This is a genomic window from Actinomadura sp. BRA 177 (assembly GCF_013372625.1).
Lineage (GTDB): Bacteria > Actinomycetota > Actinomycetes > Streptosporangiales > Streptosporangiaceae > Spirillospora.
Genome location: NZ_JABXFD010000698.1, coordinates 1 through 43,260 on the forward strand (window position 1 = coordinate 1; position 43,260 = coordinate 43,260).

32 protein-coding genes are annotated in these 43,260 nt (G+C 69.3%); 15 read left to right on the forward strand and 17 right to left on the reverse strand.

Annotated features, from left to right (window positions below):
• Positions 1-169: 169 nt before the first annotated feature.
• From HUX53_RS38250 to eccCb, 5 genes are all read left to right on the forward strand, one after another.
• Positions 170-1,879, forward strand: coding sequence for a hypothetical protein (locus HUX53_RS38250; RefSeq protein ID WP_176408151.1), 1,710 nt, complete (start codon positions 170-172; stop codon positions 1,877-1,879).
• Between the two features lie 286 nt (positions 1,880-2,165).
• The gene (locus tag HUX53_RS38255) at positions 2,166-3,725 is read left to right on the forward strand and encodes an alpha-L-arabinofuranosidase B (protein ID WP_176408152.1); all 1,560 of its coding nucleotides are present in this window, start codon (positions 2,166-2,168) and stop codon (positions 3,723-3,725) included.
• Between the two features lie 129 nt (positions 3,726-3,854).
• Positions 3,855-4,241, forward strand: coding sequence for a hypothetical protein (locus tag HUX53_RS38260; protein WP_176408153.1), 387 nt, complete (start codon positions 3,855-3,857; stop codon positions 4,239-4,241).
• 22 nt (positions 4,242-4,263) lie between these two features.
• A complete protein-coding gene (locus HUX53_RS38265; RefSeq protein ID WP_176408154.1) occupies positions 4,264-6,837 on the forward strand; it encodes an FtsK/SpoIIIE domain-containing protein in 2,574 nt (857 codons plus the stop codon).
• Complete coding sequence (gene eccCb, locus HUX53_RS38270; RefSeq protein ID WP_176408155.1) at positions 6,834-8,624, forward strand: type VII secretion protein EccCb; 1,791 nt, start codon at positions 6,834-6,836, stop codon at positions 8,622-8,624. The genes HUX53_RS38265 and eccCb overlap by 4 nt, the downstream gene beginning before the upstream one ends.
• Positions 8,625-8,671: 47 nt before the next feature.
• Here eccCb and HUX53_RS38275 read toward each other — a convergent pair whose 3' ends face one another.
• From HUX53_RS38275 to HUX53_RS38300, 6 genes are all read right to left on the reverse strand, one after another.
• A complete protein-coding gene (locus tag HUX53_RS38275; RefSeq protein WP_176408156.1) occupies positions 8,672-9,541 on the reverse strand; it encodes a M23 family metallopeptidase in 870 nt (289 codons plus the stop codon).
• Between the two features lie 19 nt (positions 9,542-9,560).
• Positions 9,561-10,061, reverse strand: a complete 501-nt coding sequence (locus HUX53_RS38280) for a helix-turn-helix transcriptional regulator (protein ID WP_176408157.1) — start codon at positions 10,059-10,061, stop codon at positions 9,561-9,563.
• Between the two features lie 36 nt (positions 10,062-10,097).
• A complete protein-coding gene (locus HUX53_RS38285; protein WP_176408158.1) occupies positions 10,098-11,588 on the reverse strand; it encodes a glycosyl hydrolase 53 family protein in 1,491 nt (496 codons plus the stop codon).
• 30 nt (positions 11,589-11,618) lie between these two features.
• A complete protein-coding gene (locus tag HUX53_RS38290; protein WP_176408159.1) occupies positions 11,619-12,599 on the reverse strand; it encodes a patatin-like phospholipase family protein in 981 nt (326 codons plus the stop codon).
• Positions 12,600-12,720: 121 nt separating this feature from the next.
• On the reverse strand, positions 12,721-13,362 hold the full coding sequence (locus HUX53_RS38295; RefSeq protein WP_176408160.1) for a nitroreductase family protein: 642 nt from the start codon (positions 13,360-13,362) through the stop codon (positions 12,721-12,723).
• A 22-nt stretch (positions 13,363-13,384) separates the two neighbouring features.
• Positions 13,385-14,188 (reverse strand): SAM-dependent methyltransferase, encoded by an 804-nt coding sequence (locus HUX53_RS38300; protein WP_309237631.1) that lies wholly within the window; start codon positions 14,186-14,188, stop codon positions 13,385-13,387.
• Between the two features lie 318 nt (positions 14,189-14,506).
• On the opposite strand from HUX53_RS38300, the gene HUX53_RS38305 reads away from it, so the two are divergent.
• Together HUX53_RS38305 and HUX53_RS38310 are read left to right on the forward strand one after the other, a co-directional pair.
• Positions 14,507-17,695: a glycosyl hydrolase 115 family protein gene (locus HUX53_RS38305; RefSeq protein WP_176408162.1), complete on the forward strand. Its 3,189-nt coding sequence runs from the start codon at positions 14,507-14,509 to the stop codon at positions 17,693-17,695.
• On the forward strand, positions 17,692-19,080 hold the full coding sequence (locus HUX53_RS38310; RefSeq protein WP_176408163.1) for an endo-1,4-beta-xylanase: 1,389 nt from the start codon (positions 17,692-17,694) through the stop codon (positions 19,078-19,080). Before HUX53_RS38305 ends, HUX53_RS38310 begins: the two co-directional genes overlap by 4 nt.
• 54 nt (positions 19,081-19,134) lie before the next feature.
• Here the strand turns inward: HUX53_RS38310 and HUX53_RS38315 are convergent, their stop codons facing one another.
• The 4 genes from HUX53_RS38315 to HUX53_RS38330 all read right to left on the reverse strand — a co-directional run bounded on the left by HUX53_RS38315 (position 19,135) and on the right by HUX53_RS38330 (position 24,077).
• Positions 19,135-19,758: a hypothetical protein gene (locus HUX53_RS38315; protein WP_176408164.1), complete on the reverse strand. Its 624-nt coding sequence runs from the start codon at positions 19,756-19,758 to the stop codon at positions 19,135-19,137.
• 95 nt (positions 19,759-19,853) lie between these two features.
• Positions 19,854-20,654 (reverse strand): hypothetical protein, encoded by an 801-nt coding sequence (locus HUX53_RS38320; protein ID WP_176408165.1) that lies wholly within the window; start codon positions 20,652-20,654, stop codon positions 19,854-19,856.
• Positions 20,655-20,658: 4 nt separating this feature from the next.
• Positions 20,659-21,798, reverse strand: coding sequence for a hypothetical protein (locus HUX53_RS38325; RefSeq protein ID WP_176408166.1), 1,140 nt, complete (start codon positions 21,796-21,798; stop codon positions 20,659-20,661).
• The gene (locus HUX53_RS38330; protein ID WP_176408167.1) at positions 21,795-24,077 is read right to left on the reverse strand and encodes a hypothetical protein; all 2,283 of its coding nucleotides are present in this window, start codon (positions 24,075-24,077) and stop codon (positions 21,795-21,797) included. Before HUX53_RS38330 ends, HUX53_RS38325 begins: the two co-directional genes overlap by 4 nt.
• A gap of 231 nt (positions 24,078-24,308) precedes the next feature.
• Between HUX53_RS38330 and HUX53_RS38335 the strand changes: the two genes are divergently transcribed.
• The 3 genes from HUX53_RS38335 to HUX53_RS38345 all read left to right on the forward strand — a co-directional run bounded on the left by HUX53_RS38335 (position 24,309) and on the right by HUX53_RS38345 (position 28,244).
• Positions 24,309-26,096, forward strand: a complete 1,788-nt coding sequence (locus HUX53_RS38335; protein WP_176408182.1) for a glycoside hydrolase family 15 protein — start codon at positions 24,309-24,311, stop codon at positions 26,094-26,096.
• 23 nt (positions 26,097-26,119) lie between these two features.
• Positions 26,120-27,172, forward strand: coding sequence for a glucose 1-dehydrogenase (locus tag HUX53_RS38340; RefSeq protein WP_176408168.1), 1,053 nt, complete (start codon positions 26,120-26,122; stop codon positions 27,170-27,172).
• A gap of 115 nt (positions 27,173-27,287) precedes the next feature.
• Positions 27,288-28,244 (forward strand): DUF5954 family protein, encoded by a 957-nt coding sequence (locus HUX53_RS38345; RefSeq protein WP_176408169.1) that lies wholly within the window; start codon positions 27,288-27,290, stop codon positions 28,242-28,244.
• Here the strand turns inward: HUX53_RS38345 and HUX53_RS38350 are convergent, their stop codons facing one another.
• Positions 28,245-28,622 (reverse strand): hypothetical protein, encoded by a 378-nt coding sequence (locus tag HUX53_RS38350; RefSeq protein ID WP_176408170.1) that lies wholly within the window; start codon positions 28,620-28,622, stop codon positions 28,245-28,247.
• 165 nt (positions 28,623-28,787) lie between these two features.
• On the opposite strand from HUX53_RS38350, the gene HUX53_RS38355 reads away from it, so the two are divergent.
• Entirely contained in the window at positions 28,788-30,884 is a 2,097-nt protein-coding gene (locus HUX53_RS38355; protein WP_176408171.1) for a tetratricopeptide repeat protein, read from the forward strand.
• Between the two features lie 282 nt (positions 30,885-31,166).
• Here the strand turns inward: HUX53_RS38355 and HUX53_RS38360 are convergent, their stop codons facing one another.
• The 3 genes from HUX53_RS38360 to HUX53_RS38370 are packed head-to-tail and all read right to left on the reverse strand — an operon-like array spanning position 31,167 to position 34,011.
• A complete protein-coding gene (locus tag HUX53_RS38360) occupies positions 31,167-31,652 on the reverse strand; it encodes a hypothetical protein (protein WP_176408172.1) in 486 nt (161 codons plus the stop codon).
• Entirely contained in the window at positions 31,652-32,887 is a 1,236-nt protein-coding gene (locus HUX53_RS38365) for a hypothetical protein (protein ID WP_176408173.1), read from the reverse strand. Before HUX53_RS38365 ends, HUX53_RS38360 begins: the two co-directional genes overlap by 1 nt.
• Positions 32,884-34,011 (reverse strand): hypothetical protein, encoded by a 1,128-nt coding sequence (locus tag HUX53_RS38370; protein WP_176408174.1) that lies wholly within the window; start codon positions 34,009-34,011, stop codon positions 32,884-32,886. Before HUX53_RS38370 ends, HUX53_RS38365 begins: the two co-directional genes overlap by 4 nt.
• Positions 34,012-34,242: 231 nt before the next feature.
• Between HUX53_RS38370 and HUX53_RS38375 the strand changes: the two genes are divergently transcribed.
• Positions 34,243-37,380 carry a tetratricopeptide repeat protein gene (locus HUX53_RS38375; protein ID WP_176408175.1) on the forward strand — a complete coding sequence of 1,046 codons (3,138 nt, stop codon included), beginning with the start codon at positions 34,243-34,245 and terminating at the stop codon, positions 37,378-37,380.
• A 23-nt stretch (positions 37,381-37,403) separates the two neighbouring features.
• Here HUX53_RS38375 and HUX53_RS38380 read toward each other — a convergent pair whose 3' ends face one another.
• From HUX53_RS38380 to HUX53_RS38390, 3 genes are all read right to left on the reverse strand, one after another.
• Positions 37,404-38,555 (reverse strand): type II toxin-antitoxin system HipA family toxin, encoded by a 1,152-nt coding sequence (locus HUX53_RS38380; protein ID WP_217920392.1) that lies wholly within the window; start codon positions 38,553-38,555, stop codon positions 37,404-37,406.
• A 37-nt stretch (positions 38,556-38,592) separates the two neighbouring features.
• The gene (locus HUX53_RS38385; protein WP_176408177.1) at positions 38,593-40,203 is read right to left on the reverse strand and encodes a DUF262 domain-containing protein; all 1,611 of its coding nucleotides are present in this window, start codon (positions 40,201-40,203) and stop codon (positions 38,593-38,595) included.
• Between the two features lie 736 nt (positions 40,204-40,939).
• Positions 40,940-41,347 (reverse strand): ATP-binding protein, encoded by a 408-nt coding sequence (locus HUX53_RS38390; RefSeq protein ID WP_176408178.1) that lies wholly within the window; start codon positions 41,345-41,347, stop codon positions 40,940-40,942.
• Between the two features lie 194 nt (positions 41,348-41,541).
• Here HUX53_RS38390 and HUX53_RS38395 point away from each other — a divergent pair, with 194 nt between their 5' ends.
• Genes HUX53_RS38395 through HUX53_RS38405 form a run of 3 tightly spaced genes read left to right on the forward strand, consistent with a single transcriptional unit; the run spans position 41,542 to position 42,748 of the window.
• Positions 41,542-42,354 carry a helix-turn-helix transcriptional regulator gene (locus HUX53_RS38395; RefSeq protein ID WP_176408179.1) on the forward strand — a complete coding sequence of 271 codons (813 nt, stop codon included), beginning with the start codon at positions 41,542-41,544 and terminating at the stop codon, positions 42,352-42,354.
• Complete coding sequence (locus tag HUX53_RS38400) at positions 42,351-42,560, forward strand: DUF397 domain-containing protein (RefSeq protein WP_176408180.1); 210 nt, start codon at positions 42,351-42,353, stop codon at positions 42,558-42,560. Before HUX53_RS38395 ends, HUX53_RS38400 begins: the two co-directional genes overlap by 4 nt.
• Positions 42,557-42,748 carry a DUF397 domain-containing protein gene (locus HUX53_RS38405; protein ID WP_176408181.1) on the forward strand — a complete coding sequence of 64 codons (192 nt, stop codon included), beginning with the start codon at positions 42,557-42,559 and terminating at the stop codon, positions 42,746-42,748. The genes HUX53_RS38400 and HUX53_RS38405 overlap by 4 nt, the downstream gene beginning before the upstream one ends.
• Positions 42,749-43,260 lie beyond the last annotated feature (512 nt).

Here is a 43,260-nt window from a genome sequence, read left to right on the forward strand (position 1 = left end):
TGTGTGTGGTGTTGTTGGTTGTCGGTTGAATTGTTCGTGGTGTTGGATGTGGTTGTGCTTGTAGTTGGTGTTATTTATGGATGAGCGTGCGGTCGCCGGGTTCTGCACTATCCTCTTCGTCGTCAGCGGCAGATGGGTATGAGAGACAGGCCGTCCCCAGAGGTGAACCATGAGTTCCAGACGCCGCACGCTCCTCGCCACCGGACTCGCGCTGAGCGCGATCACGGCCGCCCAGACGGCCGCCGTCGCCCCCGCGCACGCCGACGCGTCCACGCTCGTCGTGAACGTCGCCGCGCCGTTCCGTCCCGTCACTCACGTGGCCGCCGGCGGCCTGTACGGGCTGATCGAGGGCGAACGGCCCGCCAACTCGCTGCTCTACCCGCTGCGCCTGCGCAACGTCACCCAGCCGGCGCCCGGCGTGCGGCAGGAGCCGAACGGCCAGCCCCCGGCCGGCGACGCCCTGCTCGTCGCGCCGCAGGCCGAGAAGGTCGGCGCGGCCGTCAGCATCCGGATGCCCGACATCTACCCCGACTTCCCCTACCGGTGGGTGAGCTGGGACGACTGGCTCGGCAAGGTCGACGCCCAGGTGGACGCGCGGCTCGCCAGGACGTCCGTCAGCAACATCGAGGGCTACGAACTCTGGAACGAGCCGGACTGGACGTGGGACACCGCGGCGGCGGGCGACTTCAACGCCGGCTGGGCCCGCACGTTCCGGCGCGTCCGCGCCAAGGACCCGGTCACGCCGATCATCGGCCCAAGCCTGAGCTGGTACAACGCCGGCTACCTGCGGTCGTTCCTGACCTACGCGCGCGACAACGGCGTGCTGCCCGACATCGTCTGCTGGCACGAGCTGGCCCAGGACCCGTCCGCGATCGCCGGTGACGTCGCCGCCTACCGGGAGCTGGAGCGGTCGCTCGGGATCAGTCCCCGCCGCATCGCCGTGAACGAGTACGCGGGCACCGCCGCCGTGGACCAGCCCGGCACGGCCGCGAGCTTCATCGCCAAGCTCGAGCGCGGCGGCGTCGACTCGGCCGACCGCGCGTTCTGGTACGAGTACGGGACGCTCAACGGGCTCGTCACGAACGGCAGGCCGACCGGCACGTACTGGCTCTACAAGTGGTACGGCGACATGGCGGGCAACATGGTCGCCACGACTCCCGCCGGACAGGCCGGGCTGGACGGCTTCGCGTCCTACGACGGCACCCGCAAGATCGTGAACGTGGTGGTGGGGCATGAGTCGGGGGCGAACACCGTCCGCGTCACCGGGCTGAGCGGGCTCGGCACGTCGGTCCGGGTGCGGCTGGAGTCGACGCCGGCCTCCGGGCGGCACACGGCCGTCGCGGCGCCGACCGCCGTCTGGGACAGGACGTACGCCGTGCGCAACGGCGAGATCTCCGTGCCGGTCACCGGCATGGACGCCAACTCCGCCTACCACCTGGTGATCGAGCCCACCGGCGGCGTGCCCGCCTACCAGCAGCGATACGAGGCCGAGAACGCGTCGGTGTACCGCGCGGAACGGCTCTCCTCGGGCAGCGCGTCGAACGGCGGCTACGTCGGCCGGATCGACAACTCGGGCGACCCGCGCAGCGACAGCTACGTCGACTTCATCGTGGACGTCCCGTCCGCCCGGACGTACACGATGACGATCGGCTACGCCAACGGCACGGGCGCGACGGCCACGCAGGGCATCGCCTACAACGGCGGCGCGTGGTCGACGATCAGCTACCCGCCCACCGACGGCTGGGGCCGGTTCGGGGCGACCGTGTCCACGACGGTGAACCTGCCCGCCGGGTACAGCGTGATCCGGCTGGCCAAGGGATCGCCGTACTTCCCGGGCGGCACCGGCTACGCCGAACTGGACTACATCGAGCTGAACTGACCCCCGCGACCCCATTCGCAGAGTCCGCGAACTGCAAGTTTGCAATTGAGCCTTGACAGGGCTCGCGGCATGGTATGTGCTCACTGCACCGCCCTATACCACGACCCGATCAGGGAGGGCCGCTTCGATAGCAGAATGTTAGCGATAACATAAGCAAAGGCCAGGCGGACTCGCAGGTGGCGAGGCACATGGACACCCTTTGTCACCACCTGTGTGAGCGCTAACTTGCGACTCCGCCTCGTCCCCCGCCCTGATGAGAACCAGGAGTAAGAAAGGTAAGGCTCCCATGGCAATTCGGTTACGGATCGCGCAGTGGAAAAGAACGGCGCTGTTCGCGGCGGTGGTCGCCGCGCTCGGCCTCGTGAACCTGGTCGGGACGCCGGGCGGGGCGCTCGCGGCCGGGACGCTTCCGTGCGACATCTACGGCTCCGCCGGCACGCCCTGCGTCGCGGCGCACAGCACGACCCGGGCGCTGTTCGGCTCGTACGGCGGGCGCCTGTACCAGGTGCGGCGCGCGTCGGACGGCGGGACGCGCGACATCGGCGTGCTCGGGGCCGGCGGGTACGCCGACGCCGGTGCGCAGGACTCGTTCTGCGCGGGCACCACCTGCGTCATCACGGTCATCTACGACCAGACGTCCCGGCACAACGACCTGACCCCGGCACCACCGGGCGGCGTCGGCGGCCAGGACGACCCGGTGCCGGCGGACGCGCTGCCCATCACCGCCGGCGGCCACACCGTCTACGGCGCGTCGTTCTCAGGACGCATGGGATACCGCGACAACTCGACGTCGGGCATCGCGACCGGCAGCCAGCCGGAGGGCATGTACATGATCACCTCCGGGACGCATTTCAACAGCGGCTGCTGCTTCGACTACGGCAACGCCGAGACCAACAATCTGGACAACGGCAACGGCCACATGGACGCCATCTACTTCGGCACCCTGTGCTGGTTCTCGCCGTGCCACGGGTCCGGTCCGTGGGTGATGGCCGATCTGGAGAACGGCCTGTTCCAGTCCGACAGCGGCGGCAGCGAGAACTCCGGCTACACCGGCAACCGGAACCCGTTCGTGACCGCGATGCTCAAGAACAACGGCACGAACTACTTCGCTCTCAAGGATGGCAACGGCCAGTCGGGCGGGTTGTCCACCGTCTACTCGGGGCCGCTGCCAACCTCCCGCTCGGGCTATTCACCGATGCACAAGGAGGGCGCGATCATCCTCGGCATCGGCGGCGACAACAGCAACAGCGCGATCGGCAACTTCTTCGAGGGCGTGATGACCTCGGGAGTGCCCAGCGACGCGGCGGAGAACGCCGTGCAGGCCAACATCGTCTCGGTCGGCTACGGCGCGCCGAGCCCGGTCGGCGCGGGCACGCTCAACCCCGGTTCGACCATCTCGCTGCGCGCGACGACGGCCTGCTGCACCACGCGGTACATCCGCCACCAGAACGACAACGCGGTCACGTCGGAGATCTCGTCGGGCAGTTCGTCGCTGGACAAGAACGACGGAACCTGGATCGTCCGCCGGGGCTTGGCGAACAATTCCTGCGTGTCGTTCGAGTCCCGCAACTACCCCGGTGACTTCCTCCGGCACTCCAACTACCAGCTTTACCGGCAGCCGATGGACGGCAGCGCTCTTTTCCGCGCCGACGCCACGTTCTGCCCACAGGCCGGCAAGAGCGGAAGCGGGACATCCTTCGCCTCCTACAACTTCCCGGACCGCTTCATCCGCCATTACAACAACAACGTCTACATCGCCAGTAACGGCGGCTCCCACGACTTCGACGCGTCCGCGAGCTGGGCGGCCGACGTGACGTGGGCCGTCTCCTCCCCCTGGACGCCCTGACCCCACGAACGACGAGAGCCGCCCCAGGCCCGTGGGCGGCTCTCGTCCCGTCCGGCGGAAATGGTGGCAGGCCCGTCAAGGGGACGGTTAACCTGCCGATGCAGGCGCGGCCGACGGCGAGCGGACGGGGTGAGGATCGTGCGGGCGACGCATATCTCGATGATCATTGAGGGCGAGGATCTCCAGGAACTCGATGAGCTGACCCGCAGCCTGGAGGCGGAGCTCAAACTGCTCGATTCCGTGACGTCGGTCGAGCGTCCCGAGGCCGGGGATTCGCCGGAGGGCGCCAAAAGCGGCACGCTGATGGCGATCGGGACGCTCGTCGTCAGCGGCGTCTTCTCCCGGACGGCATTGCGCGCGCTGGTCGATCTGGTCGCGGAATGGCGCAAACGGACCGAGGCACGGAAGGTGGAACTGGTCGAGGGCGACGATTCCCTGGCCGTGGAGGGCCTTTCGGCCAAGGAGCAGCGCGAGCTGATCGACCAGTGGTTGCGGCGCCGCGAGGGGGACGGTTGAGGACCGGGTCCCGAAGCCCGGCATGAGCAGGATCGCCCTGCTGGTCGCGACGACCGAGTACGTCGACCCGGGCCTGCGGCTGCTGCGCTCGCCCGCCCAGGACGCCCGGCGGCTGGCCGCGCTGCTGGAGGACGACTCGGTCGGCTACTTCGACCAGGTCCTCGTCCTGGCCAACGAGCCGAAGGCCGCGATCGAGGAGCACATCGAGGAACTCTTCGCCCGGCGCGAACCGGCCGACACCGTGATGCTCTACATGTCGTGCCACGGGATCCGCGACAAGCACGGGCGGCTGTTCTTCACCACCGTCCGGACGCGGCGGGACCTCCCGGAGTCGACGTCGGTGTCGGCGCGGTTCGTCGAGGAGCAGATGAGCCGGTGCCGCGCCGCCGGGAAGATCCTGCTGCTCGACTGCTGCTACGGCGGCGCGTTCGTGCAGGGCATGGAGCCGTTCGCGGCGCCGGACGACGGGGAGCTCAGCGCGCAGGCGGCGGGCAAGGGCACGTACGTGATGGCGGCCTCGGACGTCCTGGAGTTCGCCTACGAGGGCGAGACCATGACGAACCGGTCGGGCCCGTTCCGCTCGGTCTTCACCGAGGCGATCATCGACGGGCTCGGCACGGGACGTGCGGACGCCGACAACGACGGCGTCATCACCGCCCATGAGCTGTTCGTCCACATCCAGGACCAGGTGCGGCAGTCGGGCGTCCCGCAGACGCCCACCGAGTTCACCTCCGGCGTGCAGGGCAACATCCCGATCGCCAGGGCGGCGCTCTGGCATCGGACGGCCGACGTGCGGGCCGACCCGTTCGGGGAGGAGAGCCTGCCGCTCGGCGAGCTGCTGCCGGCGCTGGTGCCGACGGACGACCGTGGCCTGTGCGCCCCGGGCTGGCCGCGCAACGGCACCTTCGCCGTCCCGCTCGGCCGCATGTACGACCCCGAGCACGGGCTCCGCGAAACGCTCACGCTCGACCTTTCCGGCGGTGCCGCGCATGTCGGGATCGTCGGCGGAATGTGGAGCGGCAAGACCTCGGTGCTGCGCACGCTCGCGTGCTCGCTGGCGCTCACCCACTCCCCCGTGGAGGCGCAGATCTACGCGCTGCACGGCGAGCCGGACGGGCTGGCGCGGCTGGCCGGGCTGCCGCACGTCGGCAAGGTCGCCGACTACTCGGAGCGGGACGGCGTCCGGGAGATCGTCGAGGGCGCGGCGGCCCTGCTGAGCCGGCGGGAGCAGGTGTGCGGCATGCTGCGCATCCGTTCTCCGCGGCAGTTCCGCGCCAGAAGGCTGCGCGGCGAGATTCCGGGCGACAAGGTCGGGGAGGTCTTCCTCCTCATCGACTCGTGGCCGGACTTCGAGGGGCGCTATCCCGAGTTCGCCCGGCTGTGCCTGCGCATCGCACAACTGGGCGCCTACTACGGGATGCACCTCGCCGTCTCGTCCGACCGCTGGGGCGACATCCCGGAAGAGCTGCTTCCCCATCTGAGCAACTGGGTCGAGCTGGCCCTCGCCGATCCGCAGGAGTCGCGTATCGACGCGCAGTTGGCGGGCGCGCTCCCGCCGAGTGGCCCGGGTTTCGGGCTGTCGCGCGGCGGACGCTACGTGCGCATCGCGGTACCGGCGACGTCCGAAGGGGGCCACGGCACATCCGAGGACGACTCGGCGGCGGTCGACGCGCTGGTCGGCAAGATCGCGGCGGCGTGGCACGGGCCGGAGATCCCCGCGATGGACGACCACGCCGGGCCCACCATGCTCTCCCCGGGGCTGCTCGACCTCATCGGCATTCACGATCCGGCAACGTTCGATGCGCCCAGTACCTGGTCGCAGCGCACGCGCGGCCAACTGCTGCGGACCGCCATCGGCGTGGACCTTCTCGGCAGACCGGTCGAACTGGACCTCAAGGAGACGGCGCAGGGCGGTGTCGGCCCCCACGGGCTGCTCATCGGAGCCACCGGGTCGGGGAAGTCCGAACTGCTGCGCACGCTCGTTCTCGGTCTCGCCGTCACCCATTCGTCGGACGTGCTGAATTTCCTCCTCATCGACGGGAAGGGCGCCAGTACGTTCGGGGGCTTCGAGCGTCTTCCGCATGTGTCGGCGGTCATCACCGGCCTGGTGGAGGAACTTCCGCTCATCGACCGGCTGCGCGATGTGCTGTCAGCCGAACTGTCCCGCCGACGGCAACTGGTGCAGTCCCGTGAGCACGGCACGCAGTGGACCTATGAAGAGGCCCGCGCACAGGGCGCCGAACTCGAACCACTGCCCGCGCTGCTCATCGTGATCGACGAGTTCTCCGAGTTGCTGTCATCCCGGCCGGTGCTCGCGGACAGCTTGGAGGACATCTGTCGCAGGGGCCGGTCACTGGGCGTCCATCTGCTGCTGGCCTCGCAGCGTTTCGACGAAGCGACATCCCGCCGGCTGGGGATCTATTTGACATACCGCATCGTCATGCGGACCTTCTCAGCGGAAGAATCGCGGATGATGCTCGGTGTGCCGGACGCCTACACCCTGCCGAACCAGCCGGGGCGTGGCTATTTGAAGTTCGGTACCGACACGATGGTCGGTTTGCAGGCGGCGCAGGTGTCGGGAGGGCGGCGTCCGTGACAGGTTCGTCCACGTCCGGCAGCGGCGAGTCCCCGCTCGATCTCATCCTGGACCGGCTCCAGGGGCAGGGGACGCCCGCCCGTCGAATCTGGCTTCCGCCGCTGAACGAGCCGTCCACGCTGGGTCAGCTGCTGCCTCCGCTCCAGCGGACGCCCGACCGGGGCCTCAACCTAGCCAAAAGGCACCGGTACGCCGGTCTCCACCCCATCGTCGGGATCATTGACCGGCCCAAATTGCAAGCCTTCGATGCACTGTCGTTCAGCCCGACCACCGGGCACCTGGCCATCGTCGGCGGGCCGCGCTCCGGGAAGTCGACCCTGGCCGCAAGCCTCATCGGATCGATCGCGCTCGCGCATACGCCTGCGGAGACCCAATTCTACTGCCTGGACTTCGGCGGGAGCGCGCTCAGCGCTCTTGCCGAACTGCCCCATGTGGGGTCCGTCGCGTCCCGGCTGCAACCGGAACGAGTGCACCGCACGATCGCCGAACTCGTCGCGCTCATCGAGTCGCGACGCCGCAAATTCGCCGACGAGGGAATCACGACTGCGGCGTCCTGGATGGAGCATGTCAGGACGAATGATCTGGCCGCCGACGCGTACGGCGACGTATTCCTCGTGATCGACCACTGGGGGGCACTCCGGGACGTCGACGAGGGACTGGAGGACATGGTCGTCGATCTCGCAGGCGCCGGATTCATGGCCGACCTTCACCTGGTCGTCACGGCCGGGTCCTGGTCGGAGATCCGGCCCGAGATCAGAGAACTGTTCCAGAACCGCCTCGAACTGCGGCTGCCGGACGCTTCTGAATCCCAGCTCGACCCCAAGGCGGCGGCGCTCGTGCCGGAGGGACGTCCGGGACGAGGAATCACGCCCGACGGATCGCAGTTCCTCTCCGCACTGCCCCGAATCGACGGCACCACCTCTGCGGACGATCTGGCACAGGGCATCCGATCCATGGTCCAAGCAGTGAAGGAGGCGTGGCACGGACCGCCCGCACCGCCGGTTCGGATGCTTCCCGAACTACTCCCGTTCGACACCCTCCCCACCGAGCCGGAACGCGGTATCCCCATCGGTATAGAGGAGGAGGCACTCTCGCCGGTCGTCCTGGACTTCGCCGGAGATCCGCATTTCGTGGTCTTCGGCGACAGCGAATGCGGAAAGTCCAACCTGCTGCAGGTACTGATTCATGGAATCAAGACCCGGCACACGCCGCAGGAAGCCCGCATCATCCTCGTGGACTACCGCCGCTCGCTGCTGGACTCGGCCGATCCCGAGCACATCCTCGGCTATGCGGCCTCCCCGGCGGCGGCGACCGGGCTGATCAAGGACATATACGGGGCGATGGAGAAGCGCCTCCCCTCGTCACCCGAGCTGACTCCGGAGCAGCTCCGCGACCGGTCGTGGTGGTCAGGTCCAGACCTCTATCTCATCGTGGACGATTACGACCTCGTCGCCACACCGTCGGGGAACGCGCTGGCACCTCTCGTCGAACTGCTGCCACAGGCCCGCGACATCGGCTTTCACCTGATCCTGGCCCGCTCGATGGCGGGAGCGGGGCGGGCGATCCTCGATCCCATGATCATGAGGCTCCAGGAGATGGCGTCCCCCGCGCTGGTCATGTCCGGGCCGAAAGAGGAGGGAAGGCTTTTCGGTCTCGAACCGCGGCGGCTCCCACGGGGCCGTGGACAGCTCGTCCATCGGAGCGTGGGACGAAGACTCGTCCAGACGGCGCTGTTCCAGCCACCTCCACGGCCAGGAGATGCCCAGGTCACCTCGTCGCAGGCATGACCGCGGCCGGGTACTCCTCGGCCTGGCCCGGGTACTCTGGCATTTCTTCAGAGTGGCCTCTCCACTCGGGGGTGAGCGGGCGCCGGTGCCTCGGGGCTCGGGCTGGTGAACGGAGTGCGGGCGCCGGGGACGCCGGTCTCGGTGCGGCCGCCGGCCTCGTAGCGGAAGGCGAACGGGATGCCGGCGGCGGCCAGCGGGCGGGGCCGGTCCATGAGGTGGAAGTGCAGGTGCGGCTCGGAGGTGTTGCCGGAGTTGCCGACCTCGCCGAGCACGTCGCCCGCCCGGACGCGGTCGCCCTTCGCCACGCGGACGGAGCCGCGGCGCAGGTGCGCGAAGACCGCGTACACGCCGTCGCCCAGGTCAAGGGTGACGGAGTTGCCGACGACGAACCGTCCACCCGACAGGGTCAGCAGCGAGAGGAACTGCCGGAAGACCATGCCCTCGACCAGCAGGTAGAGGAAGCCCGGCAAGGAGTTGCGGCTCCAGTGGTCGCGCTGCCATCCGCTGGCCTGGACGACGACGCCGTCTGCGGGCGCCAGGACGTCCTGCCCGAAGGCAGGGAACGTCGCGGGACGTGCCGCGAGCGGCCACCGGCGGAGCGGGTTCCACGCCGGCGTCCCATCGGGAACGTGGACGAGGTCGATCGCATACGTCTGCCCCAGCTCGTGCGTCCCGTGGCTGGGGACCTTGTCGGCAGGGCTGTTGACCGGCACCCAGCGTCCCCGGACCGGGCTGCGCACCACGACCGGCCGCCGGTCCGCACCGCCGCTGGACACGAAGAACAGCACGATCCCGCCGACGATCAGTACGACTCCCACCCAGAAGAGCGCGCCGACGCCGTGCAGTTGTTCGGTGAGGCACAGCAGTATCCCGAGCAGGAGGAGCACCGTCCTGAAGCGGGCGATCGTCCTGAGCATGTTCCCTCCGATCGGTGTGTCAGCGGCGGGCCGCCGCGAGCACGGTGAGTACTGGCACCACCCGTTCGCCCGGGACGCTGTACTGCCCGCGCGCGGTGGTGCGCAACCAGCCGGCCGCGACCAGCTGGCGCAGGTGGTGGTAGAGCTGGCCGGTCGTGCCGAGGCGCTCGTGTGCGGCCAGCTCGGCGGTGGTGCGGGCGCCCTGGAGGATCTCGCGGAGCAGCAGCAGCCGGACGGGATGCGCGAGCGCGCTCAGCGTCTCGGCGGCCTGCGACCAGTCGTCCGCCAGCAGGTCGTCCACCAGATGGCCCTGCTGCCACTCGTAGTGCTCGCCGGCCGGCAGCGTCACCGAGCCGGTGAACAGCACCGCGCCGGGGTCGGCGGCGCGGTCCTTCAGGCCGTGCAGGGCCCAGAAGGTGTCGTCCGCGTCCGGCTCGGCGACCACGGGTCGCGGCCCTTCGAGCCGGTCCAGCCGCTCCTCCAGGCGCGCGACGCGATCCGCCAGGTTCTCCTCAGCCACGACTCCAATACTACGTAATTACGTAAATCCTTCAAGTCAGCTGGTGGGAGCGGTGAAGTTCTGGGACGGCAGGGCCCGCCCCGCGAAGTCGAAGAGCGTGAGGTTGTCGTTGGGCGTGCCCTCGCCAGGCGCCCACCCGACCCCGGGAATCCACTCGGGCTGCCAGTAGAAGACGCCCGCACCGCGCCCGTCCGGGACGGCGGCGACGATGGACAGCAGGTCGGAGAGGAAGGCGCGCTGCCCGTCCGGATCGGCGGGGTAACCGGGGACGAGCTGCGACTCCTGCCACAGGAAGTTGCCGAGATCGTCGCCGTTGTCGAGCGTCCAGCCGTACTGGGTCTCGACGACCGCGACGTCCCGCCGGTAGCGGGCCGCGAGGTCGTTCATGTTGGCGCGCAGGTCGGACAGGGTGCCGTGCCAGAACGGGTAGTAGGAGAGCCCGATGACGTCGAACGGGACGCGCTGGGCGACGATGTGGTCGTAGAACGTCCGGCTCCAGGCGTTGTCGCCGCCCTGGTCGAAGTGGACGACGAGCCGCGGGGTCGGGCCTGCGGCGTCGCGCGCTCCGGCGGCGGCCGCGCGCAACAGGGTGCCGAGGGCGTCCCAGCCGGTGCCCGCTGACCAGTCGATCTGCCCGGTCGGCCAGAGCATTCCGTTGCGGATCTCGTTGCCGAGTTGGAGCATGTCCGCTGGCGTCCCCTGGGCGCGCAGCCGGTTCAGGACGTCGCGGGTGTAGGTGCGGACGGTGTTGGCGAGGGTCGGAAGGTCCTGGTCGGCCCACGCTTCGGGGACGGGCTGCTTCTGCGGGTCCGCCCAGAAGTCGCTGTAGTGCGGGTCGAGGAGCAGTTTCATCCCGGCCGCCTTGGCGCGGCGCGCCATGGTGAGGACGGATTCCAGGTCGCTGTACCCGGCGGGCGGGTTCACCCAGAGCCGGAGGCGCACGTAGTTCGCGCCGTGGGCCGCGAGGATCCGCTCCGGCGGCGCCGCCCGGCCGTGGTCGGTGTAACGGGCACCGGCCGTCTTCTCCTGGACGGCGAACGACAGGTCATGGCCGATGATCATGCGCGGGCCATGTCCCATGGTGCGCAATTCGCCGACGCAGGGCGTGCCGCCGTCCTCGCCGGTCACCGAGAGCCGCACCCATCGGGCATGGGTGCGCGCGGGCAGCCAGGACGTCGCTCCCGCCCCGACCTCCGCCCGCCGCACGACCCGGAAACGGCCGGGAGCGGTCGCCGTGGCGATCACGACCTTCGCCGAGACGGCGCCGAGCAGGGTGACGCCGAAGCCGGTCAGCCGGCGGGGACGTGTGAGGTCGACGGTGAGCGTCCCCGACGGAGTCGCCGGGCACCAGGTCGTGGAGGCGTTCCCGTCGACGGCGGCCGGGGCAGTTTGCCCGTCGGCGGTGGCCGTTCCGGAAAGGGCAAGGTTCACTTCGGGCACGCGCGGCGCATCGGCATGGCCGGCCGTCGCCAGGACGGCGATGCCGAAGGCCGCGAGCACCGCGCCGGTCATTGCGCGACGTATCACGCCCTCACAATGAACGCTTGATCAAATCTGTCAATGGGCTGCCGGGACGTGGCGGTATTTCGCCAGGTAGTCGCCGTAGTCCCAGTGGTCGAGGAAGCGGGCGGCGGCCTCTCGTCCGGCGGTGTAGAGGCGATCGCGGGTCTGCGCGTCCAGGTCGAAGTCGGTCGCGAGGACGCCGCCGGCGCGGGCGAACATCGTGCGGGCCACGATGGACGGCTCGTCCATCTGCACCCGGTCGTGCGCCTCCGCCATCGTGGAGACGAGCGCCCGCCCGTAGTCGATGGGGCCGCGGACGCCGCGCCATTGGCGGAAAAGGCCGGGCTGGGGACGCGCGGACAGTTTCACGCCGAACGTCGGCCAGCGGGGCTCGCGGTCTTCGCGGTCGAAGATGGTGATCGGGTAGTTGGACAGCATTCCGCCGTCCACCTGCACGCATTTGCGGCCGTCGTCGCGGCAGATGCGGCACGGGCGGAAGAACACGGGAATGGACGCGGAGGCGCGCACGGCGTCCGCGACCGACTGCTCGTCGGCGTCGAGGCCGTAGCGCTCGTACTCCCACGGCAGGCACACCATGCGCCCGCTGCTGACGTCCGAGACGACGACCACGAGTTTGTAGGCGTGCTCGGGCGGCAGCGCGGAGCCGGGGTCGTGCAGCTTGAGCTGGCCGAACGTCTCGACGCCGCAGTCCTTGAGCCGCGCGGCGATCCAGCGGTGCAGCGTGTCGCCCTTGTGCATGCCGAGGGTGGCGAGGAGGGAGATGCCGCGGACGACGGCGAACCGGGACCCGTCCTGGAACGAGCGGTAATCGACTTCGCGCATGACGCGGACCATGTCCGGGACGGGCATTCCGGCGGCCAGCATCGATCCGACGATCGCGCCGGCGGACGTTCCCGCGATGCGCGCGGGAGCGCCGAATCGGTATCCGCGCTCCTCCATTTCGGCGATCGCGCCGACAAGCGCGATGCCCTTTACTCCGCCGCCTTCCAGGACGAGGTCCGCGCAGGCGTTCATGGTCTTATCCTTCCGCCGCCGAAGGCGCGGTGCTATTCGGCAGAGGAACGAGAAGACCCCCGGATAGATGTTCCGCTTGCCTACTCGGTAGATGCCCACCCGGGCATTCTTTTATTGCGGATCAGCCGCCGGAAAAAGGATTTCCGTACGTCTCGGCGAAGACGATCTCATCGATCGGGCGGCGGTTCAGCCGGGCGGGGAAGCCGCGGGCGGGGTAGCCGACCGCGATGTGGGCGGCGGTGATGACGCCGTCCGGGATGCCGAGCAGCTCCTTGACCTGCGGTTCGGCGTGGACGAGCAGGGTGGTCAGCGCGGTTGCGACCCCCTGGTCGCGCAGCGCGAGGCAGAAGTTCTGCGCGGTCGGGTAGATGGAGCCGCCGCCGACGACGCTGAAGCGGCCGAGGTCCAGGTCGGTGGGGTGCAGGCCGTCCAGCTCGGCGCACAGGACGGCGATGGCCGGCACCTCGTGCAGGTGCTCGGCGAAATGGTCGGCGTCGGTGACGGCCTTCGGTAGCGCACCGACGCCGATCTCGCCGGCCCCGATGCCGGCCAGGTACGCCTTCCACGGCCCGAGGTACCACTCGGCGAGCCGCCGCTTGCGGTCGCCGTCGCGGACGACGACCCAGCGGACGGGCTGCCGGTTGCCGCCCTGCGGGGCGAACCGGGCGGCCTCGAACGCCCGGGTGAGCACCTCGTCCGGCACCGGGTCGTCGCGGAAGTAGCGGCACGTACCCGTTGTCCTCATGGCCGCAATGACGTCCATATGACCCTCCAAGGGTGGATGGTCATAGTTTGCGGCCGACTGCGCCGTACATCCAGATCAGTGGGAGGTCGGGGGTGACCGGGCCGTCCGGGCGCCACAGCGGGGTCTGCACGATGCCGGGCTCCAGCAGCTCGAAGCCGGCGAAGGCGCGCTCGATCTCGGCCTTGCGGCGCGCCACCGCGGGGGCCTTGGCGCGGTGGTAGGTGCTGGCGACCTGGCCGACCTGCCCGGCGCGGAAGTCCTGCGTCGGATGGGAGACGACCAGGTGCCCGCCGCGCGGCATGGCGTCCCGCAGCGGGGCGACGACGTCCTGCGGCTCCCGGTCGGGGACGAACTGGAGCACCGACACCAGCAGCACCGCGAGCGGCCGCGCGAAGTCGATCAGCGACCGGACCTGGTCGTCGGCGAGGAGGCGCTCGGGGTCGCGGACGTCGGCCTGCACCACCGCCATCCGGCCGAGCGGGTGGGTGCTGAGCAGGGCCCGCGCGTGCACCAGGACGGTCGGGTCGTTGTCCACATAGACGACGCGGCATTCGGGCGCGATCTCCTGCGCGACCTGGTGGACGTTCTCCCGGGTGGGCAGCCCGGCGCCGATGTCGATGAACTGCCGGACGCCGGAGTCCGCCAGGTGGCGGACGGCGCGGCGCAGGAACGCGCGGTTCTCCCGGGCGATGGCCCGCAGTTCGGGCGCCGCACCGAGCGCCGCCTCGGCGGCGACCCGGTCGGCCTGGTAATTGTCCCTGCCGCCCAGGTAGTAGTCGTACATCCGGGCCGGGTGCGCGGCGTCCGCCCGCGGGCCGTCGGTCGCCTTTTCGTCGCCCGTCACCAGTTCGGCCTCTCTTCCGCGCGCGCACCGACCCCCACCGCGAAGAATTCGCGGCCGATCGAATGATCGTAATTCCGCGTCCCGGGGCGCGCAGCGCAAATGGCCCACAGCGGCCGGGGGGACGGCCAGCCGTGCCGGCGCGGCGGCTCGAAAGGTTTCGAAGGAACGATCACGGTGGTGGATCGTGCCACGACGGGCTGACCACTGAAAGTCCATGCAAGTAGTTGACGGTAGGGGCGCTTGGGGTTATTTTCCTGTCTACTCTCGAAAAGCTATCGAAAAGTTTCGAGGCCGCTCCCCCCACTGAGGAGACCGTCGATGGGCAGATCCCCGCGGACGTGGAAAGTCCTCCTGACCCTGGTCCCTACCGTTGTCGCCTTCACCGCCGTGCCCGCCGCCGCGCTGGCGGCGGCCGGGCCGGCGGGCCATGGAAAGCCCCGCCACGCCGATCCGGCGTCCTACATCTCGCTCCGCGACGGGCACGGGCACTTCCCGCTCGTCGAGCACGGCAAGGCCGCGCCGCTGGTGGTCAGCGGCGCCGACTTCCCCGGCGTCGTGCGCGCCGTCGGCGACCTGCAGTCCGACGTCGAGCGCGTGACCGGAGTGAAGCCGCAGGTCACGCAGGACGAGACGCCGTCCGGGCGGGACGTCGTCATCGTCGGCACGATCGGCAAGAGCCCGCTCATCAACCGTCTCGTCTCGTCCGGGAAGCTCGATGTCGAGGGCATCGCGGGCAAGTGGGAGACGACGCTCGAACAGGTGGTGGAGCACCCGATGCCGGGCGTCCGCCGCGCTTTCGTGATCGCCGGCAGCGACCAGCGCGGGACGATCTACGGCGCGTACGACGTCTCGAAGAACATCGGCGTCTCGCCCTGGTACTTCTGGGACGACGTCCCGTCCAAGCACCGGCGCGCGCTCTACGTGAAGCCGGGCCGGCACCCCCAGGGCACGCCCGCGGTGAAATACCGCGGCTTCTTCATCAACGACGAGAATCCGGCGCTGAACCGGTGGGCGCCGAAGTTCTTCGGGAACGGGAAGGCACCCGGTTACCCGAACGGCTTCAACCACGAGTTCTACGCCAAAATCTTCGAGACGATGCTCCGGCTGAAGGCCAACTACCTGTGGCCGGCGGTGTGGGGACGCGCGTTCGCCGAGGACGACCCGCTCAACCATGCAACCGCGAAGAAGTACGGCGTGGTCATGGGGACGTCCCATGAGGCGCCGATGATGCGCGGCATCGAGGAATGGAACCGGCACGCCGTCCCGGCGCAGCGGGACGCGGACGGCAACATCGTCAAGCCCGGCCACGACCCGTACGGCGGAACGGGCGAATGGAGTTACCGCCGGAACGGCGACGCCATCGAGAAGTACTGGAAAGACGGCGTCCAGCGCATGGTCGACGAAGACTTCGAAGGCGTCGTGACCATCGGAATGCGCGGGAACGGCGACGTCAGCCTGCCCGACGGCGACGGCATCGAACTGATGCAGAACATCATCGCCAAGGAGCGCGAGATCCTCGGCGACGTCACCGGCAAGGACCCGTCCGCCACCCCGCAGGTCTGGACGCTCTACAAGGAGGTCCAGCGGTACTGGGACCGCGGGCTGCGCGTGCCCGACGACGTCACGGTCGTCTTCACCGACGACAACTGGGGCAACATGCGCAAGATGCCCGACCGGAGCCTGCCGGAGCGGGCCGGCGGGTACGGGCTCTACTACCACTTCGACTACGTGGGCGGCGGCCGCAACTACAAGTGGGTCGACACCGCGCAGCTCGGCAACACGTGGGAGCAGCTGCACCAGTCGTACCAGTACGGCATCCGCAACCTGTGGGTCGCGAACGTCGGCGACATGAAGAGCAACGAGCTGCCGCTCCAGTTCTTCCTCGACTACGCGTGGAACCCCGACAAGTGGCCGCTGCAGAACCTGAAGGAATGGGAGCGGCAGTACGCCACGCAGAACTTCGGCCCCGAGCACGCGGACGAGATCGCCGACGTCCTCGACGAGTACGGGAACCTGCAGGCGCTGCGCAAGCCGGAACTACTCAACCGCCGCATCACCGTCGACCCGGACAAGGACCTGTCCACCGACTCCAGCGCGGTCGTCTACGACGACAAGCAGACGCCGTTCTACCTGAACCAGTACGGAGAAATGGCGAACGCAACGGCCCGCTGGAAGCGGCTGGCGGCGCAGGCCGAACGGATACGCAAACGGCTACCGAAGGCGTACCAAGACGCCTACTACCAACTCGTCTACTACCAGGTGAACGCGACCGCGAACCTGTACGAACTGCGGGACGCCGAATTCACCAACATCCTGTACGCGAAGCAGGGGCGGGCGGCCACCAACGACTACGCCGACCTCGCCGAAGCCCGTTTCGACGACGACCAGGCGATGTCGAACTACTACAACACCGGCCTCGCCGGCGGGAAATGGGACGGCTTCCAGAGCCAGCCGCACATCGGCTACGGCGACGTCGAACGGTACGGCCCGAACGCGCCCTGGCAGCAGCCCGAACGCGACAACGTCGCCCTGCCGGACGAGATCTTCCCGAAGCTCCAGCGGATCGACGTCCCCGACGGCGCCGACATGGGCGTGGCGATCGACGGCTCCGAGGAGTGGTGGCCGAACGCGAAGTCCGAGGCCGTCCTGCCGGAGTTCAGCCCCTACCAGAGCGGTCCCGCGCAGTACATCGAGGTGTTCAACCGCGGGTCCGACCCGTTCCAGTACAAGATCTCGCCCGCCGAGCCCTGGGTGCGCGTCACCCATGACCGAGGACAGGTCGACAAGCAGATCCGCGCCGCGGTGTGGATCGACTGGTCGCGCGCACCCAAGGGAACCAGCCGCGTGCCCATCGACATCTCCGGACCGGACGGACGCACCGTGACCGTCCAGGCCGTCGTCAAGAAGCCGGCGTCGTACAAGACGCACGGTTTCGTCGAGGCGGGCGGCTACGTATCCATGAACGCCGACCATTACAGCCGCGCGACCGACACGGGAGCGGCGCAATGGCAGCGCGTCCCCGGAATCGGCCGCACCGACGCCGGAATGGAGCCGTTCCCCGTCACCGCGTCCAGCCAGGAACCCGGCAAGGGACCGCGCCTCGAATACGACATGACGCTGACCACCACGGGACCGGTGAAGGTCTGGGCCTACCTGTCGCCGCGGAACAGCGTCCTTTCTACCGAGGGGCTGAAATACGCAGTCTCGATCGATGACGAACAGCCGCAGGTCGTGAACATCACGACGCAGACCGGCGCCAATGACACCACCATGAACAGGCAGTGGGAGCGAAACACGTCCGACAACGTGAACCGCACCGTCACAACCCACACCATCACCGAATCGGGGACGCACACCCTGAAGTTCTGGATGGTCGACCCCACGGTCGTCTTGCAGAAGATCGTGATCGACACCGGAGGACTCAGGACCTCTTATCTCGGGCCCCCGGAATCCCGGCGGGCCGGGTTTCGCTCAACCCCCACTCTCCTAGGAGGAACGAAACCATGAGAAGAGCACTCACCGCAGTGCTGGGAGCAGTGTCGCTGCTCCTCGCGATGCTAGTGGCCGTCGCGCTCCCCGCGTCGGCGGCCCCCAGCACGCTCGGCGAGGCGGCGGCCGCCAAGGGCCGCGTCTTCGGTACCGCCGCCGCCCAGGGCCACATGGGCGAGTCGGCGTACGCGACCACGCTCGACCGCGAGTTCAACCAGCTCACGCCCGAGAACGAGATGAAGTGGGACACTACCGAGCCGTCCCGCGACTCGTTCAACTTCAGCGCGGCCGACCAGCTCGTCAGCCACGCACAGGCGCAGGGCATGGCGATCCGCGGGCACACGCTGGTGTGGCACAGCCAGCTGCCGGGCTGGGTCAGCAACATCTCCTCGCGGGACGACCTGCTCAGCGTCATGCGGAACCACATCGCGAAGGAAGCCGGCCACTTCGCCGGCAAGGTCGACTACTGGGACGTCGTGAACGAGGCGTACCAGGATGGCTCCGGCGCCCGCCGCGACTCCGTCTTCCAGCGGGTCATCGGCGACAGCTACATCGAGGAGGCGTTCCGGGCGGCCCGCCAGGCCGACCCCAACGCCAAGCTCTGCTACAACGACTACAACATCGACGGCCAGAACGCGAAGAGCAATGCCGTCTACAACATGGTGCAGGACTTCAAGGCGCGCGGCGTCCCGATCGACTGCGTCGGGCTCCAGGCGCACCTGACCCTGGGCAACGTCCCGTCCGACATGCAGGCCAACATGCAGCGGTTCGCGGCCCTGGGCGTGGACGTCCACATCACCGAGCTCGACATCCGCATGAACACCCCGGCGGACAGCTCCAAGCTCGCCACCCAGGCGAACGACTACAAGAAGGTCGTCTCCGCCTGCCTCGCCGTGTCGCGCTGCAACGTCATCACCGTGTGGGGCATCACCGACAAGTACTCGTGGGTCCCCGACACGTTCCCCGGTGAGGGCGCCGCGCTCCTCTTCGACGACAACTACAACAAGAAGCCCGCGTACGACGCGGTCCTCACGGCCCTCGGCGGCAGCTCCGACGACGGCGGCGGCGATGACGGAGGCGGCGACAACGGCGGCGGCGACGGCACCGTCACCTGCGCCTACACCCGCACCGCCCAGTGGAACAACGGCTTCAACGGCCAGGTCACCATCACCGCCGGCAGCGCCTCCGTCAGCTCCTGGACGGTCGTCATGACGATGAACTCCGGCCAGTCGATCGCCGCCCTCTGGAACGGCACCCCGAGCACCAGCGGCAACGTCGTCACCGTCAAGCCGGTCGGCTGGAACTCCACGCTGGCAGCCGGGAAGTCCGCCTCCTTCGGCTTCACCGCCAGCGCCCCGAGCGGCAACGTCTCCAACCCGTCCATCACCTGCAGCGCACCCTGACAATCACACCCTGCAAGGACCGGCACGGCGACAGCTCCCAGGTCGCCGTGCCGATCACTGTGCGGGGTCGCCCAGCACCTCCCGGATGCGAGCCGCCCGGCCGTGCTGCCCGATATCATCCAGCCTGCGGATCAGGTCGTCGCCCAGCTCCCGCATTTCCAGATCTCGGACCGGCGCACCGGCCAGGGCGGCTTTCAGATCATCGAGCCCTTCGTCTATTTTTTCCTGGCCTGGTCGCCGTTTGCCGATACCGAGGTGCAGCCGCGCGATCCGCCAGTTGCACGAAGCCGCCTCGAAACTGCCGCGCCAGTAGCCGTGCGCGTAAAGCCGATCGAGTTCCCGCATCACCGCCAGGGCCAGCCCGCCGAGCCCGTCCAGCAGTTCCGGACACTTGAGCACGGCGTGCGAGGAGCCCGAGCTCCTCGTCTTGCCCTGCTCGAGTCTGCCGTCCTTGAACTCGCCCTCCACGGTCATCTCACCGAATTCGAGGACGAGCACTCCTCTCCCCGCGATGGGGTCGGCCAAATCGATCACTTCCCGGCCCATGGCTCGCAGCCCGAAAATGGGGGGAGCCTTCTCTGCGAACTTGCGCGCCAGCGCCACATCGCGTCCGGTGTTCCGCTTTATCCAGAAGCGCCCCTGGACGGACGTCTCTTCAGCACTGCCGGACTCGGTCATTTTCCCTTCGAGGAGGCAATCCCGTACCCGCAGCGACCCGCGCCACCGGCGGTCGTCGCTCCGGACTTCCAGGGGGAACTCCTCGTCCGGGTCGATCAGAGCAAGAGGATCGTCAGCACGATCACCGCGATCAGCACCACCGCGGACAGTCCGGTCGTCAGCGGGACCGGCCTCATGCGGGCGCCGGGACGGGTCGGAGCCGCCGGGGCGGCCCTGCCTTTTCCCAGCATCACCATCCCGCGCACGTTCCCGTCCGCGACCAGAATCGCGCAATCACCCGGCAGGCCCGCCGCGGCCCGCTCGACGCCGGCGGCGCTCGTCAGCGAGTGTGTGACGAAGGCGTCCCCGTTCCGGCCGCCCGCCAGCGCGGCGATCCGGGCGAGAAAGGCCGCCTGGCCGTCCCGGTCGCCAAGCGGCGCGGCCCACGATCCCTTGAGGTCGGCGGCCCCGCCGGCCGGTTCCGTCGCCCAGTCCCGGGACGCGAGCAGCCCGTCCAGCGACTCGCCGACTCCGGCACCGTCCTCGGCTCCGGACAGGACGGCGTCGACCATGTCGCCGGGGAACAGCTTGTCGAGTTCCTTCCCGAGCCGGTGGCGGCCGTCCGGGTCGAGTCCGGTGGCGGCCAGCCGACCGGCCAGTTCGGTCCCCAACCCGTCCACCACGAGGGTGTGCCGGATCGGGGTGTCCACCACATCGCGCCGGGCCGAGGGCAGTCCGCTGAGCAGCATGCTCAGCGAGCCGTCCGCACCCCGCGCCAGCACGATCGGCTCCTCCACATCGACCAGCCGACGGTCCACGAAGGGCCGCCACCAGCGGTCGGGCGGCGATTCACCGAGGAAGTTGTAGTCGTAGACGGCCTGGCGGGGGAAGCCGCGCGTCATCAGGTAGGCCCGCATCGGCTCACCACACCTCCACGCGGTCGTCGGAAGGCGCCGCGACCAGTTTCTTGATGGCCTCGTGGAGCTGCTCCCGCTGCCGCTGCCGCCGTGCGATCTCCTCCTGGCCGTACCGGCGCTCGGTCTGGTTGTCCCACGCCTCGCCGCCGAGGTAGTAGCCGAGCGCGCCCCAGAACCCCTTCTTCTCGGCCTTGCGCTCCAGCAGCCTGGTGTAGGTGCTCAGCTCGTGGTCGATCCTCTTAGTGGTCCGGTCGATCTCGCCGTCGAGAATGCCCCGGCACAGCTCCTGCATGATCGTCCCGGCGGCCTTGACCCTGAACTTCGGCGGACGTCCCCGGAACCGGTAGTGCCCGCGGAAGTTCAGCTCGCCCGGGACGGGCTCCAGCCACTCGGCCTCCATCAGTTCCACGCAGCCATAGGTGTCGATGGGGGCATACACGACGCGTACGTGCCGATCCGGGCATTCCTTGCGGACGTGTTCCAGGACCTCCTCGTACCTTTCGCGGACCTTCTGGCGCAGCAGGCCCGCCTCGTACCCGGCGCCGCCGTTGTCCGCGAAGTACTTCTCGCACTTGAGCGGCGCCAGCAGAAGCACCGCCGGCTCGTCGGGCCGCTGGTTGCGGGCCTTGGCCCAGACTCTGCCGGCGACCGCGTCGACGTCTCCGATGCCGAGCAGGTTCGGGACGGCGCCGCGCTGCGCCGGGGTGGACGCCTCCATCAGCACCGCCGCGTCGATCGGCACCAGCAGCATGGTGCTGTCCTTGATGTGCGCTCTGCAGCGCGGCCACTGCTCCTGCGCCAGGGCGTGATTCTTGCGCGCGTCGGGGTTCAGCCACCCTCCGGGGTAGTCGAGAATGTGGAACGGGATCTCCAGGCCGACGTCACCGTCGGTCTGCAGCTTGATCTGGTACTCGGCCATCTCCCGGTTGCCGTGCAACGCGGAGGTGTTGAACTCACCGGCCTCGATAGCGCTGCGCAGCTGGTTCTTCTGCCGGCGGACCCGGCTCTCCGTCTCCTCGTCGGGCGCGACGCTGACCGGTGTGCCCGCCAGCAGGTCGGCCGTGTCCGACAGGATCGCGGTCAGCAACGTCGTCTTGCCGACGCGCGCCGGGCCGACGACCCCGACCTTGAACGGTTCGCTCATTCCCCCGTACCCCCGTGCGTGTTCGGCGCCGCGTCGCGCAGCGTCTCCCTGAGCCGCGTCAGTGCGCTCCGCAGGCGCTGGACGCGGGCGGTGGCGGCCCCGGACGGGTGCTCGCCCCAGAGCTGGTCGCGGAACGCCTCGGCGAGCCGGCGGAACTCGGCCTCGGAGGTGGCGGAGCGGATGATGGTGTCCTCGACCTGCTCGCCGTAGGCGTGCAGGACGGCCGCGCTGACGTTCGGCTCACCCGCGAGGACCTTGCCGGCGTCATGGGCGGCCTGCCGGGCGAGCTGGGAGATCGCGACGAACAGCTCCTCCGCGCCGGCGGCCGTCTGCGGCACCGTCAGCATCGCGGCCAGTTCCGTTTCGTCCCCGCGGGACTGCGGCAGCAGCACCTCCAGCGCGCGGCGCACCTTGGGCAGGACGCGCGTGCGGTAGTCGAGCCGGACGTCCAGGACCAGGTCGAGTGCCTCCGCCAGGACGGGGCATGGCTCGGGGGCCTCCCAGAGCCGGGCGGCCAGCGCGCGCAGCGCCCGCTGCGGATCGTCGCCCTCGTCCGCGACCAGCCGGCCGAGCCGCGGCCCCAACGCCTCGATCAGCTCTTCCCAGAACCGCTCGCGGCGCCGCGTCAGCAGGTCGTCGATCGCGCTGAACCGGCGGGAAATGTCCACCCGGACGCCGTTCAGCGCGCTCTCGGCGAAGGCCGCGGTCCCCTTGTTGAGGCTCATCTGGCCGAGCGCCCGCCGCGTCCACGCGTCCTTCCCCTCGCCGAACCCGTCGAGGATCCAGGCTCGGACGTCGTCGGCGACCTCCGTGACCCTGGCGTGGAACTCCGGATCGTCGTAGCCGTCGTCGGCCCGCTCGCGGAGCTTGCCCACCCATGCCTGCAGCGACTCCGCGACCTCCAGCCGCAGCGCCTCGGCACGGGCGATCAGCTCCTCGGTGGCGGTGGGCGTCATGATCGAGCGCAGCCCCGCGAGCGCGCCGTCCACGGCGGCGAGGACATCCAGCCGCGCCGCCGCGCTGGCCTCCAGGGCCTGGCCGATGGCGGCGGCGTCCATCCGGGGCAGCGCCGTCGCCAGATGGTCGAGCACCGCGTCCAGCACCCGGTCGCGGACCTGCGTGCGGTCCGCGGCGTCCACGTTGACCACCTGGTGGAACCGGCCCGGTACGCCCTCGTTCAGCCGCTTGTCGATGTCGGCGTTGAGCGCGTCGATGTTGACCGGCGCGCAGTCGCCGGTGTTGACGACGATCGTCATGAAGTCGCGGACGACGACGGCTCCGGCGGCGCGCCTGACCAGCTCCTGCGCCTGGGCGTCCTCGGGCTTCCACATGGCCTCGGTGTCGGTCGGCCGCTTGACCATGAGGACGAAGTCGACCTCGTTCTCCAGGCCCGCCAGGTGGTGCTCCTCGGCGTGCGGGACGAGCTCCCCGAGCCCGGGCAGGTCGACCAGGCCGAGCGCGACCACGTCCTCGATCGGGAAGGCGCAGTGGATCAGGACGTCCCGGACGGCGAGGTAGCGGCGGTCCGGCACGCCGCCGGACGCGCTCCCGGGCGGCGGGTAGGAGACCCAGCTCCGCAGCTCGCCGAGTTCGGCCGCGCGCACCCCGCCGGTGAGGTACGGGCGGAAGGTGTCCAGCGACTCCTGCATTTCGCGGAGCCGGGCGAGCATCGGGCCGAACTGCGGATGGCCGCGCAGTTCCGCACCCCGTGTTTCCCCGGATTCGACGTCGCCGGACGGATAGCGCTGGGCGGCGAATTCGGCCAGCGTGCGCGGCGTTCCGGGCAGGCCCAGCACAGCGTGGTAAGGGGCCAGTACCTCGTCGCAGAACGACTGCTCGGAATGCATGGTCAATTGGGCGTCCGCGCGGGAAACCGAATGGTGGATACGGCTGCGTACGGCGGTCACCGGCTGGCCGCGGCCGGTGGGGATCTGCTCGTCCGACAGACCCGACAGCGCCTGGAGCAGCGTGCTCTTGCCGTTTCGGGCCCGGCCGCTGACCCCGATGTTCACGGTGCGGCGGCCGACCCGCGCGCGCACCGCCGCGAGGCCGCCGAGCGCGCCGGCCGCCCTGGCGCTCAGCGCCGTGACGTCGAGTCCGGCGACTGCGGCGAGCGCGTCCCGGCCCTCCTCGGCCGAGTCGAGTTCCCGGATCGTGGTGCCGAGATCGTCCAGCAGGCGCAGGGCCCGTTCCCATCTGGAAATCTCCCGCTCGACGACGGGTATCTGCGTACGCCTTGCCTGTAGTACCGCGGCAATGCGGTCTCCGACACCTTTCAAAGGCGCCTTCCCCTCCCCCAGGCCGGCTCATCGGCCGGTCCCCATCCCGTGTCCCGGCAAGCATAAGGACGAAATAGGGGAGCCGGGGGCAGAACATTTGGCGACCCTTCCGGATGTCACCATCCGGCCATGATCCCAAGCGAGTTCGGCAGAACACTGGGCGCGCGAGGCATACATCCACTATCACGGGTAGGTCGGTGTACGGCGGAGATCGAGGGTGGGGTGCGCGTTTTGGCGTTGCGGATCGAGGACTACGGGTTGCTGGGGGACACGCAGACGGCGGCGCTGGTCGGCCGGGACGGGTCGGTCGACTGGCTGTGCCTGCCGCGGTTCGACTCCCCCGCCTGCTTCGCCGCGCTGCTCGGCGACGAGCGGGCCGGGTTCTGGCGGGTCGCGCCGGCGTCCGGCGGGCTGTGCACGCGGCGCCGCTACCGGGGCGACACGCTGATCCTGGAGAGCGAGTGGGAGACCCCGGACGGCACCGTCCGGCTGATCGACTTCATGCCGCCGCGCGGTGAGGCCGCCGACATCGTCCGGGTCGTGGAGGGCGTGAGCGGGCGCGTCCCGATGCGCATGGCGCTGCGGCTGCGGTTCGACTACGGGCGGATCGTGCCGTGGGTGCGGCACCGCGAGGGCGAGTTCAACGCGATCGCCGGGCCGGACGCGGCGTGGCTGAAGACGCCCGTCGAGCTGGAGGGGCACGACCTGACGACGTTCGGGGACTTCACGGTGTCGGCGGGCGAGCGGGTGCCGTTCGTGCTGACCTACAAGCCGTCCCACGAGCCGCGGCCGAAGGCGGTCGAGGCCGAGCAGGCGCTCCGCGACACCGAGTGGTTCTGGTCGGACTGGATGCGCGACTACGACTACGAGGGCCGCTGGGACGAGGCCGTCCGCCGGTCGTTGATCACGCTGAAGGCGCTCACCTACGCGCCGACCGGCGGGATCGTCGCCGCCGCGACCACGTCCCTGCCGGAGCAGCTCGGCGGCCCGCGCAACTGGGACTACCGGTTCTGCTGGCTGCGGGACGCGACGTTCACGCTGCAGGCGCTGCTCGGCACCGGGTTCGACGCGGAGGCGAAGGCGTGGCGGGAGTGGCTGCTGCGCGCGGTCGCCGGCGACCCCGCCGACCTGCAGATCATGTACGGCATCGACGGCACCCGGCGGCTCACCGAGTTCACCCTGGACTGGCTCTCGGGGTACGAGGGGTCGACGCCCGTCCGGGTCGGGAACGCGGCGTCCGACCAGTTCCAGCTGGACACGTGGGGTGAGGTACTGGACGGCCTGCACCTGGCGCGGACCGCCGACATCGACGCGGACGAGAACGCCTGGGACATGCAGCTCGCGCTGATGGACTTCCTCGAAGGGCACTGGAGCGACCCCGACAACAGCCTGTGGGAGGTGCGCGGCGACCGGCGGCACTTCGTCCACTCCAAGGTGCTCGCCTGGGCGGGCGTCGACCGCATGGTGCAGGGCGTCGAGCGCCACGGCCTGGACGGGCCGGTCGACAAGTGGAAGGCGCTGCGGGAGCAGATCCACGGCGATGTGTGCGCGAACGGCTTCGACGCGGAGCGCGGGACGTTCACCCAGTTCTACGGGTCGCGGGGGCTGGACGCGGCGCTGCTGCTCATCCCGCAGGTCGGGTTCCTGCCGTGGAACGACCCGCGGGTGGTCGGCACCGTCGACGAGGTGCAGCGCGAGCTGTACCGGGACGGGTTCATGCTCCGCTACGACACGGGCGCCGACGGCGGCGTGGACGGCCTGCCGGGCGACGAGGGCTCGTTCCTGGCCTGCACGTTCTGGCTCGCGGACGCGCTGCACGGCATCGGCCGCACCAAGCAGGCGACCGAGCTGTTCGAGCGGCTGCTCGGCCTGCGCAACGACCTGGGGCTGCTCAGCGAGGAGTACGACACGACTACCGGGCGGCAGATCGGGAACACCCCGCAGGCGTACTCGCACGTCGGGCTCGTCAACACCGCGCGGCACCTGAGCGGCACCCGTCCCGCCGTCCGCCGGTCCTGAGCACTGAGAGAGGGAGAGACCATATGCGCGCCCTGACCGTCCTGCCGGAGAAGGGCGGCTCGCTGGCCGTCACCGACGTCCCCGAACCGGAGCCCGGGGAGAACGACCTGCTGGTCGACGGGCTCGCCGTCGGCGTGTGCGGCACCGACAAGGAGATCGCCGCCGGTGACTACGGGTGGGCGCCGCCCGGCCATGAGCGGCTGGTCATCGGGCACGAGTCGCTCGGCCGGGTGCGGGAGGCGCCGTCCGGGAGCGGCTTCTCCGCCGGGGACCTGGTCGTCGGCGTCGTCCGGCGTCCGGACCCGGAGCCGTGCGGGGCCTGCGCGCACGGCGAGTTCGACATGGGCCGCAACGGCAGGTACACCGAGCGCGGCATCAAGGAGATCGACGGGTACGCGAGCCAGGCGTGGCGGGTCGAGGCCGACTACGCGGTGAAGCTGGACCCGCGGCTGGCCGAGGTGGGCGTGCTCATGGAGCCGACCACCGTCGTCGCCAAGGCGTGGGACCAGATCGAGAAGGTCGGCGGGCGGGCCTGGTTCGAGCCGCGCCGGGTGCTGGTGACGGGCGCGGGGCCGATCGGGCTGCTCGCCGCGATGCTGGGCGCGCAGCGCGGCCTGGACGTGCACGTCCTCGACCGGGTGCCGGACGGGCCGAAGCCGCGGCTGGTCGCCGACCTCGGCGCGACCTACCACCACGAGGGCCTGGAGAAGGCGGTCGAGGGCTGCGAGCCGGACGTGGTGATCGAGGCGACGGGCGTCGCCCAGCTGGTGTTCGGCGCGATCGCGAACAACGCCGCGTACGGGGTGGTGTGCCTGACCGGGGTGTCGCCGACCGGGCGTCCGCTGAAGATCGACGCGGGCGCGCTCAACCGCGACATCGTGCTGGAGAACGACGCGATCGTCGGGTCGGTCAACGCGAACCTCGGCCACTACGCCGAGGCCGCGCGGGCCCTCGCGAAGGCCGACCTGGACTGGCTGGGCCGGCTCATCTCCCGCCGCGTCCCGCTGGAGCGCTACCAGGAGGCGTTCACCCCGCATCCGGACGACGTGAAGGTCGTCATCGGGCTGGACGAGTGACCGTCCGAAATTCCACCTGAATATTGCCCGTAATTGCGGACAAGTCGGACGATTCCGGCGCGGCAATTGACGCAAAGGCATGCGCGGGAACCGGGCGTCCGGCCAGGATGCGGGCATGACCTTCGCGTTGATGCGCGGATACGACCACATCAACGTGGTCGCCCGCCTCGATCCGGTCGCGGCGGTGCGCGACCGGGAACTCGGCGAGCGGATGCGGCGCTATTCGAAGATCTTCGCTTTCGGCTCCCCCGATTTCGGCCATGCGGTGCAGCACGCCACCGAATGGCGCATCGGCGCGCTCGGCTGCGACGATCCGTCGTCCGCCCGCTACAGCCTCGCCATCGACCTGCGGACGGCCGCCCCCGACGAGCCCGATCCCGCGACGGCGGCGGCGATGCGCGCGGCGGCCGACCGGCTCGACCCGGAGGAGGGCGAGCAGCTCGCGAAGGACGAGTGGGAGATCGGCGACCGCCGCTACCGGATCGTCCGGGTGGAGAAGTTCATCCAGTTCGGTGACCGGGTGCTGGAGCCGCCCCGCTCCACCGACGCCGACCTCGCGGGGGACGGCCTGCTGCGCGACCATCCGCTCGACCCGGCGGCGCCGTGCGGCCAGTGGGAGGCGCAGCTGCGGCTGAACCTCGTCGGTTTCATGCCGGCGGCCGGCAGCGCGCCCGGCATCGTCCGCACCGAGGCGCGGCACGCGATCCAGGCGCACCCCGGCGTCGTCCTGCTGCCGCCGACGTTCATCGCGGTGGAGCTCGACGGCGAATCCTGGGGCCCGATGGCGGGCGGCGACACCCCGGAGGACGCGCGCGACGGCCTGGCCCGGCACTTCACCGGCCTGCTCCCCCGGCTCCGCGAGTTCAACGGCGACCCGGCGTCCGCCGCGGAGCTCGCCGAGTGGGAGGCGATGGGCGCGGGCATCCGCGCCGCGCCCGGCCACTCGTTCGGCGTCCGCGGCCGCGAGTTCCGCATCGTCCGCGTCTCCCGCATGCTCCGGCTGGGCCGCGACGGCCCCGAGGCGCCCCGTCCGTCCGACCAGGAGCCCTACGACCTCCCCACCGACGCCTGATCAGCCGATGTTGACGTCTCCGTGCACGTCCCGGAGCTGAACGACCCTCCCCGCCTGGCCGTTGAGGACGTTGACGACGCCGTCGCCCGTCGCGGCGGCGTTGGTCTGCGCCTGGTTCCAGAGGTGGCGCGCCTCCGCCCCGAACCCGGGGTCGTCCGCCATGAGGTGCCCGATCGCGGCGGCGAGGGTCTCGACCCGCTCGGGCGTCGGGTCGCCGGTGGCACGCTCCAGGGCCTCCGCACCGTCCGGACGGCCCCGGATGCGCTCGCGGACGCGCCGGGACAACTCGGCGACGGCGGCCCGGACCGGTTCCCCGGCCACCTCCACAGCCTTGCCGGCCATGGCGGTCGCGATGGCGACGGTCATCGGATCGGTCACCGTCCCAGTTCACCACGCCGGGACGGGTGCGGACAATCGCCGTTCTGACCCGTTCCCGATAAATGGCATGACCAAAATTGCAAATGTCGTCCGCATGTATATTCTGACAAACCGGACGTCCAGCTACGTTAACCATAAAACGGCTTCAACTGGGATGGATAGCGCGTGCAGTCTCCCGACGAACGGGACCGGTGGACCAACGAGCTGACGGGGAGGATCGCGGGCTCCAGCGTCCAGGCCGGATCCATCGCCGGCGGGGTGCACATCACCGCGCCCGGCGCGGCGCCCCTCCCCGTCCCCGCGCAGCTGCCGCCGCCCGGACTGTTCGCGAACCGGCGCGGCGAACTGGAACGGCTGGCCGGGCTCGCGGAGCACCCGGGACCCATCGTCCTCACCGGGCCCGGGGGCGTCGGCAAGACCACCCTCGCCCTCCGCTGGCTGCACGAGATCAAGGACCGCTACGAGGGCCAGCTGTTCATCGACCTGCGCGGCTTCTCCGGGACGGAGCCGCTCCCGCCCGGCGAGCCGCTGGAGCGCTTCCTGCGGGCGCTCGGCGCGGCCCCGGAGAGCATCCCGCCCGGTACCGACGAGCAGTCCGCGCTGTTCAGGTCCATGACCACCGGGCGCCGCCTGGTCGTCATGCTCGACAACGCCGTCTCGGCGGCGCAGGTCCGTCCGTTGCTGCCCGGTGCCGGGGCGTCGCTGGTCGTGGTCACCTCGCGGCACCGCCTGACCGGCCTCGTGGTGGACGGCGCACGCTTCCTGGACGTCGACCCGCTCGGCGAACCGGGCGCGCTGGAACTCCTGGAGCACCTGATCGGCCCGGACCGGATCGGCGCGGAACCAGGTCACGCCCGCTCACTGGTCGCCCTGTGCGGCACCCTGCCGCTGGCGGTCTGCGCGTCCGGCGCCCGGCTCGCGGCCCGGCGCCGCTGGCCGATCGCCCGCGCGGTGGCCGAACTCGGCGACGAGGCGAGGCGGCTCGCCGCGCTGCGCACCGGCGAGGGCGACATCTCGGTCAACGCCGTCTTCAACACGTCCTACCAGGCCCTGGACCCGGAGCACGCGGCCGCCTATCGGCTCCTCGGCGTCCATCCGGGTCCCGACCTCAGCGTGCCCGCCGCAGCAGCCCTCATAGGAACGGACGAGGATCGCGCCGCGGACCTCCTGCACGACCTGGCGGACGCCAGCCTGCTGGTCGAAGGCCCCGGCGACCGGTACGGCTTCCACGACCTGGTCCGCCTGCACGCGCGGGACGCGTCCCGCGCCCCGGACCGCGAGGCCGCCTTCACCCGCCTCGCCGACTGGTACCTGGCGACCACGGTCACCGCCGACCGCACCCTGATGCCGGGACGCTGGCACCTGGGCGACCGCTACGCGTCCCCGCCGGACGACCTCTTCGCATCCCGTCCGGCGGCCCTGGAGTGGCTCGAACGGGAGCGCCCGAACTTGGAGGCGGTCGCGCAGCAGGCCCACGAAACCGGGCTGCACGCCATCACCTGGCAGCTCTCTGAAGCGATGTGGCCCCTGTTCCTGCAGCGCAAGCACTACCCGTCGTGGATCCGCATGTACGAGTTGGGACTCACCGCCGCCGAGTCCTGCGACGACCTCAAGGCCCAGGCGCGGATGCTGGAAGGGCTCGGGGTCGCCCACCTCAACCTCCAGGATTTCGATACGGCGACCCGCCACTACGAGACCGCCCTCGTCCTGGAGCGGCGGGCCGGTCACCGGCTCGGCGAGGCGACGGCGCTCGAAGGACTCGGCGTCGCGGCGCTCGCCACCGGCGCCCCGTCCCGCGCGGTCGAGTTGTTCACCCTCGCGCGGGACGTGCACATCGAGCAGGGGCGTCCGCGCGGGATCGCCCTGATGGACCGGCACATCGGCGAGGCCCTCAGCGTGGCAGGCCGGCACGCCGAGGCGGACGCGACGCTGACCGGCGTCCTGGAGTTCTTCACCCGCCCCGACGAGCCATACCACCACGCACGGACACTCGCCTGTCTCGGCGAAGCCCGCCTGCGGGCGGGACACCTGAACGAGGCCGCCACCGCCCTCCTCGAGTCGCTGGCCGTCGCACGCGAGACCGACGCACCACACGTCGAGGCCGGCGCACTACGCGAACTGGCCCGAATCGCAGAACACCAGAACGACCCGACAACCGAACGCCCACTACTGGAACAGCCCCTCGCCATCTACACCACCCTGGGCTCACCCCAGGCCACAGAGATCACCGACCGCCTCACCAACCTCCCACCCACCCCCTGACCACCATCACCGCGGCCCCAAAGAGTGAGCCAGGCGAGCGCCCGCTACTGGACAGACGCTCGCCACCTACACCGGGATGGGCCGTCCCCGGACGGCGCAGATCAACGAGCGACTCGCCGACCTCCCGCCCGGCCATGCCGGACCCTGACCATCGTGACCGTGTTCGCGCAGACCAGGGTGAGCCGGGCGAGCACGCTCGGCTGCCCCCGGGGGCTGAGCGCCTGCTGCTGGAACAGACGCTCGTCATCTACACCGGGTTGGACTCCCCCCGCGCGGCACCGATCAGCGAGCGGCTCGCCGATCTGCCGACCGCACCGCCGGGCCATGCCGGACTCTGACCGCTGTGACCGTGTTCGTGCGGATCAGGGTGAGCCGGGTCAGCGCGGCCGGCTGTCCGCCTGTCACGAGCCAGGCGTGCAGGGCGGACGCGTAGGCGGTCGCGTCGTCCAACGTGCACGTCCCGCCCAAGGCTGGGTCGAGCCGTGCCTGCACGCCACCGGCCGCCAGCAGGCAGGCCCATCGGGTGACGGCCACCGCGACGAGGCAGCCCGGGTGGGCAGCCAGGAGCTGGGCTGGTTCCCCCGCTCCGGCGACGATCACGTCCGCGCACGCCAGCCAGGCACGGGACGTCTCGCCGGGCCCGGCCACGAGGTGCTCGTCACACGGCGGCGCGTCGGTGGGTGAGCGCCGCAGTGTCAGCGTGCGTCCGGCGATCAGCACGCGTTCCGGCCCCGGCCGGTCGTCCCAGACCCGTACCAACTCGGCCATCACGCCGCCCGGAGTCCGCAGGAGACTGGAAGCGGGACCGGCTCGACGTCCGGCGGGCGGTCCCGGTCAGGCAACCGCAGCAGCCGGTACATCTCCCCGCGGATGAGGCGGGCCGCCTCGCCCGGCCGGGAACTGATGGCGCCCCGCATCGCGGCATGGACGCGTCCGGAGAAGGCGTGCGCCGCCTCCTCCAACTGCGGGGCCAGCGGCCGGTCCCAGTCGACGCGCGGTGCGAACGCGCCGAGCCCGGCGACGTGGGTTCCGGGCGCCACGGCGTCCTCCGGGAAGGTGCCGAGCAGCACCGGCACCCCGATCGCGGCGCCGTAGCAACTGACCGACCCGTGATCACCGAGCAGCACGTCGGCGGCGACCAGGCCCGCGCGCCACCCCTCCTCCGGCGGGAACAGCCGGACACCGAGCCGCAGGCCGTCCGCCTGCCAGGCCAGGATCTGGCGTTTCCCGTAGAAGGACCACACGTTCGGGTGCAGCGCGGCGACGACCTGGTACCTGTCGCGCGGCAGCCCGGCCGCGACGCGCAGCAGCAGGTCGGGATGGCGACCGATCAGCGAGTCCTCGTTCCAGGTGGAACTGACGAACACGAGCCGCCGGCCGGGCCGCACGCCGAGCGCGCGACGGTACTCATTCCGGTACGGCAGGCTCGCCAGCAGCCGGTCCAGGCATGGGTCACCGCCGGCGAACGCCACCGGACGCGCCTCCGGGCACTCACGTTCGAGCATCTCCAGGTGCCGGTCGTGCGGCAGGACGATCGACGACGGCACGACCCGCCCGCCGACGACGAGCCGTTCCCTGATCAGGTCGCTGACCGCACGCGCGGCGAGCGGCCCGAAGCCGATGTTGCGCGGGTGGAACTTGCCCGGACCGGCGCCGTGCGACACGGTCATGACCGGTCCGTGCAGCTTCTCCAGCATCCCGTGGCCCGCCGCCACGACGAGGTCCCATCTGGTGCTGATCGCCTGCCGCCAGGGCAGGACGAGCCCGCCGAGGTCGCGCAGATGCGCGTCCAGGCCGCCTGTGTTGGCCGACGCCGGCGCGGCCGTATAGGCGACCGCGACCCGCCGGTCGGTCTCCAGCAGCGGCATGACGTCGGCGAGCCGGGTCGCCGCCGTCACATGGTGCGCGACGGCGAGGACCGCCCGTCCCGCCTGCACCGTCGAGCCCTTCAGCGCGTCCAGCCCGAAGGGGCCGGGCACCCATCCGTCCATCTGGAAGTTCATCTCAGCCTCCCCTGACAGGCGTGGCCGAGCGGCTCCCCGTCCCGGCAGCCGATGCGGAAGGGCGGCGAGACCGGGTCCGCCACCGGGATCGTGGCGGGCTGCGGCAGCCGCAGCAGCCCGTACATCAGGCTGCGGATGTTGCGGTCGAACCGTCCCGGCTCGGACGTGATCCGCCCGAGGACGGGCCGGACCCGCTCGGGCCGCCACCGCGCCGCCGCCTCGGTGAGCTGCGGACGGACGGGCCGGTGCGCCGCCAGCCGGACGGCGAGGAGCCGCAGCGCGTCCCCCGGCGGCGGCCCGGTGATGAGCACCGGCACCCCGATGACCGTCCCGTACCGCGTGACGGGCCCCGGGGGCCCGATGATCCAGTCGGCGGCGACGAGGGCGGCGCGCCAGTCCGCCTCCGGCGGCATGAGACTCAGCCCGGCCCGCAGGTGGACGGCGAGCCCGGGGCACCGGTCGCCGCCCGGCTCGGGCAGGCCGAGGACGAGGTACCGGTCGGACGGCAGTTCGGCGAGCAGGCGGCGCACGACGTCCGGTGACCGCTGGCACGTGCACGGACCGGCGGCGGGCAGCGCCACCACGACGAGCCCGCGCCGCCCGCCGACGCCCAGCGCACGCCGGTAGAAGTCGCGCAGCGGGAGGCTCGCCACAAGCCGGTCGTGGTCTGAGTCGCCGACCACGTGACCGTCCTCGGCGTCCGGAGGGCGGTCCAGGTGGTGGGCGTAGGTGAACACGGCCGGTGCGGGCCGGTGCTTGACCTCCGCCGGGATCGTTCCCGGCAGTGCGATGAGCGGCGCGCCCGGCGGGCACGCGGGAACCCGATGCGCGGTGACGACCAGGCCGGCGTCACCGTCCGCGAGTTCAGTCCAGGGCAGCGGTGCGGCGCCCGCGTCTTTGAGCATCACCTCCACGGCGGTCGAGGACGGCCCGGGGGCCGCCGCGAAGAGCACGCGCAGCCGCGGGTCGCTTCCCGCGAGCCGCGCCACGTCCAGTGCGGGCTGCCCCGGTACGGGCGAGCCCACCACAACCAGCACGGTGCGCCGGTCCCCCAGCCGTCCCCACCAGCCGGGGTCGAACCCGCACAGGGCCCGACGCCATTCGAAGCCGGTCAATGCCGTCAACGAACCCCCTTTGACCTCGGATGCGAACATCCGTCCCTCCGTCGCAGATCGAATGGACCTGCCCTCCGGAATCGAGTGTCCGCCGGGGAACTTGACGAAAACTTGCAATCATCCTGACTCGGTAAGTAGTGAGGTTCCTGGACGACAGGGTGAAACACCTCCACGGTCTGGCCAATCGGTACATACGATGCCAAAATCGGCACAGGAGGAGATTTTCACAAAGGGGAACCGGTGGAGTTCCGCGTCATAGGCCCCGTCGAGCTGCGGGTCAACGGCCGGCGGCGCGACCTCGGAACGCCCAAGGAACGCTGCGTCCTGGCCGTCCTGCTGCTCAACCGGCGGCAGCCGGTGCCCGCCGAGGCGCTGATCCGCCGGGTGTGGGACGACGACCCGCCGGCCAAGGCCAGGCAGGGCCTGCAGGTCTACATGACGCGGCTGCGGCACCGGCTCGGAGGGGTTCCGGACGTCGCACTGCACTCCCGGCACGGCTCCTACTGGATCGACATCGCCGACGAGGCGGTCGACCTGCACCATTTCCGGCTGCTGCGCGACCAGGCGCGCGCCATCGCCGAGAGCGGCGACGAGGAGTACGCGCTCGACCACTACCGCAGGGCGACGGCGCTGTGGCGGGGCGAACCGCTCGCCGATCTGAGTGGCGGCTGGGCCGAGCGGACCCGGCGCATCCTGGAAGAGGACCTGCTGACCGTCACGTTCGAGCGCATCGACCTGGAGTTGCAGCGCGGTCGACACACCGACCTGGTGAGCGAACTGGCGGACCTGGCCGAACGCCATCCGGAGGACGAGCGTCCGGCGGAGGGGCTCATGGTCGCGCTCTACCGGTCCGGGCGGCAGGCCGACGCCCTGGAGGTCTACCGGCGCACCCATGACCTGTTCGTGAGGAAGTCCGGGACGGAACCGGGCCCCGCGCTGCGCGACCTCCAGCGGCGCATCCTGCGCAGCGACCCGGAGCTGCTGCGGGTTGCGGGCACCCGGCTGGGGGTCGACCGGCCGCCCCGCCTCCTGCCCCACGACGTGCCGCGGTTCACCGGACGGGACGAAGAACTGCGACAGCTCCTGGACGTGGCCGCACACGGCGGCGCGCCGGCGAGATCGGCGGCGACCGTCATCGCCATCGACGGGATGCCCGGGGCCGGCAAGACGGCGCTCGCCATCCGTCTCGCGCACCGGCTGGCCGGAGACTTCCCCGACGCCCACGTCTTCCTCAAGCTGCACACGCACGACTCCAGGCAGGACCCGGTCGACCCGGCGGACGCGCTCGACACGCTGCTCCGCATGATCGGCGTCCCGGCGACGCGGGTGCCGCGCGCCCTGGAGGAGCGGGCCGCGCTGTGGCGGTCGCAACTTGCCGGCAGCCGCGCGATCATCGTGCTGGACGACGCCGCCCAACATGACCAGATCAGACCGCTGCTGCCCGCGTCCGCCGGCTGCCTGGTGATCGTGACGAGCCGGCGGCGGCTGACCGGGCTGCACGAATCATGGCCGCTGTCGCTGGAGGTGCTGCCCGTCCGGGACGCGGCGGCTCTGTTCACCGGCCTCGCGGGCCCCGGCCGCGCGGAGGTCGCCGCCGACGTCGCCGCGGTCGTCGACCGCTGCGGCCGGCTGCCCCTCGCGGTGCGGATGGCGGCGAGCCGGCTGCGGCACCGCCGCGCCTGGCACGCTGCCGACCTTCTCACCCGGTTGACCCCGGGCGACCGGCTGGACGAACTGCGCGACGAGGGACACGAGATCACGACGGTGTTCGAACTGTCCTACCGCGGGCTCCCGCCGCGGCTGCGGGACGCGTTCCGCGCGTTCGCCCTGCATCCGGGCCCCGACCTGACGGCGCACGCGGCGGCAGCGGCCCTCGCACGTCCCGTCCGGGAGGCCGAACGGATCCTCGAGGAACTCCTCGACCGCAACCTGATCACCGAACTGGTCGGGGGCCGCTACCGCTTCCACGACCTCGTGCACGACTACGCCACCCGCCTCGGGCGGGAGAGCGACCCCGAGGAGGACCGAGGCCGGACCATCGACCGGATCCTCGACTTCTACCTCGCGGCGGCACACCGCGCGGACCAGCGGATGTTCCGCCATTGTGCGGCGGAAGACGTCCAGATCGTCCATCCTCCTGCTGAGTTGCCGCCGCTGCTGGACGGGGCGGCGGCCATCGACTGGTTCACCACCGAGCACGACTGCCTGCTGAACGCCGCCGCCGAGGCCGCCCGGACCAGTTCTCCCGGCCGCGTCGTACTCTTCGCCCGCTTGCTCGCCGGACACCTGGAGTCGCGCGGTCACTGGGACGCTGCTGCACGGCTGCACACGGACGCGGTCGAGGCGCTGCGGAGCCTGAACGACCGCCCGGGCACCGCCCGAGCGCTGGCCGACCTGAGCCACATCCGCTTCCGCCGGGGCGAATACGACGCCGCAATGGAGGAAGCGAAGAAGGCTCTCGCGATCTACCGTTCGACCGGCAACCGCCGAGGAGAGGCCGACATACTCGGCCTTACAAGTCTCATCCACTGGCATCAATCCCGTTTCGCCGAGGCCCTCGCCCGTTGCCGGGAGGCACTGGAGATCCACCGATCCCTCGGCGACCGGCACGGCGAAGCCGACAGCCTGGACCACATCGCGATCTACCTGGAGTTCACCGGCCATCACCGGGACGCCGAACGCCTCCGCCTGGACGCTCTTGCGATCTTCACCGAGATCGACGACCCGCACGGACACACGATGGCACTGAACAACATGGGTGACCTGATGATCCGGATCGGCGACATCGACCGGGCCGTGGAGTACTACGAGCAGACCGCCGCCACATCCGGACTGAGCCGCCAGCACGAGGCCATATCGCTCATCAACATGGCCGGCGTCCATCGCCGCACCGGCGCCCACGAACAAGCTCTGGCGAATTACCGCAAGGCTCTCGCGATAGCGATGGAATTGGGCGACCACAGAAACCAGGTAGAAACCCTGATCGGCATCGGCGCCACTTTCCACAATACCGGCCGCTACGGCGAGGCACTCATTCACCACGAGCGGGCCCTGACTATTTCCCGCGCTATCTGCGAACGTTACGAGGAGACGCTCGCTCTCCGCCACCTGGGCGAGACCCTCACCGCCTCCGGCCGCTATCCGGCCGCCGTGGAGCATCTCCAGCGGGCTTGCGCCTTATCCATCGAGATAGGCGTCCCCTACGAAACGGCCAAGGCACTGGAGAGCCTGGGAACGGCCCTTCTCCACGTCCAGGGCAGCGAAGCGGCTCGCCACCCCTGGCAGGAGGCGGTCCACCTGTTCACCAGCCTCGGCCTTCCGGAGGCGGCCCACCTCCGAACCCGCCTTCAGTCCCTGAACCACGCCGCCGGCACCTGACCGACCGAGACGAGGACCCGATGTCACGCGCGAGTGACGAGGGGCAGGCTTCCCAGCCGGTGGTCGATATGCGCGGCGACAAACTCAGGGATTGGGCACATCTCTTTGACCCGAGGCCATGTATCGACGAGTGCCGCGACGGTCACCTTGGCAATTCCTACTGCACGCTCAGGATCGAGCGAAGCTCGCTGCGCCAGACTCCTGAAATTATCGTACGTGATCAACCTGGCGACCCTGCCGCCGTTGACCGGAAATGCGAGTTCTTCAGAGCGGAATTCCTCATATGCCGAGACGGACACCAGATCGTAGGCCGGGGAAAGCCTGGCCGAACGCCCATCCGGGTATCGGAGCGTCCAATTTTTGAGATGCGCGTCCAGATTGCCCATCACAACGATCGCCGCCAGCCGCCTAAGGTACTCGTCCACGTCTTCCGGGCAGACCGCGTCCAGAAAGCGGGCTATACCGCTGTAGGTGGCTCGATCGTACTTCGATTCGACGGATACCTCGCGGACTTGCGCGAAATCCTCCTGGTGTATCCGCGCACCACCGTCCCGGTCGAATCGTTGAACGGCGAACACCGTTTCCGTCTCCGAGATGAGCCCGTCGGGGATGCCGGAGACATCGGCCCCGGAAACCAGTTTTATCTCGGGAACATCGATACCGACGAGTTTGGCCCAGGTCAGCATCGAGTATTCGTTGGCGGGAACCTCGGGGAAACGCCGATCGGGAAGCTTGACGATCCAGTCACCGCCCTGCCCGGATACGGGGAGTACCAGCCCTTTACCCTCCCATCTCATGGAGAACTTCGCCTGGACTCCGGCGAGGGAGAACTTGATCTTTCCCGAGTCTCGGCCGGACGGGCTTCGCATCAGCTCGGGAATCTTCAAGACATCGGCCTCGGGTACCACCCGAACCGCGCCCGGCAGGTCTTCTCCGATAAAGCTGATCACCTGAAAGTCATGTGGGTTGGCGCGGCCGAGCTCCCGACCGATCAGACCACGTAGGCCACTACCGGGTTCCGGCAGGAGGTTGGCGAACCATTCTGGTAGCGCGCCGCTCGCAGTGCGGCGCCTCTCCGGGTTTGTTTCGAACCCCTGCCCCAATACAGGGTGCAGAGGTGCTCTGTCCTCGTAATCGAACCACGTATTGCCGTCAAGGTAGCCGAGGGTGCCCACCCGGCGCTCACCCAAGTAGACGCCGGCCGTCGCCGACCTAGTCATTGTGGTCATCCTCGTCGAAGAGCCTGGTGACATCAGGACCATCGCGGAAGCCGAACAACGCCCGACTCTGGACATGGTCGGTGATGACTTCCATGACGATCGCCGCCCGCCTCTCCAAGAAGGCGGCCGATCGTCCATGTCTCAGCAGGCCGAGCGCCTCCGGGTCAATACAGTGGCTCGCCAAGATTTCCTCGTCCATATCCGTGTTCAGCAGCGCCAGGTTCAGGTCAGCGGCCCTGTCGGCGGGGTATACGATCCGGTTCGCCATTCCCGCACCCAAGGGGCGGTCGAGGTCGACGATCGGATGCAGAATCCTGCCCTCCTCCAGAAGCAGAGCCGCATCCATGATGCTCGCCGAATCGCCTCCTTCGCTTGGCAGGTAGCGAGGATGCCGCGATAGCAGGCCGAGCACGTTCACTTTGGCCTGGGCTCTGTTCAACCGGGTCTGCGAAAGATCCGGCTGCCAAGCACGGGGTTGAGGTGGAAGCAGATCAAGCAGACGGTCGGCACTCACGACGGGGTCCGTGTGAATCGCCGAGGCCCCTTGGCGAATCCCGACAGTGTTGCCTTGGGGCGCAACGCCGAGGACGGCGCCACGCCAGATCCATCTGCGCAGCAACTCCGCAGCTCTGCCCTCCGGCGGGCCGAACATCCCAGTGAACCTTGCCAGGACGGTAATGAAGAGAGAGTAGGGCACGAGTTTGACATGCGGTATCCCTGCTACATCACGCAGAAAGTCCACAACATGCCCGAGAGCGGCTTCCGTTCTGACGAACGCATCATGTCGATCATCATTGTTCTTGAACTCATTACGGAAGTTTCGATCGACTTTCGGCCCTCGCAGCGCAAGAAGACTTTGCATGAGAACCTGCTCCGACAGTTCACCGAAGCCGAAGCTTTGGACGCTGTCCCCCAAAGTATGCAGATCACTGGGCACTCGCTCCCCGGACAGCGAGTGGAGCGCGTTGAACACTTCAGCACTCTTCAGTGGCTTACCGAAGGTGTTCATACGATCAAAAATGTCACGCAACGCGCGATCATCGTCTCCTGACACGATGTACATCGGAATCCGATAGTCTCGTATCGCAGCTACCACCTGGTCAGCCAACGCGATCTGCTTCTCAGTGAGATGAGGTCTCGCTCTGATCCAGGCATTGGCCTCCGCTGTGCTCAGCACGAGCGCCATCGGGAGCATGTTGGTTCCAGGTTGCTGCAGGCGCGCCAGGGAGATGAATTCCACGCGGTTCAGATCGAAATAGATCCGGAAACGGGGATCCACGGTTTCCGGGCCGGCGGTCAGCGCTCCGACCAGACTGGTGATTCGCTGCTGGCCGTCAACGATCCAATAAGCGTCCCCGAGTGAAGGTGCATCGATCTGCAGGTGCCCGATCGTGACAATGCCGGCCGGAGCCGGTCGCTGCCAGACCAGCAGGTTGCCGATTGGATAGCCACGCAAAATACTGTCGAACAGTTCGGCGACGTCACTCCGCTCCCACCTGTAGGAGCGCTGGAACGACGGTATACGAATCCGTCCCAGCAGAGCGGCTTCCACCAACTCGCTCGGTAGGACGCTATCGACCTTTGGTCGCGTCACTGCAGCCACGTGGCCTCCTCACCGGTCATCCTAGGAGGTCGGCCTCGCGGCTCGCGACCGCCGGCAGCAGGCGATCCACCTCTTCGAGGCCTCACTGAAGCCGCCCCGCTCCGGACCCGCCTCCTCTTCCGACGCCGGACATGAGTCCCGACGGCAGCGCCCGCTGACCACTCCGCCGGCAAAGCAACGACGACCCGCCACCACTCCGGAGCCCGCGAACTTGACGTGAAGTAATGTAGTGTTCGATTCTGTCGGGCATCCAGAACGCGCTGCGCAGGAGACCGCACCATGCGGTAACCAGTACTTTTCGGTTGAATGCTGAGAAAGTGGGACATTGCCCACAAATTGCACCCAACCCGACAGCACCTACCTTCGGGCACGGAATCACACGAAGGTTCGAAATATCGAGACACACGCCTGGCTCCACCGATAGAGTTTCCGCACGCGGGGGCCGTTCAGGTTTCACGATGAATAAAAAGGAAGCCCATGAAGGAAAAGCTCATTACGGCGATTCCTCACATCGCCTTCGCGCTCACCGTGATGGTGGTGTTCGTTCACATGACCTAATGGTCATATTCGGGGGCCGGGCGGAGTTGCGAATGGGACCCGCCCGGCCCTCGCCGTTCGTGAAAGTCTCAGCCCAGGCCCGGCGTTGGTATTGGTCGCCGCCCGCCCTGCGGGCGTTTTGGGGGGACCCACCAGGTTGGGGGAACCGGTGGGATGCGCGCCGCAGGGCGGGGGCAGTCTATGAGCGCAGTTGCGCGCCCGGCCTGGTCACGTGCGGGAGGGGCTCGACGATCGGGCAGCCCGTCCTTCGCGCGGCGCCCAGCATGTATCCGTAGTCGATCGCGATGCGGGCCCAGACGGCTTTGCCCTCGCCCAGCTTGAACCATCCGCAGCCGCCGGACGCGAACGCCTGGACGAGGATCAGGCCGCGCCCGGACGTGCCGAACCGGTCGGGCTGCTGGATCATGGGCCGGCCCGGGTGGTCGTCCCACACGCACATCTCGACGCCCTGGTCGATCCGGCTGATCCAGACGCGGATGTTCCGGCCCTCGCAAAGCCGGGCCGCGTTGGACGCGAGCTCGCTCATGATCTGTACGGCGTCCCCCTCGAAGGCGCCGAGCCCCCAGGAGGCGAGCGCGCTCTTCACGAGTTCGCGTGCGAGATAGACGGTTTCGGGATAAGCCCGGAAGGTCTCGCTAAATATGTTTTGTGGGTTTGTGTCCATTATGGGTGTCGCGGACATTGGCTTGCCTCTCGCGGTCTGCATTCCTGCCCACAGACTGACGTCGGCGAGTACAGTTGTCCCATTGCGCTTGAAGATCACATGTTGGGAGATCTTGAATGGCAAGGGCAGACAGTTTGGACCCGGACAACAACCCTTGGCACTGGTTAGCCGTTGACCTGCGAGTATGGCGCCTCGAACGCAACCTGTCACAGGCCGACCTGGGGCGCATCTGCGGCGTCGATAATTCTCGGGTTGCCAACTGGGAATCGGCCAGCGCGAAATTGCCACAGACGCACGCCGAAACTCTTGACCGGGTTTGGAAGACTCGCGGCCATTTTGCCCGACTTCGCCGACTTGCCGAGAGCGCCCACGATCCGAATTGGTTCGACCAGTACACGCGGTATGAGGAGCGAGCCGAGGCGATCAGCGCCTACTCGGCGCTCGTCGTACACGCCCTCTTTCAAACGGAGGACTACGCGCGGGCCCTCATCGAGGGCGCGCAGGTTGTTGACGACGTTGAGAGCACTCTTGCTGCTCGCATGGCACGACAGGAGATCCTCAAGGCCCATGAAGTCCCCGACCTACGGCTGCTCGTTCGGCAATCTGCGCTTGAAGATCCTGTGGGCGGACCCGACGTCATGCGTGCACAGCTCGGCCACTTGCTGGACTTGAGCCAGCGCAAGGGGATTGTCGTGAGGGTTCTCCCGAAGGCCACGGCCGCGCATCCCGGGATTGACGGCTCATTTACGATCTTGAGGATCGGTCAGACGGAACACGGTTGGTCGCCCGCCGTTCACGGCGGGCGGCTCGTCTCCGACCCGGCGAAGATCAGGGACTACCGGATACGGTGGGACCTCATAGGAGACGATGCCCTTTCCCGAGACTCAACTCGGAGTCTCCTGCGTGAGCTGATGGAGGCCATGAAATGAACCCACCCGTGTGGCGCAAGTCCAGCCGAAGCGGTTCGGGTGCCGGTGGAGGTCAAGACTGCGTCGAAGTTGCCGCCCTCGCTGAGGGGTGTGGTATCAGGGACAGCAAGGCTCCCGATGCTGGACACCTCACACTATCTGCAGAGAGCTTTGCCCAGCTCGTCACCGCTGTGAAGCGAGGAGAACTGGTGGAGTTCATGAAGTGAACCCTTCTGTATGGCGCAAGTCCAGTCGCTCGAGTACCACGGGGGGCGACTGTGTTGAGGTCGCGAGCCTCAGCACCATGATCGGTGTGCGTGACAGCAAGAACCCTGGCGCTGGACACCTCACGCTCTCCCCGGAGAGGTTCGCCCAGCTCATCACCGCCGTAAAGCGGGGAGAGTTGCACCTGTAATCCCCGTGCCCCCGAGTAGCGCAACGGCCTCGCCGTCCGGCGGGGCCGCTGGCATGTCCGGAGTACTCGCTTCCTTCGCTGGTTCCCACCGTGGCGGGGCCGCCACACCCGCCTCGCCGGCATGTCTGGAGTACCTGCTGACTCGCTGGTGCCTCTCTGCATCTTGTCCGATGCCGTCCGACCGATCACCGAAGCACCGTGAAGCGGGGGGCTGCACCTGGAAGCCTGGCCCGCATTAGCTACAGCCTCGCCCTCCGCCGGGCCGTTGGTATGTCCGTACCTGCTGGCCGGTAGGTCTCCTTTCGCGCGTCCGCCGGGGCATGTCACCGTCGGTGCCGTTCGGGGGCGCTAAGGGTTCTCTTGATTAAGGAACCGTCGGCGGCTGTTGGGAGTGGGTTGGCATCGCTTCACCCTGTGCGCGTCATGATCCTGTCTCTTCTACACCTCTGACGCTGCCGACGAAGAGGACAGCGTACGACCCCGTACTACCCGTCACCATACAAACACTCCAC

Excerpts from the sequence above, each read along its gene's own strand:
- HUX53_RS38275 (WP_176408156.1), bottom strand. The coding sequence starts at position 9,541 with ATGCTCAGGACGATCGCCCGCTTCAGGACGGTGCTCCTCCTGCTCGGG.
- HUX53_RS38315 (WP_176408164.1), bottom strand. The coding sequence starts at position 19,758 with ATGACCGAGTCCGGCAGTGCTGAAGAGACGTCCGTCCAGGGGCGCTTC.
- HUX53_RS38395 (WP_176408179.1), top strand. The coding sequence starts at position 41,542 with ATGGCAAGGGCAGACAGTTTGGACCCGGACAACAACCCTTGGCACTGG.
- HUX53_RS38345 (WP_176408169.1), top strand. The coding sequence starts at position 27,288 with ATGACCTTCGCGTTGATGCGCGGATACGACCACATCAACGTGGTCGCC.
- HUX53_RS38295 (WP_176408160.1), bottom strand. The coding sequence starts at position 13,362 with ATGGACGTCATTGCGGCCATGAGGACAACGGGTACGTGCCGCTACTTC.
- HUX53_RS38325 (WP_176408166.1), bottom strand. The coding sequence starts at position 21,798 with ATGAGCGAACCGTTCAAGGTCGGGGTCGTCGGCCCGGCGCGCGTCGGC.
- HUX53_RS38360 (WP_176408172.1), bottom strand. The coding sequence starts at position 31,652 with ATGGCCGAGTTGGTACGGGTCTGGGACGACCGGCCGGGGCCGGAACGC.
- HUX53_RS38365 (WP_176408173.1), bottom strand. The coding sequence starts at position 32,887 with ATGAACTTCCAGATGGACGGATGGGTGCCCGGCCCCTTCGGGCTGGAC.
- HUX53_RS38320 (WP_176408165.1), bottom strand. The coding sequence starts at position 20,654 with ATGCGGGCCTACCTGATGACGCGCGGCTTCCCCCGCCAGGCCGTCTAC.
- HUX53_RS38265 (WP_176408154.1), top strand. The coding sequence starts at position 4,264 with ATGAGCAGGATCGCCCTGCTGGTCGCGACGACCGAGTACGTCGACCCG.
- HUX53_RS38310 (WP_176408163.1), top strand. The coding sequence starts at position 17,692 with ATGAGAAGAGCACTCACCGCAGTGCTGGGAGCAGTGTCGCTGCTCCTC.
- HUX53_RS38255 (WP_176408152.1), top strand. The coding sequence starts at position 2,166 with ATGGCAATTCGGTTACGGATCGCGCAGTGGAAAAGAACGGCGCTGTTC.
- HUX53_RS38400 (WP_176408180.1), top strand. The coding sequence starts at position 42,351 with ATGAACCCACCCGTGTGGCGCAAGTCCAGCCGAAGCGGTTCGGGTGCC.
- HUX53_RS38340 (WP_176408168.1), top strand. The coding sequence starts at position 26,120 with ATGCGCGCCCTGACCGTCCTGCCGGAGAAGGGCGGCTCGCTGGCCGTC.
- HUX53_RS38290 (WP_176408159.1), bottom strand. The coding sequence starts at position 12,599 with ATGAACGCCTGCGCGGACCTCGTCCTGGAAGGCGGCGGAGTAAAGGGC.
- HUX53_RS38305 (WP_176408162.1), top strand. The coding sequence starts at position 14,507 with ATGGGCAGATCCCCGCGGACGTGGAAAGTCCTCCTGACCCTGGTCCCT.
- HUX53_RS38250 (WP_176408151.1), top strand. The coding sequence starts at position 170 with ATGAGTTCCAGACGCCGCACGCTCCTCGCCACCGGACTCGCGCTGAGC.